Genomic DNA, 57,671 nt, shown 5'->3' with positions numbered 1-57,671 from the left:
GGTCTGAAAGAGATCTGCATCTGTGTAGCTTATGATTATAATGGCGAAAAAGTGGCTTATCCTCCTCAGGAGCAGAACAGCATGGCTTCATGCAAGCCTGTTTATGAAACTCTTCCCGGTTGGGATGATGACATCACTTCTGCCAAGAATTTTGATGAGCTTCCTGAGAACGCCAAAAAATATATCAAAAGGATTGAAGAACTCTCAGGAGTCAAGGTCGGCATAGTTTCTGTCGGTCCTGACCGTGAGCAGACTATTGTAAGATAATTATGTCTATTGCGGAAATCAGAGACACAGCCTCCAGGCAGCAGTTATTGCTGCCACGGCTGAAAAAGCTGGCTGCGAGACCTCCGCAATGCCTCCTGCTTGAGGGAGGAAGCGAGCGAGAACGCATGGCTATGGCCGCGTACTGGACTGCGCTTCTTAACTGTGAATCTAAGGACGCACCGTGCCTTGAGTGTACGGCGTGTCGACAGATAGCCGATCAGGCTTTCAATGATTTTTTGATTATTGAACGCCCTGAAGGCAAGCAGGATATACCAGTTGATTCTATTCGTGATCTTCTACCGGTCTGGGGACAACCTCCCCACGGCCGGGGAAGTCGCGTTACTTTAATTTCTGAAGCCCAGAATCTGAATGCAAGTTCCGGTAACGCTCTTTTAAAAACACTTGAAGAGCCGAGACCGGGAAACGTGTTTGTTCTTACTGCACCACAGCGGGAAAGACTTCTGGAAACTCTGGTTTCAAGAAGCTGGGTTTTAACTCTGGCATGGCCTGTTGAGCTTATAAATTCTCCGGAAGTAGGGGAGTGGGTTAATGCTATGGTCGATTTCTGGAGAACCGGCAGAGGCTGGTTTAGCAGAACTGCCGCCAAGGGTGCGTTAAATCATGATCTTGCTCTGGAGATTCTGACTGGGTGTCAGCGTGAACTCAGAAATTCAATGACAGATCCTTCCTCAACTGTTTCAGCTGGAAAAATAGATACTATTTTTGATTTAAAGGCCAAGCGGCGTCTTGATCTTGCTTTGGATAAAGCTCAGGAAGCCGTTCATTATCAGGTTACTCCTGCTTTGGTGCTCGACTGGTTGTGTATGGCTGCCCGGCCAATACGCAGTCCGAGATAATTGCGCTGATATCCATTCTTAATACAGCACTTCCTATTTTTTATTTATAATCTCTCCCCTGATATTACGCCCCTTTATTATGCCCCTTTTTTGGTTGTCAGGTTGTAGCTGCTTTGCACGACAGACACGACTTTCTTCTCCCGCTATATTAACTGCTCGACTTGAATATTCCAATTTTTACTTAAGAGTTTCTGGAATACGGCTCTGCTTGATTAAGTGCCGGGGTTGTTCCTTTAAGTCGGATCAAGTTTTAACAGTGATGAGGAGAATTTATGAAAAATATGGTAATTACACTTTTAGCTGTTCTGATCTTTGCGGCTTCCTTTTCCGTGGTGGAAGCAAATGACATGTGCAATGGAAAAGAAGGGTCATGGATTGTTGCACCTGCAAAAAATGAAGGCTTCGGAAATTATTATCTTGGTGGTCTGTGTGATGAAAATTCCTGCTACCATATTGCTATATGCAATGATGAAAAGGGTGAAGACATCGCAGCTCTTATTTTTACCTGTGAAGATATCGGCGATGGATCAAACAGCAATTTATGGGTTTTTGTAGATCCTTCAACCGGAGAAAAGCAGGAAATTAATGCGAATCTCCTGGAAGTTAATGAAATTTTGAAAGAAATAACCAATTCTGATGAATAAAATGTTGCAGCCTGTTTAACTTAAATATTGGTCATAGCTGGTAATAAATATAAGTTTATTTTTGGTAACAGGCTCTGTTTTTAGTTTTTAAGCGTATTCTTGATCGGGAATGCGCTTTCTTTTTATCAGAGGTCATTAAAAAACCCGGAAGGCAGGGTGGAAACCTTCCGGGTTGTTGAGATTTTGTTAGCTCATTTTTGAAATACAAAGGCCAGATAGCTTGAGGGGTCCCGTTTTAATTTTACCGGTTCGTACGGTCGTGTCCCGCCTGATCATGGGCCCTTATGTCAGGCATTGAGACTTCCTCTTTTTTGGCTACCCCTCGGGTTGAGCCTCTTGGTCAGACTCTTTATAGGGTTGCGATATCAACGCGCATTCCCTCCTTGCCGGGGTTAATGAAAACCGGAATCTCCGGTAGCCTTTCTCACCTTGACTCCTTTATCTCATTACAAAATTATTACGTCAATAAAAAAAAGACCAGTTTTGTAAATAAATACTTACTTGCAACAAAAAAAGGAGCGGAAAACCGCTCCTTTTAGTAAATTTAATTTTAGTTTTTAACTACTTAAGGCGAAGTATGTCAGTGTCAACATTCTTTGCACTTGCGGTTCCGGTAAGAACCATTGCAGTTGTTAATTCTGATTTAAGCTGGTCGATGTATTTTTCAACACCTTCCTGCAGGCCGCCCACAGCAGCAACAGAGAATGGGCGTCCGATCATTACTGCATCCGCGCCAAGGGCGAGCATTTTAAGGATGTCATTACCATCACGAATACCACCGTCTACAATTACTGAACATTTACCGTTTACAGCACGGCTGATTTCAGCAAGTACTTCGGCTGTTCCGGGACAGTGGTCAAGAACACGTCCGCCGTGGTTGGATACGACTATTCCAGCGGCTCCGGCTTCGGCAGCCATCAGGGCTTCATCTGCGGTCATGATGCCTTTAAGAACAAAAGGAACAGGAATTCTGCTGATTATTTCAGTTAATTTTTCCTTTCCTTTAGGGGTAACCGGGCGGCCCATTTTTTTGAGAGTAATGAGTCCGGCAGCGTCAATATCCATACCGAAAGCTTTTGTTCCGGCATCAAGTGCTTTAGCCAGCTTGTCGTCAAATTCTTCGCTTTCCCATGGCTTGATGAAAGGTATTGCGTTTCCTTCAACTTCGCGGATGGCCTTGAATGCGCTCTGGTGGATGAATTCAGGAACACCGTCACCGGTGCAGCCGATCAATCCTTTTGAAACGCATCCTTTGAGGATGGCACTGATATATTCATCTTCGGTGATTTTTCCACCCATATTGAATGAAACTCCACCGATAGGAGCTGCAAAAAGAGGAAGATCGAGCTTAAAGCCCAGAAGTTCGGTTGAAGTATCCGGCTCGCTCACATCATGCATGGTGCGCATATTGAAACGGATTTTTCCAAGAGCTTCAATATTGGCCTTGAAGGTGGATGATGTTCCGAGTCCACCCATTCCGGGGACTTCTCCCACACATGCTTTTCCGTTACAGACCGGGCATACCCGGCAGTGGCCTTTCATTAGTTCTCTCGCGTGATCGCGTACTTCTTTCAAAACTGGTCTCCTAAATTAATTTTGGGTCTTCGCGTTTTTTAAAACATGGATATAAGCATTCTCGTCGCTACTACAATGAGCAGGACAGCAAAAACTTTTTTAAGCTTGGATACCGGGAGGCTGTGAGAAAGTTTTACTCCGAATGGAGCAGTGAACATGCTGGCAGCAACGATACCGATAAGTGCGGGAAGATAGACATAACCTATGCTCCAGTCGGGAACTCCGGCAACTCCGATACCGTTCCAGATATATCCTGCTGTTCCGGCAAGGGCAATAGGCAGACCTATTGCTGCGGCTGTTCCTACAGCTGTATGCATTTCGATATTGCAGAAAGTCATAAATGGAACACACAAGGTTCCGCCACCGATTCCGACAAGACTGGAAACAGCTCCGATAACTCCTCCTGAACCGAACATTCCGACAGTTCCGGGCATGGTTCTGGTCGGTTTCGGTTTGATATTGAGCAGCATCTGTGAAGCTACATAATAGAGGAAAATTACGAAAATAGATTTAAGCAGGGTCGTATTCATAACTGAAGCCAGACATGTTCCCAGAAATGTTCCGACAATGATTCCCGGGGTGATCGACTTAAAAATGGACCAGCGGACCGCGCCTCTTTTGTGGTGGGCCATGGAGCTTGATATCGATGTGAAAATGATGCTGGCCATGGATGTTCCGAGAGCCATGTGCATCAGATGCTCCTGCGGGAAACCAAGAGGGGTGAAGCTGAAAACAAGAATCGGGACGATTACCAGTCCACCGCCGATACCCAGCAGTCCAGCGAGTATTCCTGCAACAGCTCCAAGAATGATGAATGTTAAAAGAATGGTAAACATTGTTAATCCTTTTTCACTAAGAAAGTTGATGGGTTTGAGATATATTTACAGTGATGGAAGTCTCCTCGGCACAGTCGAGATGTTCTTCCATCAGCCTTTGTGCTCTGTCTCCGTCCTTATTTTCCAGCGCATCCAGAAGTTTATAATGGTAATCCAGCGACTTTTTCAGTCTTTCCGGATTGATTAGTGAAGTTGAGCGGGTTTCTGAAATCTCGGGATCAAGGACAGTCATTGTGGCGGTAAAAAAAGAATTACCGCTTGCTTCCGCAATGGTGTGGTGAAATTTTATATCAAGGTCACTGACATCTTCACCGGCTTTGAGCTTCCTTTCCTGATCACAGATAATAATTTTAAGCTTTTCAATATCTTTTTGAGTGCATCTTAATGCTGCTGCGGCAGCGATATGGGGTTCAAGAGCCCGCCTGAATTCAAAGATTTCATGTACTCTTTTACGTTGTTTGGAGAAGGCTTCGTTTAAAGCCTGTAGGGAACTGTCCTCTACAGGGACGCTTATGTATGTGCCGTCGCCTCGCCTGCTTTCAACTATTCCCAGCTGTGCAAGTGAGCGGATTGCTTCTCTGACAGAACTGCGTGAGACTTTAAAAATATCCGCAAGGGTCCTTTCCGCAGGGAGTTTCTCTCCCTGCTTCAATCCCTCTTTGGTTATCAGGTCCTGAATTTGTGCTGCTACGGTTTCAAAAACCGAGGTGTTGTCTGTGTTTTTCATATTCGTGTAATGGTCATGCCAATTTTTGTTATTGTGGTTATTGGTCTGACCAATACTAGCTTATAAATTGATTGGCAAATCATTTCTGCATAAAAAAAGCCCCTGCTGAAAAAAAATCGGCAGGGGCTTTTGAGTTGCGTTAGACTGCTAGGGTTGAACTTTAATCAGGTAATGTTCATCCCAGTTGATATATTTGTTTACAAGATTTCTTATATCAGCAGCATCCATTTTTTTGGCCGTTTCTATTATTGTACGGTCACGGTCGGGAGAGAAGCCTCTTACTGCTAAACTGGCAGATTCACGACTGCGTGAAATAAGGCTCTGATGTTCCTGATAATATTCTCCACTGAGAATATTTTTAGCTCTGTCAATTTCAGTCTCAGGCAGATTGTTGTTGTGAAGTTTTTCAACGGTCTTTTTGAAACCATCAATAGCCTGATCTATCTGTTCAGGCTTTGTTCCGATGTAAAAAGCCATGAACCCCGATTTGGATGACTGCCATAAGAAGGCTGTTACAGTATATCCAAGACCCTGTTTGTCTCTCAGGTCACGGAAAAGCAGTCCGCTTTGTCCTGCAAGTGTGGCCCGCAGCAATGAAAGAGCTGCACTGGATTTTTTGTCTTCAAGTCCCGGAACAGGGAAGACCGCCATGATGTGTGCCTGATTGCGGTCCGGAAGATTTAAAGTGAGTTCTTTTTTCATTCCCCACTGGGGTCTTTCCTGAGCAACTGCATTCTGGACACTAATATGTGAATCAAGAGTCTTGGCAAATTTTATTACAGCGTCACGGTCATATTCACCGCAAACAGCAAGTACAAACGGACGTGAAGATTGTTCCTTCCAGAAATTCTGAACATCATCCCGGCTGAACTGCATTACTTCGGAAGGCTGTCCCAGATGGAAGTATGAAAATCCGGTATCCTTGAAAAGGAAAGGGAACATATTTCTGAAAGCCAGACTTACAGGTCTGTCCTCGCGTTGCTTGATGCTTGAGACCTGATCCAGTCTCGCTCTGTTCAATTCTTCCTCTGAAAAGGCCGGATCGATTATAATATCAGATACCATAGGCAGCATGTCGGCTGTGAAGCGTGAAGGAAATTTTGCGTTAATGGCAAAAACATCACGCCCGGCTGAAGAGTTCAAAGTTGCTGCGCGGTCAGAAATGAAATCTTCAAGCTCTGTTGCATTCATATTGCCGGTGCCGCGAATAAGAGCTCCGGAAACAAGAGCAGAAAGTCCCTGCTGTTCGGGAGTCAGGTCAGAGTCTCCTCCAAGCCAGTATAATGACATAGCTGTATAGGGAAGAGTTGTGTCAGGTATGAATATTACTTCTGAACCTCCGGGAAGATGAATGCTGCCCTTTTTCCCGGTATCCATGGATGTAAGGTTCTTCCGTTCTTCTTTCTTGTCCGGCCAGTATTTGATAACATCCTGTTTCAAGGATTCAGCACTTATCTTGCTGTCCTCAGGGACCAGAACACATGCGGAAAGTTTTTCAGGTCTGAAAAACTCCTTATATAATTTCTGGAGCTGTGAACGTTCAATATGCTTAATGTTGTATAAGTAGTTTTCTTCGGCCTGCTGTCCGCCCTCAAAGAACTGGAAGTATCCGAGCTTGGATGCCAGCCCTGAAAGAGTCTCTTTAGTCAGGAAAAGGGAATCTTCAAGATTCAGAAGAACCCGGTCCATTTCCCGGTCGCTGAAGCTGTTCATATCAACATCAGCCAGCTCCTGCATAAGCTCTGCCCAGAACTCATTAACTTTGTCCGGGTCCAGAACCGCGTATATATAAAGCATTCCGCCGCGTTCAAGCGTGAGAGAGGATACTGAAATGCTGTCGACAATACCTTTTTCATATTTGAATTTTCGGTAAAGACGTGAGGTTTCCCCGCCACCAAGCAGATCGCACAGGGTTTCAAGACCGACAGTTTTTGCTGATCCCAGTCCCGGAACAGGGAATGCCGCTCCGATATAGGCTTTATTCCAGTTACCGTTGATAACTTTTGCCTGAGGTGCGTCAGGAGTTGATAAGGAAAATTCGACAGGCGGTACAACCGGACGGGAATCTTGAAGCTGTCCACAAAGTTTGCGTGCTTCCTCAACAACTTTTTCGGGGTCTATTTTACCGACAACGCTGAGGAGCATGGATTGGGGTTGATAAAGTCTTTTAATATATGCGTGGATATCTTCGGAAGTGATTTTTTTAACTGTGTCACGATAGCCGATTATAGGCCACTGATAGGATGTTCCGTTCCAGACCATTGATTGCAGGGTTTTGAAAATTCTGCTGCCGGGGTTGTCTTCTCCCCGTGCAAGTTCCGACAAAACAACTTCTTTTTCTGAAACAAGTTCTTCAGGATCAATTTTGGCGTTGAAAGCCATGTCGGTGACAATGTCCATTCCAAGCTGCCACTGGTTGTCAGGCACTTCAACGTAATAGACTGTGTAGTCGAAACTGGTGGCGGCGTTCATGTCACCCCCTACTGATTCAACTTCAAGAGCTGTCTGTCCGGGAGCCCGTTTTTCGGTTCCCTTGAATACCATGTGTTCAAGCAGGTGGCTTATGCCGGCCTGTGAAGGATCTTCGTAAGAAGAACCGGCATGGACAAAGAGTCTTACATTGACCAGCGGGAATCTATCATCATTTTTTATGAGCAGGGTGAGTCCATTCTTAAATTTCAGAACGTGCGGACCTTCACCGGAAGCCAGAGCGTGGGATATTTCTTCACGCAGCTCCTTCATGGCTTCTTTGTTCATAGGATTATCTGAAACATTTTTATTCAGTTCCTCTGCTGCCGCGGAAGTACTGTTTGATTCCATTTTTTCTGTCTGAGCCTTGGCTTTTTTGCCGGCCGGAACTTTTTCCATAGTGCATGATCCAGCCATCAGCAGAACCCCGACAATAAATGCGAAAATAAGTAAATATTCAAAGCCGTATCCTTTAACATCAGCATATGATTTTCGTTCGTGAAAGGGGAACATCTCTTTAAAACTCCCATGTGTCAATTAGGTTTCACATGTACCGGCATGAAAAATTAAAAATTTTTTGCCATCGACATGAAAAGTAAAAATAAACATCAGTTTGAAATGGGTCAACTTGCTTCATACTGTTTGCTATTCTTTCTTTTTTGCTCTTTTAAGAATTAAAGGTCCACCAGTTTCGTAAAAACAGGTTCGTCAAGCTGTGACAGCCTCATTCGGTGTATTTTAAGCCTTGAAAAATAAGGGTTTGAGGAGATCTTAAAACTAAACATTGATTGACAAAACAATTCCGTGTCTTCATTATCTTTTGGTCTAAAAATAGTTTAGTTGCGAGGTTTTTTCATTTTTTAAACGGAGGTATCAATGTCTGTTGACTCAATGACGTATCCGGTCTCAAAAGGCCGGAGCGACGCCCTTATGGATTGGCTCCAGATGCTTTCCGGGGCTGCCCTGATTCTGTTTGTGCTGCTGCACATGACTCTGGTTTCAAGTGTGATCATAAGCCCGGATATTATGAACGCGATAGCCGGGAAATATGAGCATCTTTATCTGGCCCAGATCGGCGGACCGGTTCTTTTCCTGCTCTTTTTATTCCATTTTTACATTGCGGCCAGAAAAATTCCTTTCAGGCGCGAGGGCCAGAAGATTATCTGGTCACATGCTAAAATGCTGCACCATAATGATACCTGGCTCTGGATTGTTCAGGTTGTCACCGCAATGCTTATCCTTGTCATGGGCTCCATTCACATGTGGGCTGTTCTAAGTGATCTCCCTGTGAGTGCCGCCAAATCGGCAGCAAGAATACAGAGTGGACCGTGGGTATATTTTTATCTGCTGCTTTGCCCGCTTGTTGCACTGCATGTAGTTGCCGGACTTTACAGAATAGCTGTAAAGTGGGGATTTGTTAAAGACCGCAAAAGGGCAGGCCTCCGTAAATTTGCTACGATTCTCGGAATAGCCATGGTTGTTCTTTCCGTCTTTACTCTCATTCGTTTCATGACTCTTTCGGTTTAGGGGGACGAATGCAGACTGTATATAAGGACGTTTTAATTATCGGTGCCGGACTTGCCGGAGAGCGTGTGGCTGTTGAAGCCGCCGGGGCAGGGCTTTCCGCAGTATGTCTGAGTATTGTTCCAGCCAGAAGATCACATTCTTCTGCTGCTCAGGGCGGTATGCAGGCTTCACTTGGAAACAGTGTCATGGGTGAAGGGGACAGCACTGATGTTCATTTCGCTGATACTGTAAAAGGCTCAGACTGGGGTTGTGATCAGGAAGTTGCACGCCTTTTTGCCAATGCCGCTCCTATCGAAATGCGCCGTCTGTGCCAGTGGGGCGTTCCCTGGAACAGGGTTGTTCCGGGAAAATCCACTTATTTCAAGGGTGGCCAGAAGTTTGAAAAAGTTGAAAAAGAAGAGAAACGCGGTCTGATTACAGCCAGAAACTTCGGTGGTACTGCCAAGTGGCGCACCTGTTATGTTTCTGACGGAACCGGGCATTCCGTTTTATATACTATGGATAACCGTTGCGCCCAGCTTGGCGTTGAGGTCCATGATAAAACTGAGGCTATCGCTTTAATACATGACGGCGAAACATGTTTTGGAGCAATTGCCAGATCTCTCCGGACAGGAGAGCTGATAGCTTATATCTCCCGTGCTACTCTGGTTGCCGCGGGCGGGTTCGGAAGAATATACAAAGCTTCCACAAATGCTGTCATCTGTGATGGTGGAGCACAGGGTATGGTGCTTGATACCGGTGCTGTTCCTCTGGGAAATATGGAAGCAGTGCAGTTCCATCCTACCGGAATTGTGCCTACTGATATTCTGGTTACCGAAGGATGCCGTGGTGACGGCGGAACTCTTCTTGATGTCAATGAAGAACGGTTCATGAATATTTACGAGCCGGACAAGGCTGAACTTGCCTCCCGTGACGTTGTTTCCCGCTGGATGACCTATCACATGCGTCAGGGCAAAGGCGTTAAGAGCGATTATGGTGATCATTTATGGCTCGATATCCGTCATCTCGGTGAAGCCCACATCACCGGAAAACTGCGTGAAGTTTATGAAATCTGCACATCCTTCCTTGGTATCGATCCTATTCATCAGCTGATTCCGGTGCGCCCGACCCAGCACTACAGTATGGGTGGAATAAGAACTGATAAAGACGGCTCTGCTTATGGATTGAAAGGGCTGTTTTCCGCAGGTGAATCTTCATGCTGGGATATGCACGGTTTTAACCGCCTTGGTGGTAATTCACTTGCTGAAACATGTGTTGCCGGTGGAATTGTCGGTAAAAAGCTGGTTGAGTTCCTTAAAGGTTATGAAACAGCTATTCCGACTGCCATTATTTCTGATGCCGCTAAAAAGCAGGAACAGCGTATTAAAGATCTCATGTCCGGTGTAAAAGGACATGAAAATGTTTATAAAGTTCGTGCTGCAATGCAGAATGCTCTTGATAAGGGAGCGCATGTATTCCGTAACGAGGAAGGCCTTACCGAGTGCGTAACTTCGTTGCAGGAGATACTTTATCGTGCAAGACGTGTCGGACTGAAAACAAACGGCCTTGGTGCAAGTCCCGAGCTTGCCGCTGCATTGAAAATTGAAGGTCAGGTTAAGCTTGCCCTGTGCGTTGCTTACGGCGCATTGCAGAGGACCGAATCACGAGGCAGCCATAACCGTGAAGACTATCCTGCAAGAAACGACCGTGACTGGCTGACAAGAACACTGGCCTACTGGAAGAATCCTTCGGATGATCTGCCCAGCCTTGAATATGAACCTGCAAGTACTGTTTTCGAAATTCCTCCGGGAGACAGGGGATATGGCAAGATGCAGATTATCAGTGCTGACAGCAAGGAGGATAAGTAGCCGTGGCCAGGATGTTGAAATTTAATATATTCAGATATAACCCGCAGGATCCCGCTTCAGTTCCGCATATGGAATCCTTCGTTCTGGAAGAGTCGACCAGTATGACTTTGTTCATTGCTTTGAACAGACTGCGTGAAGAGCAGGACCCTTCGCTTCAGTTCGAGTTCTGCTGCCGGGCTGGAATCTGTGGCGCCTGCGCCATGGTCATCAATGGCCGGCCGGGGCTTGCCTGTCATACTAAAACCAAAGATCTTCCCGGCGAGATCAATCTTATGCCGCTTCCGGTTTTCAAACTGGTCGGAGATTTGACTGTTGATACCGGAACCTGGTTTAGGAGCATGTATGACAAAGTTGAGTCATGGGTGCATACTTCCAAAGAGTTTGATCCTCAAAGCGTTGAAGAACCCATGGATAATACTGATGCCGAAGCGATATATGAGCTTGACCGCTGTATCGAATGCGGATGCTGTGTTGCTGCATGCGGAACAGCCAGACTCCGTGACGATTTTCTGGGAGCGGTTTCGCTTAACAGGGTTGCCCGTTTTGTAATTGATCCTCGTGACGAAAGAAAAGATAAGGATTATTTTGAAATTATAGGTAATGATGAAGGCATATTCGGCTGTATGGGGCTACTGGCTTGTGAAGACATTTGCCCCAAGCGTTTACCGCTTATGAACCAGCTGGGCTTTTTACGCCGGAAGATGGGTATTACTGCAATTAAGCAGATTTTTAAAAAGTAAAACAGTTTCATTTTAAATATTATTTAAAACTCCTGCGGAGAAGCCTCTGCAGGAGTTTTTTAATATTTTTAATGATGGATATTTGAGCAGACAAGCAATTTTCATTCAGTTTCCAGTAACGATTTAAGATTAGGCAGTGAAATGTTGAGATAAAGTGTTCTGTGTGACATTTTATAGACGATTTTAAAATGTCATATTTTATCTAAGTTCAAAGCTTGACCATGGTAATTTATTTTTGTACTTGGGGGACACGTTCTCGCGAACGACCTGTTTAAGAATGTATTACAGGCTGTCTTTTTTACAGGCAGACTGCTGCAAACTGCAGGAGCTTTAATTCTGCTTTAAATTAAACAGGTATCCGGAACTTCTGTTCCCTATCCGGCAAGCACCGGATAGTTACTCCCTGCAAGCTTCAGGACACCATAGGAACTCCTGACTTGGTATAATCAGGTAATTGCTGTAAAGCTGAAACCCGCTGAAGATCTGTTTCTTCAGCGGGTTTCGGTCATTTTAGAGGCATAAGCGATTCAGCAGTTTTTTTAACTGCTCCATATTTCTTCATCGTCAATCAGCGTTTCAGCTCCGCCATTTGTTTTTTCGGTTAATGCGGCTACAAAATTTTCAACTTCATTAGATGGCATTAGCAGTGTGAATGAAACTTTGTTCCCAAAGGTTTGATCAGTTATTTCCGCCCGAAAATCATCAAGCATCCGGCGTAAGAGACCTTCCTGAGAATATTCAATTTCTGTTATCACTCTGGTCATAGGAACCTTCATGACAACCGGAACTTCTTCAAGTGCCTGTTGTACTGCCCCGGAGTAGGCTCTTAAAAGTCCGCCTGTGCCTAAAAGAATTCCTCCGAAATAGCGCGTTACAACAACAGCTACGTCTCCAAGGCCGCTTCCCTGAAGCACCTGAAGCATTGGTTTGCCTGCTGTTCCCTGTGGTTCTCCATCATCACTCATCCCCATATCCCCAGTATCGGGTGGTCCTGCTATGAAAGCAAAACAGTGGTGCCGGGCATCAGGGAATTCTTCTTTTATTCTGGCTATAAATTTTTTGGCTTCTTCTCTGTTCTGAGCCTGAATCAGATCGCATATAAATCTGCTTTTCTTAATTATGATTTCTGTTCGAATATTGGAACCGGGAATTTGATAGGATTTTTTCATATTTGCCTCGGCAGGAAAGTAGATAAAAGCAACCGCCTGAGTCAAGTTTCATGCGCTTAAGTAATCTATTTTTGCTGTTTTGTTTTTTGATAAATTATTTATCAATTTTTCTTGACAGAATAATAATAATTGTTACTATTAAATAACGATGAGGTTGGGAAGTTGAATAAGATTTTAACAAGAGATTGAAGATAAGGAGGAAATTATGGGAAGCCTTAGAAATTACAGAAATTATGATATCGATTGGGATATGACCCCTGAAGATGCCGTCATGCTTTATCTGGAATGGGGTAACCATCCCTGGGACAGCAAGTTTGTTCCGGTTACATCTAAGAATGATTATACAACTTATTTCACCGTTTATAACTGGGATGAAAAGCCGAGAGTGCTTTTGATTCGCAGGAATTCGGAAGAGGCAAGAGAGCTGCTCAGTGTTGATCTGCCGCCTCATCTTGCCGAGAGATTCAAGGAAGAAGTCGGAGGGCTGAAGGGTACTTATCCTGTAAATGCTGAAATCCGTGAATGGCTTGAGTCTCAAATGAACAATTAACTCCCCATCTCCTCATCATCTCTTGCAAGGGCCTGATTCGTCAGGCCCTAATTTTTTGTTCTGGTAGAAATAGTATTGAGTTAATTAGATGAATTCTTTTTAGCTAATGGTGGGTACATTTGGGGTTTATCTTTGCAGACCAGCCCTCCAAATTTGATATAGAGTGAATCTCTGACTATTTTTCTATACTTTTTAATTGGTATTATCCCTGAAATAATGTGAACTAAAGATTTAGCTAAATATATTTTTTTGGGAGGATGTTCCATTTTTTTTAGTATTAATAAAGCTAACTCAGGATGAATAGCTTTTAATTCTGGTACTATTTCAAAGTCATAGTTTGGAAAATTTTTTTCCACAACTTTGGAATTGGCATAGATAATTAAATTTTGCCTATAATGGTTAGGAATGTCTTTTTTATCCCAAATAGTTGGTCTTATTAGATCTAATGGATAGAATCCATTGGACCTAAATTTATTAGCCCAATACTCAGGCCACTGCTCATTTACATGTGAAAGGCCTCCCTGCCCAGGTATCGCAGCGGAAAATAAAATTATATCAGCCAATGACGTTAGCCGATTAACAAAGGCATCAGCAAATTTACTATCCATGTGTTCAGCTACTTCAAGAGTTATTGCTAAATCAAATTTTTCAGTTACTCTATTAGTAAAATCCTGGGTCAAATCGAAAGGAATGAAATTTTTTTCTGGAATTTTTAGTAGTTTCCTATTCACATAATCGCCATCAATTCCGATTACTTTTTCAAATCCATGATCTTGGCAATTTTTTAACCATCCACCAACTCCGCAACCAATATCAATAGCAGTATTCAGATTTGGAAAAATGGAAATTAGCTCTGGTATAATATATTCTGCAGCTCTCACGCTACCATCAACTTGCTCATTGTAGAAGTCATCATCATAATTATTCATAATAGCTCAATTCCTTTTAATTAGGGGAATGTTCTCCGTATATTCTGCACATCTTTTAGCTATTAACATTATTGTGGTCAATTTAAAATTTATGTATTAATTACCTATTTTTTATGAAAATAATATCCAATTAAGCAAATTATAAAATTGAAAAATTAGATAGCAAAATTAAAATTAGCTCAAATTTATGTGTAAATTTTATTATTAAAAAGTCTTCTAAATTGCAGTATCTTATTAATTAAAAAATTGTTTTAATGTATTCTGCTAAAATAATTTAGTGACTGCCTTTATCTGCGAATGAAAGTCTGTTAGTATTATCTGTTCTGCTAAAAATAATCATCAACTGTACTCTTGTGTTCGGGGGAAAAATCAGTAGTTTGAATCCTTCGCTCATATGATCCTACCCTTCGCATATTCCCATTTAAAAATATCCGGATCAGAGCTTTATATATAGTATCTTGCAACTTTTGCAGACTTTCCATTGTATTAAGGAGACCGCAATGGCTACCAAATTCGCAGACCGCATGCAGACCGTTCACAGGTCATTTATCCGTGAAATCCTGAAAGTTACTGAAGATCCTTCCATTATTTCATTTGCCGGGGGACTACCTAATCCTGAATTATTCCCGGTTGAAGCCATGCGTAAGGCGGCGTCAGATGTTTTAGCAGAAAGCGGCAAAGAGGTGTTGCAGTATTCCACAACAGAAGGATACCAGCCTCTGCGTAAATTTATTGCTGACCGTTATAAGTCAGAAAAGGGCATTGAAGTTGATCCGGAAGATATTTTATTAACCACCGGTTCGCAGCAGTGTCTTGATCTGCTTGGAAAAGTATTTTTGAATTCCGGAGACAGAGTCATTATTGAACGTCCCGGTTATCTTGGTGCTATTCAGTCTTTTTCTTTTTTTCAGCCTGAATTTGTCACGGTCGGACTAGAAAACGACGGCCCTGATTTAAATGAACTGGAGAAAATTCTGGCAATGGATAAGGTTAAGATGTTTTATGCCGTTCCTAATTTTCAGAATCCTTCCGGACTCACTTACAGTGCTGAAAAACGTAAAGCCGTTGCGGAATTGATGGCTGAAAGCGATACTCTTTTTATAGAGGATGATCCTTACGGTGAGCTGCGGTTTATGGGTGAGCACCAGACTCCTCTGTCAAAAGGCTACCTCAAAGACAACTGTGTCCTGCTGGGGTCTTTCTCCAAGATTGCCGCACCGGGATTCAGGCTTGGCTGGGTAGTTGCCGAAAGCGAGGTTCGTGATAAGCTTGTTATCGCAAAGCAGGCTTCTGATCTGCACACCAGTACAGTTTCCCAGCGCATTATGTATCGTTTTATGAAAGATAATGATATCGATGCCCATATTGAGAAGATCAGGGAACGCTACAGACGCCAGCGTGAAACTATGGTTGAATGTATCGAGAAATATTTCCCTGAAGGTGTTGAAATAACAAAGCCTGAAGGTGGAATGTTCCTGTGGATTACACTGCCCGAGGGCATGTCATCCATGGATCTTCTGGATACAGCTGTGGCCCATAAGGTTGCATTTGTTCCGGGGCGTCCGTTTTATGTTGATGGAAGCGGTGAAAATACTTTCAGATTGAACTTCTCAAATTCTGATGAAGAGCATATCGAGGAAGGCATTAAAAGAATGGCTGACTGTCTGAAAGATTTCTTCTCCGCAAAGAAGTAAACCAGCAATTCATTCTTAAGAATATTCTGTGTTAAAAAAGCCGCCGTATTTTTAAAAATACGGCGGCTAATTTTTTATACAGTTCTTTTAATATAATCTGCTTATATATATGAATCCAGATGCTTTTCCTTTTCAGTTTGCCCGGAACTATCAGTCTCTGAAATCTCCTTATTCTGAGGGTCTGCCGGATTTTCTGGTTTCATTTCGGCAATAGCTTCCTCGGGGTCGCTATCATGCTTAATTTTATAGGTGTCAGGGGAGAGCTTCTTTTCTATTTTTTTATCCTGATCTTCTTCACGTTCTTTCCGGTCATCATCTAATTGTTTTTCTGTTTTTTCAGCTGCATAGCGTTTGGCCTCATCCTCTGCTGCTCGTCCTTTTTTCTGACCTTCCAGAACCCTTTCTGCGTAGTTGTCACCACCTCCTCCAGAGTTGATGAGGCTTGCCATATTGTCTTTAAATTTTTCATCTATTTTTAAAGAATCAAGCAGGGCCGCAGTGTATTTAGAGTCTTCCTTCTGCTTATCGAAAAAGTGACTGGACATATCAATTGTTTGCGAAAACTGATGCCCAACAGTGGATATTTTTACTGGCTCTTCTTTGGCAATAGCAGCTTCCGGGGTTTGTTCCGGTTCGGCTTTTTTAATTTGAGACAAATTAAACGTAAATGTTGAATTAGAATTTATTTTCATAAGATGTCTCCGGTCACAGCTGATTTACATAATTTTGTTATAATTTTTATCGGTTCTTTCTTAATATTTCTTAAGGCTGGAATCTGAAAAAAATAAAACTTTGTGATAACTTTTTTAAAAACGTATAACTTTTAAGAGCTTAAAATTATAACCATGGTCAGCCTGGGTAATCGTGGGGCAGCTGTAGATATATAGTTATTGTAGCTGATTTAAATGTTGATATATTTAAATATTTATTCTCATTTTGATTGATGTTGAGTTAATAAAACTTGAACATAAAATTATACGCAGCAATTGATCATTTTTAGTAGTATAGTACATTTATAATAAATAACTTTATATTGTCTTTCGCTTACCAGAAATATTGCTTGTTTACAGTTAGTAGCTGAAATTTAATATGCTTTTCGTTTAAATGCTGTTGGGAATAAGTTGATTTGAGTACATTTTAACATTAAATTATTAGTGTAATAATATAATGTGACCCTATTTTGTCCTCTTATTGATAGCCTTAACAGTTTTACCATCCAGTAGTCCTTTGTTTTTCAATACTCCCCTTGCCATTAAAAGATAAAATGATTAATTCCTAAACCAAAGCCAAATACCCCTATTCTTCGTGCGGTTTTTTGCGCGGCGGATTTTTTAGTAAATCTTTAATTCGAGGTAGCATTCATGCCGGAACATGTAGTTGTTATTGGTGCTGTTGCGCTTGGACCAAAGGCGGCTTGCCGATTTAAGCGTTTAAAGCAGGATGCGAAGGTTACCCTCATCGATAAGGATGATATTTTTTCTTATGGTGGTTGCGGTATTCCTTATTACGTATCCGGTGATGTCTCTGAAGCAAATCAGCTCAGAACCACAGCTTTTCATATGGTCAGGGATGAACCATTTTTCCATGATATCAAAGGCGTTGATGTCCTTTCTTTGACTGAAGCCACAAAAATTGATCGTGCGAACAAGAAAGTCTACATCAAAGATTTGAGAACAGGTAAAGAAGATGTTCTGGATTATGACCAGCTGGTCATCGGAACAGGAGCCACACCGCGTAAGCTTAGCCTTCCCGGTGAAGATCTTCCCGGAGTATATTATGTCGGGAACATGCATGATGCTGAAAAGATCAAGGCAAGTATAACCAAGGGAGAAATTGGCAAAGCCGTGGTTGTCGGGGCCGGTTTCATCGGTCTTGAAATGGCCGAGGCCTTTGCAGACATGTGGGGCATTGACACCACTGTTGTTGAAATTGCTCCCCAGATTCTCCCCCGTATGGTCAGCCCGGTACTGGCTCGCATAGCTCAGAATCATATGGAAGAGCAGGGAGTTACTTTCCATCTCGGACAGACCGTCACCAAAATTGAAGGTGAAGGTAAAGTTCAGAAGGTTGTAACTCCAGAGCAGACAATTGAAGCTGATATCGTAATTATCTCGGCCGGTGTTATTCCAAATGACAAACTGGCCAGAGATTGTGGTCTTGATTGTAGTGAACGCGGCGGAATTCTTGTTGATGAAAGCATGCGTACATCAGACCCGTTAATCTTTTCAGGTGGTGATTGTGCTATCATCAAAAATCTTGTTGATGATTCGCCTTTCTTCCTGCCTATGGGCTCAATGGCAAACCGTCAGGGCCGTGTAATCGGCAGCAATCTTGCCGGAGCTTCTGAAACATTCCCCGGAGCTGCCGGATCGTTTTGTGTAAAGCTTTTTGAGAAAGCCGCTGCCGGTGTTGGTATGAGTCTGGCCGGAGCCAAGCAGGCCGGATTCGATGCCATCAGCGTTATGCTTATCATGGCTGACCGTGCTCATTTTTATCCTACCAAGGATATGATGACCCTTGAAATGGTTGTGGACCGCAAAACACGCAGAGTCCTCGGTATGCAGGGTGTTTCCGCTAATGGTGATGCTCTGGTTGGCAGGGTTGATTCCGTAGCAGCTATCATGAAGTATAAACCCACTGTGGCAGATGTAAGTAACCTTGAGGTAGCTTACTCACCGCCGTATGCAGCTGCAATGGACGTACTTAATGCTATGGCCAACATGGCGGACAATGCTCTTAATGGTCTTAATCATGGTCATGGACCGGATACTTTTGAAGAATACTGGAAGGAAAGGGAAAGTGGAAAATACTATTTCCTTGATGTCCGTGAACATGCTGATGCCGAACCATTCCTGAATAAATATCCGGAGTATTGGCATAACATTCCTCAGGGTGAAATTCCTAAAAGGTTTAAAGAGCTTCCTACTGACAAACCTCTGGTACTTATCTGCAATACCGGTGGCCGTTCATTTGAAGCCCAGATTATGCTGGACGGATTAGGTTTCAAGGATGTCCGCAATACTCAGGGCGGCATGGCCGTTCTCAAAGCTTATGGCTGTGATATCTAGGCATATTAGCTGTCTAAAAGATTATAGTCGCCAATAAAAATACGGGTTGGATCAGCTTAGTCTGGTCCAACCCGTTTTGGTTATATAAACCAATATATTATCTATATTTATATGAAATAATAATTAAACTAAAGACTGAATCGTTTTGAAGTTTATTGTTTTATATAAAGTTCTCGCTTATATTTTTTGTAATATCTGTCGTATTTTAAGCTGTTGAGCATTGATCTAAAATTGACATAGTGATAGTTCTTATTCAATTGTTATAGTCTTTAATTTCAAGGTGGCACACAATATACGGTGATCATTTATACGTTGAGGGGGGTAGTATGAGATTTTTATTTGTTGATGACGATGAAACGGTTCACATGTACCTCGGTAAGCTGCTTGAGTCTTATGCTAAATGTGATAGTGCTTTGAGTGGTGGCGAAGCCGTTGATATGTATAAAAAAGCCTATGAAGCCGGAGACCCGTACAACGCTGTTTTCATGGATATCATGATGCCGGAAATGGATGGACATGCGGTGGTAAAAAGACTTCGTGATCTTGAAAATGAGTTGCAGGTTCCCGGACCACAGGAATTTAAACTGGTGATGATAACTTCACTTAAGGATACAAAAAATGTGAGCAAGGCCTTTTTTAAGGGACTTGCAACATGTTATATTGTAAAGCCTTTTAACAAGGTTCATGTCCTCCATGAATTGCGCGAAAATGGAATTATCTGACCTTTACCCCGTAGGTTATTCGAGAAGCCTTTTAAAACCGGTTGTTAACCCACCTTATTAACGGAAAAATTTCAGAAAATATAATTCTGGAAAATTTTTTTCTGATTGGATTATTCATGCCTGAGCTTTCTGAAGACCGCCTACAGGTCATAGACCATCGTCCCGGACATTATTTATGTTTCCCTGATGTAATAAAGACTGCTGATAACCAGCTTATGGTTGTGTATAGCGAATTTGACCGCCATGCCGGAACAAGGCGCAAGCTGCTGCTTAAAACCAGTTCCAACTATGGAGAATCATGGAGACTGCCTAGAGTCTTGAGAAGCGCAAAAGCTCATTGCCCACGCCTTAATCTCCTTTCAGACGGCCATATAATGTGTGTTGATGATGACTGTTTCAGCGTTTTGTGGAGCCTTGATAATGGCTTGAATTTTTCTGAAAATGCCTGCTCAAGCTTTAGCCAGCACATGATCCCGAGTCATGTTGTTGAGCTGGATACCGATACATTTCTTATGACCGGGCATACCCACCGTGGAAGCCAGCCTTTAAGCCTGCTGCGGCAGCCTCCGTCCGAACAGATGGTTTATATTTCACATAACCGTGGTAACGACTGGCAGCAGTATTCAATAATGGCCTATGAAAAGGACCTTGTTCTTTGCGAAGCTGATATGGTCAGGCTGCCTGATGGTGATATTTTAGCCGTGCTGCGTGAAAACAGTTTTGTTTACGAACCGATGTATGCGGTAATCAGCCGTGATGACGGGAAAAGCTGGTCTGATCCTGTGCCGACCTGCCTTATCGGACACCGGCCCAGTATAGGTCTGACTTCAGATGGTGATCTGCTTTTAACGTATCGCAATTGCGGGCCTGATGGCGGAACATGTGCGTGGAAAGGTTCTCTCAAAGAATTATTATCCGGTTTTAAGGTTCATGGACGCAGCCCGGCAGAGGATAATCCTGTTTTTACCGCTGAAGGTATGCGTATCATAACAACAAGTCCTGAAAATGCTGTTCGCTATGCTTTGCGTCCCATGACTAATCCGGCCAGAGCCACAGCCTCACTTGAAATTGAAGTCCGGGTTGATCGTTCAGATATTGACGGAAGTGCTGTTCATTTTGGAGGCTGGTGGAAAATTTTGTCTGATAAAGTTATTCCTGCTGCCGAGGAAGGCTCTGAAGCTGCTCCAATTTATCTGGAAGCCGATAAGTTTCACTCTTTTAAGTTTTTATGGAATAAAGGTGAATGCCAGCTTTTAGTGGATGGTAATCCTGTTTATCAATATGAGTTTGATCCCTTTTCAGCTTCCAGTCGTCCGATTTTATTTGGATGTGCCTCTGTTGATGGAGAAAACAGGTGCGACACTATCTGGAAGAGTGTAAGGCTTGAAATCAGGGAACCGGATCGGGATCGTAATTTTGAATGGGCATGGAAATTTTCAGATGGCCGACCGGATAACTGGTTGAGGCACAATGTGCTGGAACTTGCCAATGACAGAAATGCCGCATTTGGTGATTATGGATATTCCGGCTGGACGGAAACAGCTCCGGGTGAATTTTATGCTGTCTGGCATCATGGCGGCAGTGTGGATGCTTCATATATAAAAGGCCGGTCTTCAAGAATTTTAGGCACGACAATGTATAATGAAGATTTTAAAAAATAGAAATTTTGTAGTTTATATCGTAAGGCTTTTTTGAGTAAAATTAACAAATAAAAAAAGGTAGTCAGGAGATACTGGTAATGATGAAAAGATTAGGAATTTTGGTAGTTGCGCTTATGCTTTGTTTTTCAATGTCTGGATGTGCAGCTGTTGTTCTTGGAGGTGCGGCCGCCGGAGGAACATATGTTTATGTAGCAGGGCAGGCTAAACAACAGTTTAATGCCAGCCTCGACAGAACATATCAAGCTGCTATAGCTGCCTGTGGTAAATTGAATCTTCGTATTGAGAAAAAAGAAAAGAAACTTAGTGATGCGTCCATTACTGCGAAAGATTCGGATACAACTGTTATGATAGATATAGAAAGAAAAAGTTCCAATATTTCTGAAGTCAGTGTTCGCTACGGAATTCTTGGAGATGAACAATCTTCTTCACAAATTTTGTCAGCGATTAAAAATTCATTGTAAAATCATAATATTGGCATCTTTATATTTAAAGCTTCAATGGAGTTTCAGTCTCTGTTGAAGCTTTTTTTATATTTTAATAACAATCTTGAATTATCTTAAATTAATCTTTAAGGAGAAAATGAGAATTCATTGGGGCGGGCAGAAATACAAATCTTATATTATAAAAGAAGTTAAGTATGACTGAGAAAGGTGGCAACATCAAAAGTTCAGAAAGTAAAATTAATACTAAAAAAAATAAATGTTTAAGTGATAATAAATGTGATTGCATAAATTCTGTGGTGCTTTCGGAACTGCTAGATTCTGTAAGCGAAGGAGTGGTTATCGTAAGTCCTGACGGTAGAATCTCTTTTGCTAATATCAGTTTCTGCCGTTTTACCGGTATAGCCATAAACAGAGTTGTCGGTGTTGATTTTATAGATTTGTTCCGGGCAGTCTTTGGCGGGGAGTCCTCGCGGTCATTGTCTGACAGTCTTAATATCTGCCGTAATAAAGTAGTTGAGTGTCATGCTCTAAACTGCAGAAAAGGACACCAGACCTTTAAAGTTAAAATGTCTCCTCTGGCCAGCGCTTCTGCTCAGGGAGTGGTGGAGGTTGTTTTTACTGATATATCTGCCCAGCGCAGAACTCAGGAAAAGCTTAGCGAATCGCGCACACTGTATCAGGCCGTTTTTGACGGTGCTGGTGATGCCGTATTTGTTTCCAATTCTTCAGGACGTTTTATTGAGGTCAACCGTGCTGCATGCTCCAATCTTGGGTATAGCCGGGATGAACTGCTCGGACTGACCGCATCTGATATTTTTTCACATAAATACTGCCGCAGGATTCCTGACCAGATATCCACAATTGAACGTGACGGGCAGTCTTTTTTTGAAGTTGAATATGTAAGAAAAGATGGAACTATTTTCCCAGCTGAACTTAGTTCCAGAGCCATAGATTTTGGTGGTAAAAAAGCGTTTCTGACAATTTCGAGAGATATATCGGAAAGAAAAAAATCTGAAAGAAACGCGACCATGAGCCGGATGCGTTTCAAGGCTCTTTATGAATTATCTCACATGTCAGATGGTTCACAGGAAGTTCTCTGGGAATTCACGGTTAATAAAAGTATTGAGATTTCTTCCAGCAGGTCAGGATTCATCTGCCGTGTGGATGGAGCAGGGCAGGATATCAGGATTGCCCGGCTCTATACCTGTGACGGGGGGCAAGTGGTTCCGGTTGAAGCCTCGGAAATTGAGGCCGATGGTATTCTGCTGAAATGCATAAGGACCAGAAAACCTGTCATAATGAATAATATTATCAGAAAAAAAGCTCTGGGAATGCTCCCGGGGAGTGAATATCTCCCAAGCAGAGGACTTGCCCTGCCAATCCTTGATTCAGGGAAAGTCGTAGCGGTCCTTAGTGTTTTCGATAAAGAAAAAACATACTCCAGACGAGATATTTATAACCTGAATCTGCTGATAGAAGGCATGTGGCAGATTGTCTGCAAAAAAGAATCTGAATTGAAAGTCAGGGCATCGCTCAGGGAAAAGGAAACCCTTTTGCGTGAAGTTCATCACAGGGTTAAAAATAATATGCAGGTAATTTCAAGCCTCTTGAATTTACAGACTGAATATATCCGTGACCCTGAGGATTTAAAGCTGATTCGGCACAGCATAGAAAGAGTTCGCTCCATGGCTTATGTGCATGAGCATCTTTACAGATCAGATGATTTAAGCAGAATTAATTTTGCAAGCTACATTGAATATTTAGGAGATAGGCTATTTAAGGCTTATGGATGCGGTAGTAAAATAAGATTCGTCAATTCATTGGATATAGTACGTCTTTCCATTGATCAGGCTCTTCCCTGCGGACTTATTGTTAATGAGTTGATAACGAACGCCATTAATCATGCTTTTCCTGATGACTTTAAAGATGATCAGCGTTTTGTGAAGGTTATCCTGCGTTGCTATGAAGACACCGTTGAATTGGATGTTCAGGATAACGGAGTTGGATGCAGCTCTGAAGAGGGTAGAGGAACACTTGGTCTGACTCTTGTTGAGACTCTGGTCAGCCAGCTTGGAGGAAATCTCTCCAAGGATTGCATGCACGGCACAAGATATCAGCTGACTTTCCCTATAAAATAATTTGTCCCCTTTCAGATATTCAATCTGAAAGGGGACTCGTTTTAAAAGTTTCTGAGATTTTTTTTAATTTAAATATCAGAATGTTAAAAGGCTTCATTTATTATGTTGACTCCTTGCAGATGTCACCTGCCTGAAATCCGCACTCATTATTCTTGCTTTTTCGTCTCCGCAGTCCCAGAGCCATTCAGCTTCTTCACTGAAAAGGAATGCTTTTCTTTTCAGTTTAGTTTTTCCTTTACTTTTAATTTTTTTGAATGTTTTTTCAGCCGTTGTTTTTTTCATTTAAAAAACCTCCATGCCTGTAAAACATTTATACAGAGAACTTTTAAAACCGTTAATTGGATTGATTTATAATTTTCTTATATTGATTTTATACACTGGCGTATGCCTAAAAACAAATTAAATTGTTGTTTTTATAACCTTACATTGCAGCAACTTGCATGCTGCTTACGTTAAAATAATTTTTATGCTTATATTTATGGATGTTATGACAGTATAGTATGTGTTGTGCGTCTTTTTGCGTTGTAATTACTATAAGATATTAGCCTTTTCTGAGTTTAAACATCATCAGTATTGTGTGCTCGAATGGAGAAAAATTGTCATCGGAAATAATATAAATGATTGTTTCTCCCGCGGATGTGGTGCGGGTATCAAGTCCCTCATAGTTGTCAATCGGCAGAGTATTCGGGATATTGGCCATCAATTTTGACTCAAGCACTTTGTTTTTTGCAATATCATTCATATTCAGTGTTGCCAGTCTAACTTTCAATGATCCCGGACCTGTATAGCTTCTTTCAAGGAGCAGCAGCCTTTTGCCGGGAAGTTGGGCAACCGATGTCGGCCGGTATGTTTTGAACCGTTTATATCTGAAAGGAACCCAGTTTCCGGCTTTGCCGACAGCACAAGGGGAAAAGCCATTATCTTCTTTTCCTCCTTCAGTAAGCATAAGTATGCGCCCGTCATCCAGTTTCATCATGGATTCAATTCCGCCATTCTCAGGCAGATGCTTGAAGTTTGGAGGAAAATCGTATCTTGATGGAACGCTGGAAAGGTCGTACCCGTTTCCGGGGTAAAGGTTAATGCGGTGCTTGCGTTCAAAGGCAACAAGAAATCCTGAATCCGGTGCCCGACAGAAAGCTTCTGAATCTGCCCGGTATTTTATTTCAAAAGGCTGGCCTGATATATTGAGCAGCCTTCCAAGTTTTGCTTTGGGGGCTGTCCCGGAAAGTCTTTGCTGTGCATTATAGATAAGGTTTCCGGTAATCCAGAATCCCATGTCTGAAAGTGCAAGAAATTTTTCTCCGTCAGGAGATACCATTAGTTCTGAAAATCCTCCGAAAGCCGGATGTTTGCAGGCTAAGAGAATAGCTCCCATAAATTTCAATTCAGGAATATTTAAATTTTTAATTTCCTGTTCCGTAGGATTAATTTCACTGCTTGAAATTATAACTTCTATTGGATTTTTTTCTTTAACTGCTGCCGGAGATGTTTCTGCAAGACAGAGACAAAGCAGCAGAGGTATGCTAAAAAAAGTTAATTTTTTGATCATGTTGTATTCTCCGTTAATTTCGAAACTGTTTAGCATCAAAACTGCTCGAATGTATACAAGCGGTACGTTTCTTGTATGTAGAAACAGTTAAATTTCGGAAATCAAAATTATTTGCATATACTGAAGGTTTTCAATGAAAATTAAATATTTATCTATATTAACAGTTTTTATTATATTATTTTTTCTTTCCAGCCCGGCGCTGGCGGAAAAGGAAAAAAAGAATGTTCTCTTTTTAAACTCTTATCAGAATGGTTATGCATGGTCTGACGGCATTCTCGATGGAGTTAGAAGTGTGCTTGGTGACAGCGGAATCCCAATTGATCTGCACATTGAATACATGGATACCAAGCGTTTTTTCGGGGACCGCTATCTCCAGCTGCTTCACGAATATTATTCATATAAATATAAAGATTATAAATTTTCGGCGATCATTGTCTCGGATAATAATGCGCTGAATTTTATGCTTAAATATCATGATGATTTGTTCAGAACCGTTCCGGTCTTTTTTTGCGGTATCAACGATTATCATCCTTCAATGATTAAGGATGCGTCTAAGTATGCAGGTATTTTAGAAAATCCTGATGTTGTTTCCAATTTAAATCTGGCCAGAAAATTTAATCCTGATCTCAAGAAAGTAATCGTTATCAGTGATAAATCAGTAACTTCCAGGGCCATACGGCAGCAGATTGTAGATGCCCAGCCCGCTTTTAATGGTGAGCTTGATTTTATTTACTGGGATGACATGCCCCTGTCTCAGATTCTTTCAAGGGCCAGAGTTGCGAGCAGGGACACTGTTTTTCTGTTTACTCCTTTCTATAAGGGAGCCCACGGTGAATTATTCAGTGCTCAGGAAGTTCTTGAAATTCTGCATGAAAATACACCCTGTATGATTTTCAGTGTCTGGAAATTCCTTTTAGGGCATGGAATTGTCGGCGGAAAACTGCTTTCAGGAAATGTGCAGGGCAGAATGGCCGCAAAAATGGCTGTGGATTATCTGAAATCCGGTGAGTTTCCCGCAGGCAAGGTTCAGGACGTTGTTGAGCATAAATATATGTTTGATTATAACGTACTTAAAAAATTCAATATCTCTGATTCAAGAGTTCCTGCTGGCAGCCAGATTATTAATGAACCGGATTATTTTTATAAGCTTGACCGTCAGGTCTTCTGGATTATCATTATCTCCATTGTTGCTTTGAGCATAATTCTGATCCTGCTGCTTATTTCAATAATGCAGAGGCGCAGTGTTGAAACGCGTATCAAATCACAGCTGACTTTCCAGGAAATTCTGATGGATACCATTCCTCTGCTGATCTGCTGGAAAGATTGCAACCAGAGATACCTGGGAGCAAACAGATATTTTACCGATTTTTTTGAGCTGGGAACTCCGGCGGAAATAATCGGCAGGGAAGATAAGTCTCTGATGCCGGAGGAAGAATTCGCCAAACAGGCTGCCGTCTGGGATAAAGAGGTTATCAGCAGTGCAAAACCTCTGCTTCGCATGAGCTGGTCTTTTACCAAAGGAACGGATACTGTCTGGCTGGAAGTTAACAAAGTTCCGGTATACAATGAAAAGGGAAAAGTCGTTGGTACACTTTCAACTTCTCAGGATGTAACCCGCAGGGTTAACCTTGAAAAGCAGCTGCTTCAATCTCAAAAAATGGAAGCAATCGGCACACTTGCCGGGGGCATAGCCCATGACTTTAACAATATCCTGACCTCTATAATAAATTCCATCGAACTTGCGATGGGTGATGTTGATAAAGATACCCTTACATGGAAAGATCTGGCCCGCGCTATCAAAGCTGCAAGAAGAGGCAGCAGGGTCGTCAAGCAGATACTTACATTCAGCCGACCTTCTCAGGAAGGTTTCAGGCCTACTGATTTACGCGAAGTTGTAAGGGAAGCTATTGATTTTATTAAAGCCTCCTTGCCCAGAACAATTCAAGTCTATGTTACCATGCCTGAAGAAATCCCTCTGGTAATGGCCGATCCTACACAGATTCATCAGGTTATAATGAACCTGTGCACCAATTCTTTTCAGGCTATAAGAGAGAACGGCGGTATCATTAATATAGATCTCGTGCTTGTTAATGTTGAGGATGAGCGGGCAAGGTTTATGAGCGTTACTCCGGGAACTTATCTGCGTCTTAGTATTTCAGACGATGGTCCCGGAATTTCGCAGGATATAATGGATAAAATTTTTGATCCTTTCTTTACGACAAAAGGTAAAACAGAAGGAACGGGGCTCGGGCTTGCAGTTGTTCACGGACTCATAAAAGGTCATGGCGGCGGAGTAACTGTTTCCAGCACCCCATTTGTTAAAACTGAATTTGATCTTTATCTTCCTGCACACGGACAACTTAAAGAGATCGGTAAAAGTTTTTCCGGTCCGCTCCCATTGGGTAGAGAGCATATTTTATTTGTTGAAGATGATATCGATCAGCTTGAAACAACACCCAGACTTCTGGAGAGTCTTGGCTATACAGTCACCGCTGTAGGTAGCCCTTTTGAAGCTTTGGACCTTGTCAGGAATGGAGCAGGAAGATATGAGCTGGTCATAACAGATTACGACATGCCTGAAAGTAACGGAATTGAGCTTGCCGGAGAAATCAGCAAGATTGCTCCGGATCTTCCGGTTATGCTTGTTTCAGGCCGTACAGAAGCATGGAAGATGTCATCTTCGGTACAGAATATTCGCAAGATTTTAAGTAAGCCATATAATAAAACCATAATAGCGGACGCCATTAGAATGGTTTTGGGACAAACGGAGATTTCCAGTGGGAAACATACTCATCATTGATGACGATGTGCAGGTCTGCGAGACTATGCAAAGTCTTATTTCCAGAACAGACCATGAAAGCGACAGTGCATTTAATATATCTCAGGCCATGGATAGGCTGGCTCTGAAAAGTTATGATCTTGTTTTTCTGGATATTTCCCTGCCTGACGGCAACGGCCTTGACTCTCTCTCACGCATAAAAGAGTCCAACGGGCATCCTGAGGTAATTATTCTTACCGGAAAGGGCGATCCTGATGGTGCGGAACTGGCTATTCAGGGTGGGGCATGGGATTTTCTGGTTAAGCCTTCCTCAATTAAACAGCTTACTCTTTCGATCAACAGGGCCATGGAGTTTCGCCGTGAAAAACAGGCAAAAGGTGAATGCGTTGTCCTTAACCTCAAAGATGTTGTCGGAAGCAGTGAAGAAATAAAAAAGTGTTACCATCAACTCTCTAATGCCGCCGGATCAGAAGCTAATACGCTGATAACCGGTGAAACAGGAACAGGTAAGGAGCTTTTTGCCAGAACAATTCACGACAACAGCAGCCGCTCTGTTAATAATTTTGTAATCGTTGACTGCGCTTCTCTTACGGATACTTTGGTGGAGAGCACTCTTTTCGGCCATAAAAAGGGTTCTTTCACCGGTGCTCAGTCGGACCGAAAGGGGCTTGTACCTCTGGCTGACAAGGGTACACTGTTTCTTGATGAAGTAGGTGAAATGCCTTTGTCTGTTCAGAAGTCTTTTTTGAGAGTTCTTCAGGAAAGAACGTACCGTCCTGTCGGTGATAACAAAGAATACAACAGTGACTTCAGATTGATTTCAGCAACAAACCGCGATCTGGATGCAATGGTGGAGCGGGGCGAATTCAGACAGGATCTTCTCTACAGGATTAAAACAATCCATATCTTTTTACCGGCTCTTAAGGAACGTGTGAGCGATATCAAGGAGCTGGCTCTTTTCCATCTGGAAAGGCTGACCCGCAGGTATGGTGTTCCTGAAAAAGAGATTGATCCTGAATATTTTGAAATGCTTTACAGCTACGACTGGCCCGGAAATGTGCGTGAACTCTTTAACGCCATCGAACAGTCTTTTGTAGCCACGGGATCTGGTAATACTATTTATCCAATGCATCTCCCATATGAAATACGAATTGAAGCAGTTAAGACGGATATTGAGAAAAGAAACGCAATTAGTGCTACGAATAGTATAAATAATTTAAAAGATAACACGGTTAAGAATATAGGCAACAATTCTGCTGTCAGCGGCTCTGGCGGCCTAAGTTCATCAGACCCCATTTCTGAAGTCCTTTCAGGAACATTACCGTCCCTCAAAAAATTTAAGGGAATTGCTGAGAAAAGATATCTCATGGAATTGCAGAAGAGGTATGACGGGGATGTTGCTTCGATCCTTGAAACCTCTGGACTTTCAAGGTCCCATTTTTATGCATTGTTAAAAAAACATGGCATAAGTCAGTAGTTTTAAAGTCTGAAAAAAAAGCTGTCTGTTTTTTCAGACATTGCTTGGTCTGAAAACTCGGACATTTTTTTGTATCTATTATAATGCCTCCTAATCACTTTTTTTGAGGGAGGCATTATTTTTTTTACCTCTCTGGAAATTCCCGTTTATCAAGGCTGAACGATTCTTTTCAATCAGTATAAGCTAATTCTTTATAACGCAGCTTTCTCAAATTTAATATCAGTTTTATCTATAAATGTTATAGAATACATTAATGTTGATTGTTACACTGAGAAAATACGAAATGAGTATTCAGTATTATTTGTCCGATTTTTCAGACATAAATATATGCGATGAATCCAAAATAAAATAACTATCTGCATTAAGTGTTTAAAATAGCTGCTTAAAACTTGATGTTGCAGAATTGGCACATAATTTGATTAAGGAGGGACGACCATTCAGCCACTTATCTGCCGGGGATTGATTGCTCAGTCAATTTTAACTCTCCGGCTTTATAAAATCCTCAAGGAGCGAATTAATGGCTAAAAACATGAAAACGATGGATGGTAACACCGCTACCGCCCATATTGCTTACGCAATGAGCGATACTGCTGCTATCTATCCTATCACTCCTTCATCCACCATGGGTGAAGTAGCCGAAGAGTGGGCCGCACAGGGCCGTAAAAACATCTTCGGACAGGTTCTTAATGTAAAACAGCTTCAGTCCGAAGCAGGTGCAGCAGGCGCTGTACACGGTTCTCTTGCTGGTGGAGCTCTTACTTCCACTTTCACAGCATCTCAGGGACTTCTTCTGATGATCCCTAACATGTACAAGATCTCCGGTGAACTCCTTCCCGGTGTCTTCCATGTTTCAGCCCGTGCTCTTGCAGCTCAGGCTCTTTCCATTTTCGGTGACCACCAGGACGTAATGGCATGCCGTCAGACCGGTTTTGCTATGCTCGCATCCAGCTCCGTACAGGAAGCTATGGATATGGCTCTGGTTTCTCACCTCGCTGCTATCGAATCCAGCGTTCCTTTCATGCACTTCTTCGACGGATTCCGTACTTCTCACGAAATTCAGAAGATTGAAGTTATTGATTACGAAGATATCAAGCCTCTCGTTGACTGGGAAGCTATTGAAAACTTCCGTTCCAGAGCAATGAATCCTGAACATCCTCATGTTCGCGGTACTGCTCAGAACCCCGATATTTACTATCAGGCTCGTGAAGCTGCCAACCCTTACTACGAACAGGTTCCTTCCATCGTAGTAAGCTGCATGAAGAAAGTAGCAAGCATCACCGGTCGTGAATACAAACCTTTCGACTATGTAGGTGATCCTGCAGCAGAAAGAGTTATTGTTTCCATGGGTTCATCCTGTGAAGCAATTGAAGAAGTTGTTAACAAACTCGTTGCTGAAGGCGAAAAAGTCGGTCTGGTAAAAGTCCGCATGTTCCGTCCTTTCGTACCCGAATACTTCCTCAATATTCTTCCTGCTTCTGCTAAGAACATCACTATCCTTGATCGTACCAAAGAACCCGGTTCTCTTGGCGATCCTCTGTACGAAGATATCTGTACTGCATACGCAGGCAAAGCAAACGCTCCTGTTATCACTGCCGGCCGTTACGGACTGGGTTCCAAGGAATTCCTCCCCAGCATGGCTAAAGCAGTTTTCGACAACATGCTCGTTGCTGCACCTAAAGACCACTTCAATGTTGGTATCGAAGATGATGTAACTGAAACTTCCCTCGAAGTTGAAGGCACTCTCGACACAACTCCTGCTGGCACTGTTCAGTGTAAGTTCTGGGGTCTTGGTTCTGACGGTACTGTCGGTGCTAACAAACAGGCTATTAAAATTATTGGTGACAACACCGATATGTTCGCACAGGGTTACTTCGCTTACGACTCCAAAAAGTCCGGCGGTATCACTGTTTCCCATCTGCGTTTCGGTGCTGAGCCCATCCAGTCTACCTACCTGGTAACTATGGCTGACTTCATCGCATGCCACAACCCGGCATACGTACATCTTTATGATGTTCTTGAAGGCATCAGAGACAACGGTACTTTCCTGCTTAACAGCCACTGGACTCTGGAAGATATGGATAAAGAACTTCCTGCTTCCATGCGTCGCACAATTGCAGAAAAGAATCTCAAGTTCTACACCATCGATGCTGTTAAGATCGCTGCCAATGTCGGCCTCGGCGGACGCATCAACATGGTTATGCAGACTGCTTTCTTCAAGCTTGCCAACGTAATTCCTTTCGAACAGGCAACTGAGCTTCTTAAAGCATCCATCAAGAAAGCATACGGCAAGAAGGGCGACAAGATCGTCAACATGAACAACGCCGCTGTTGACCAGGCTGTAGAAAATCTCGTTGAGATCAAATACCCCGAATCCTGGAAGGATCTTAAAGACGATGCAGCTTGTGATTGTGATGAACCAGCATACATCAGTGATGTTGTTCGTCCTATCCTTGCTCAGAAAGGTGACGATCTGCCTGTTTCCACTTTCGAAGCAGACGGTGTTGTTCCCCTCGGAACTTCCAAGTTCGAAAAACGCGGCGTAGCCATCAATGTTCCTGAATGGCTCCCTGAAAACTGCATTCAGTGTAACCAGTGCTCATTTGTCTGCCCCCACGCAGCAATCCGTCCTGTTCTGGCTGCTGATGAAGAACTTGAAAACGCTCCTGAAACATTCGTTACCGTTGATGCCAAGGGTAAAGAACTCAAGGGCCTCAAGTACCGCATGCAGGTTTATTCTCAGGACTGCCTCGGTTGCGGTAACTGCGCAGATATCTGCCCCGCCAAGGAAAAGGCTCTCGTTATGAAGCCTATCGATACTCAGCTTGACACTCAGGTACCTAACCTTGAGTTTGCTGAAACAATTCCTGAAAAAGACTCCCTGATGAACCGTTCTTCCGTAAAGGGAAGCCAGTTCCAGCGTCCTCTTCTTGAGTTCTCCGGCGCTTGCGCAGGTTGTGGTGAAACTCCTTATGTTAAAGTTATGACCCAGCTTTTCGGTGAACGCATGCTCATCGCAAACGCAACCGGTTGTTCCTCTATCTGGGGTGCATCTGCTCCTACCGTTCCTTACTGCACCAACAAAGACGGTTTCGGTCCTGCATGGGGCAACTCCCTCTTCGAAGATGCTGCTGAGTTCGGTTACGGAATCGATATGGCTGTTTCTCACCGCCGCAATAAACTTGTCGACCTCGTTAATGAAGCTCTTGAAGCCGGCGTTCCTGCCGACCTTGAAGAAGCTATGAAGGGTTGGCTTGAAAATAAAGATAATGCTGAGCTTTCTGCAGAATACGGCAACAAAGTCTGCCAGCTTCTTATGACTGCTCCTCACAGCGAAGTTCTTCATGAAATCGCTGATATGGAAGACCTGTTCACCAAGAAATCCGTATGGATCTTCGGTGGTGACGGTTGGGGATATGATATCGGATTCGGTGGTGTAGACCATGTTCTCGCTTCCGGTGAAGACATCAACATCCTGATCCTTGACACCGAAGTTTACTCAAACACCGGTGGTCAGTCTTCCAAAGCAACACCTCTTGGCTCTATCGCCAAGTTTGCTGCTGCCGGTAAGAAAACCGGTAAAAAAGACCTTGGCCGCATGATGATGACCTACGGCTACGTTTACGTTGCTTCTGTCTCCATGGGCGCCAACAAGAACCAGTTCGTCAAGGCTCTTCAGGAAGCTGAAGCTTACCCCGGACCGTCTCTGGTTATCGCATACGCTCCTTGTATCAACCAGGGTATCAGAAAGGGTATGGGTAAAACCCAGCTCGAAGGCAAGCTTGCTGTTGAATCAGGCTACTGGCCTCTTTACCGCTACAATCCTCTTCTTGCTGAGGATGGTAAGAACCCGCTCACCATTGATTCCAAGGATCCTGATGGAACCATTCAGGAATTCATGGGCGGTGAAAACCGCTTCGGTCTTCTCGAAAGAACCAAGCCGGAAGTATCCAAGAAGTATCGTTCACAGATCGAGAAAGATTACATCGATCGTTACAAGATGCTTAAATACCTTGCTGCTGCCGACTTCAGCGAAGACGAAGAATAACCACTCCATTCCCAGATCGGGCCTATGCCACAGGCCCGATCAGGGAACTTCCTTTTCCGGACCGCTTTTGAAGGTGTGCGGTCCGGTGCTGAAGGGGAGAGTGAGTCACCAGCCGCAGGTGTAAAAACGGACTGTCTAGGGTGGTAAGATGGCGGATGTCTTATCTGCCTCTACTTGTGTTTTTTGTTCTTTAAGGAGGAAACATGTCAATCGGTGTACTGGCCCTCGTGGCCCTCGTTCCAATTGTTCTGGCTCTTATTCTCATGGTTGGTCTGCGCTGGCCTGCAACCAAGGCAATGCCTATTTCATGGCTTTCATGCGCAGTAGCCGCAGTAGCTGTATGGAAACTGCCTGTAGCTTATGTCGCAGCACTCAGTCTTCAGGGTGTAGTAACTGCAATTGGTATTCTTATTATTGTTTTCGGTGCTCTCTTGATTCTTTATACTCTGCAGAACAGTGGTGGTATGGAAACCATTCAATACGGATTTCAGGACATATCCCGTGACCGCCGCATCCAGGTGCTGATCATCGGTTACATGTTCGCCGCATTTATTGAAGGTGCCGCCGGTTTCGGTACCCCTGCAGCTCTGGCAGCTCCGCTGCTCTTAAGCCTCGGATTCCCCCCGCTTTGTGCAGCTGTTATGTGTCTGGTATTCAACTCCTTCCCGGTAACCTTCGGTGCTGTAGGTACTCCGGTTGTTCTCGGACTTAAATACCTGACCGGTCTTGTTAACAACGCTGTTGCTTCAGCTATTCCCGGCCTTAACTTCCATTCCATGGAATCTTTTAACATGACTGTAGGTAAATGGGCATCTCTGATGCATGTTCCCATGATCTTTATCCTGCCTATCTTCATGCTTGGCTTCATGACCAGATTCTTTGGTGAAAACAAAAAATGGAGTGAAGGTTTTGCAGCATGGAAATTCTGTATTTTCTCTGCTGTTGCTTTTACTGTTCCTTATCTCATTACCGCTTTTCTCGTTGGTCCTGAGTTCCCTTCACTTATCGGTGGTCTTGTGGGTCTCGGTATCACCATCTACGGTGCTAAAAAAGGCTTCTGCGTTCCTAAAGAAACTTGGAACTTCGGTCCCCGTTCCAGCTGGGATGATGACTGGGTAGGTTCTGTATGCGCTGATGAAGACTGCGTATTCAAAGCTCACATGAGCCAGTTCCGTGCATGGATTCCTTATGTTCTTATCGGTGCTATCCTCGTTGTTACCCGTATCCCCAGCCTCGGCCTCAAGGGACTGCTGGTAGCTCCTTCAATCGATTTCAAAGGCATTCTCGGATTTGAAACCGTTAATGCTTCAATCAAGTACCTTTACCTCCCGGGAACAATTCCTTTTATCCTCGTTGCAATCCTGACTATCGGCATCCACAAAATGTCCGGTGAAAGAGTTTCTGCAGCATGGAAGGAAGCTATCGGTAAAATGAAGAATCCTGCTATTGCACTGTTCTTCTCCGTTGCTATTGTTTCTATCTTCCGTGGTTCCGGTATATCCGACGCAGCTCTCAACCCTAATGGATACCTTTCCATGCCTCTGGCTCTTGCTGATGCTGTTTCCAAGCTTGCAGGTCAGACCTGGCCTATGTTTGCTTCATTTGTCGGTGGTCTCGGTTCCTACATCACCGGTTCAAATACTGTTTCCGACCTTCTGTTTGCGGAATTCCAGTGGGGCGTTGCTTCCTCCCTGTCACTTCCTCATCAGATTATCGTTGCTGCCCAGTCTGTTGGTGGTGCTATGGGTAACATGGTCTGCATCCATAACATCGTTGCTGCCTGTGCGGTTGTTGGCCTTTCCGGTATGGAAGGTGCAATTCTCAGACGTACAATCTGGCCCTTCCTTCTCTACGGCGCATGCGTAGGTATCGTTGCAACACTGTTCTCATTCGTGTTCTTCCCGGGCCTGTTCTAATATAAAAATGTTAACCAAAGCGGACCGGCTTCCGACCGGTCCGCTTTTTAATAATAAAACGGCGGTTACAGCCCGCTGTAAACAGCAAAATACCTGAATCAGAAAAGAGGAGTTCCAAATGTCCAACGACAAACTGATGAAAGAGTTTGAAGCGATTGTAGGAGCGGAAGGAGTTATGAACTCCGAATCCGATCTTCATTCGTATTCATACGACTCCGCTGTGCTTGATCCAAGAGTACCTGCTTTTGTTATCAAGCCTTCAAACACCGATCAGCTTGGCCCTGTTGTCAAGCTCTGTAACGACAATGGTCTTCCTATCACCGTTCGCGGCGCAGGAACCAATCTTTCCGGAGGAACCATTCCTCATCCCGGTGGAGTCGTTTTACTGACAAACGGTCTTAACAAGATTCTTGAAATCAACGAACAGGATCTCTACGCAGTAGTAGAACCCGGTGTTGTAACTGCTCAGTTTGCAGCAGAAGTAGCAAGCCGCGGTCTTTTCTATCCCCCCGATCCGGGCAGTCAGGCTGTTTCCACCATTGGTGGTAACGTTGCCGAAAACGCCGGCGGTCTTCGTGGTCTGAAATACGGTGTTACCAAAGATTATGTAATGGGCATCGATTTCTGGGATGTTAACGGAGATCTTATCAAATCCGGTTCACGCACAGTTAAATGTGTTACCGGTTACAACCTCGGTGGTCTGATGGTTGCTTCTGAAGGCACTCTCGGTGTTTTCAACAACATCATTTTGAAACTCGTTCCACCGCCGAAGGCACAGAAAGCTATGATGGCTGTTTTTGACAACATTGATAAGGCTTCAGAATCAGTTGCCGCCATCATTGCTAATAAAATTGTTCCCTGTACTCTTGAGTTCCTCGATAATGCTTCTCTGCGTTATGTTGAAGCATTTACAAAAGCCGGACTCCCTGTTGACGCTGACGCTGTTCTGCTGATCGAAGTTGACGGTCACCCTGCAGAAGTTGCTGAAGATGCTGAAAAAGTTGTCGATCTTTGTAAGAAAATCGGTGCAACTTCCGTGCATCTTGCTGAAACAGCTGAAGAACGCGACAAACTCTGGTTTGCACGTCGTAACGCTCTGCCTGCTCTTGCAAGGGCGAAACCGACAACCGTTCTCGAGGATGCAACTGTACCCCGCAGCCAGATTCCTGCTATGGTTCGTTCCGTTAATGAAATTGGTAAAAAATACAATGTTGAGATCGGAACTTTCGGTCATGCAGGTGACGGTAACCTTCATCCTACTATTCTTTGCGATCGCAGAAACGAAGAAGAGTTCAAACGTGTTGAAGCTGCTGTTGACGAGATTTTTGATGTGGCTCTCTCCCTTAAGGGAACCCTTTCCGGCGAACACGGAATCGGAATGGCCAAATCAAAATGGATGGAAAAAGAGACATCCAAGGCAACTCTTGAATACTCATTGAAGATGAAAAGGGCCATTGACCCCAACAACATCCTTAACCCCGGTAAGATCATAGGAGGTTAATGAGGTGTCCGATCTGAATAGACTGGCTTCCATGTTGATGGAGCTTGACGACCAGATGGCCGCCTGCATGAAGTGCGGCATGTGTCAGGCTGTCTGTCCTGTATTTGCCGAATCCATGAAAGAATCAGATGTAACCAGAGGAAAAATTGCTCTTCTGGAAAAGCTGGCTCATGAAATGGTTAAAGACGTTGATGAGGTCAATGAAAAGCTGAACAGATGTCTGCTTTGCGGAACCTGTGCAGCCAACTGTCCCAGCGGCGTTAAAATCATGGACATCTTCATGAAGGCTCGAGTGATTGTCACTACATATAAAGGACTTTCTCCGGTTAAAAAGGCTATATTTAAAGGCCTTCTGGACCGTCCTAAACTTTTTAACCTTCTGACAGACATGGGTGCTGTTTTCGGAAGCCCCTTTATGCGTTCCGCTGATAAAACCATCGGTACCAAAAGTTGTGCTCTGCTTACTCCGCTCATTGGTAAAAGACATTTTATGCCTCTTGCCAAACGTCCTTTCAGAAAGGATTACCCCAGCCTCGATACCGAGCGTGGAGAATCCGGACTTAAAGTCGCATTCTTCCCAGGTTGCGTGGTTGACAAGATGTTCCCTCATGTAGGGCATGCCGTAATTAAAGTCCTGAATCATCATGGTGTAGGTATTTACCTCCCTGAAAATCAGGCCTGCTGCGGTATTCCTACACTTGCTTCAGGTGATCTGGATACCTTCCTCAGCCTGATGCGTAAGAATGTCGAAGCCTTTGACGGCGGTTACTTTGATTACATTGTAACTCCGTGTGCTACCTGTACTTCAACAATCAAGGAAACATGGCCTAAGATGCTTGATGACGCCAACTCCGATATTAAGGAGAAGGTTCAGGAGCTTGCTGACAAGGCTATGGATATCAATCAGTTCCTCGTTGATGTAGTAGGTGTTAAAGCTCTTGATCATAAGGCCGGCGGCAAAGTTGTTACTTACCACGACCCCTGTCACCTCCAGAAGTCGCTTGGTGTAGCTGCACAGCCCCGTGAACTCCTCAAGGCAAATCCTGACTACGAGTTCAAGGAAATGAATGAGGCAAACCGCTGCTGTGGTAACGGCGGTAGTTTCAACCTCTATCATTACGACCTTTCTAAAAAGATCGGTGAGCGTAAAAGAGACAATGTTCGTGCTTCCGGCGCGGATGTAGTCGCAACTGGTTGTCCTGCATGCATGATGCAGCTGGGTGACCTTCTTTCTCAGTCCGGAGGCGGAGTCGATGTACGTCACGTCCTGGAAATATATGCTGAGATGATCGATTAATCATAAAAAAATGAAAAAGTAGTCCGGAATGTTTAAGTCATTCTGGACTACTTTTTAAAATTCGTTTTTAGTTGGGTGGTTGGTTTTGGCGGGCCAGTAGGGTGTCTGAGGTGATACCCGCCTGCATTTTCATACAACCAAAGCGGGTATAACCCTGAAACCGTTACGGGACTGACCACTCGCGAGATAAACAGGAGTTATTCTAGTGTCCAAAAACTTGTATATCACCGCCACAGAAGAAAAGAGTGGAAAATCGGCGATAGCTCTCGGCGTTATGCAGCTACTTATGCGTGATATTCAAAACGTCGCTTTTTTCCGCCCAATCATAAATGATGACCAGATTGGAAGCTTTGATCATGATATCAATCTTATCATGAAGTATTTCAAGCTGGACATCCCTTATGAAGATACCTACGCATATACTCTGAAAGAAGCCCGTGAGCTGATCAACAGCGGACAGCGTTCTGTTCTGCTTGAACAAATTCTTAATAAATACAGCTCCCTTGAAGAAAAATATGACTTTGTACTCTGTGAAGGCACAGACTTTCAGGGCAAGGATCAGTCTTTCGAATTCGATATCAATGCTGAAATAGCTGCCAACCTCGGCTGCCCGGTTCTGTTGGTTGCCAACGGAAAGGGACGCACAGCTGCTGAAATCACTTCTTCGGTTCAGCTTGTCATTGATGCACTTGAAGATAAGAGCGTTGATACCGTTGCTGCAGTAATCAATAGAGTTGCTGCTGAAGCAAAAGAAGATATTTCCGACATCATTGCAGGCATTTCCAGCAAATCAGGCGAAGGAAATGAAATAAGTGTTTACGCCATTCCCGAAGACGAAAGTCTCGGCAATCCGACTATGAATGATGTCTGCAAATGGCTTGATGCATCTGTTCTTTACGGTCATGGCCGCCTTGACACCCTCGTTGACGATTATGTCATCGCCGCTATGCGTATTGCCAATTTCCTTGAATACATTGAACCAGGAAGCCTTATTATTACTCCCGGTGACCGCTCCGATATTATTCTCAGCAGTCTCGCTTCCAGACTTTCTACTTCATATCCCGATATTGCAGGTATTCTCCTTACCGGAGGACTTCAGCCCAGCTCCAGCATTCACAGGCTGATTGAAGGATGGACCGGTGTTCCGATTCCGATTCTTTCCGTTCCTACAAATACATATCGCACCACTCAGATTCTTTCTGAACTTCACGGCCGCATTGATCCTGAAGATCAGCGTAAAACAGCTTCAGCACTGGGTACTTTCGAATCCAATATTGCTGTGGATGAACTCCGTCAGAAGCTTGTTGCCACTAAATCCAGCAAAGTTACTCCTAAAATGTTCGAGTACAAACTGGTTCAGAAAGCAAAAGCCAACAAGCAGACAATTGTACTGCCCGAAGGCACCAGTGACCGTGTTCTTCAGGCCGCTGATATCATCGCTCGCAGAGGCGTTGCGGATGTAGTTCTGCTTGGTGACGCTGATGAAGTTGGTTCCAAGATCTCTTCACTTGGTCTTGAAATGGATGGAGTACGTATTCTTGATCCTAAATCAACACCTCAGTTTGATGACTACTGCAAGACTTATTACGAGCTGCGCAAGCACAAAGGTATTCTGGAATCAGATGCCCGTGACCGCATGATGGATCCCACATACTTCGGTACAATGATGGTACATAAGGGTGATGCTGATGGAATGGTTTCAGGATCTGTTACTACAACAGCTCATACTATCCGTCCTGCATTTGAAATCATCAAGACCAAGAAAACAGCTAAAATCGTTTCCAGTGTCTTCCTGATGTGTCTCAAGGATCGCGTTCTTGTATTCGGTGACTGCGCTGTCAACCCGAACCCCAATGCTGATCAGCTCGCAGAAATTGCTTTAAGCTCTGCACAGACTGCAAGCATCTTCGGTGTTGAACCCCGTGTTGCCCTGATGTCTTACTCCACCGGTCAGTCCGGTAAGGGTGCAGACGTTGAAAAGGTTAAAGAAGCTGCAAGCATTGCCAAAGAACGTAATCCTGAACTTCTTCTTGAAGGACCTATCCAGTATGACGCTGCTATTGATCCTTCTGTAGCAAAAACCAAACTTCCGGACAGTCAGGTTGCAGGAAAGGCCACCGTATTCATTTTCCCCGACCTCAACACCGGTAACAACACATATAAAGCGGTTCAGCGTTCCGCAGAACAGTCTGTTGCAATCGGACCTGTTCTTCAGGGACTCAACAAACCTGTAAACGACCTCTCCAGAGGTTGTACCGTACCTGATATCGTTAACACCGTAGCAATAACCGCCGTACAGGCTCAGGCAGAAAAAGGATTAATTTAATGAAAATACTTGTTATCAATGCCGGAAGCTCTTCCATTAAGTACCAGCTCCTCGACATGGATACCCAGAAGCCTTTAGCTTCAGGTGTTGTTGAGCGTATCGGAGAAGACATGGGTACCATCAGCCACAAGGCTTTTCCCGGTACTCCTGAAGAAAATAAATTCTCTGCAGAAAAACCTTTCCCCACTCATAAAGAAGGTATGCACGAAGTTGTAGCTCTGCTTACCGACTCTGAGAAGGGTGTTATCAAAGACCGTTCTGAAATCAGCGGAATCGGTCACAGAATCGTGCACGGTGGCGAATACTTCTTCGCTCCTGCCGTTGTTGATAACGATCTTATTGAAAAGCTCCGCAAGACAATTCCTCTTGCTCCGCTTCACAACCCCGGTCATATCATCGGAATCGAAGTTGCTCTTGAGCTCTTCCCCGGTGTTAAACAGGTTTGCGTATTCGATACTGCATTCCATCAGACCATGGAACCCAAAGCATACATGTACGGCGTTCCTTACGAACTTTACGAAGAAACCGGACTGCGCCGTTACGGTGCTCACGGCACATCTCATAAATACATCACTGATCAGGCTGCCAAATATTTCGGCAAGCCTAAAGAAGAATGCAACTTTGTTACCGTTCACCTCGGCAACGGTGCTTCTCTCAGTGCTGTTAAAAATGGCAAATGTTATGACACTTCCATGGGGCTTACACCTCTTGGCGGTATCATAATGGGAACTCGCTGCGGTGATATCGATCCTGCTATCGTAGGATATATCGCAGATCAGAAGGGTTGGGATCTTCAGAAAATTATTGATACCCTGACCCATGAAAGCGGACTTAAAGGTATCTGCGGATCAAATGACCTGCGTGATATCCACAAACGCCGCGAAGAAGGCGACGAACGCGCTCAGCTTGCATTCGATATGGCAACACATCGTTGCCGCCAGTTCATTGGAGCATACTTCTTTGAACTCGGTAAGGTTGACGCAATCATCTTTACTGCCGGTATTGGTGAAAACGATCCGTTGTATCGCGCTGCTGTTCTTGAAGGTCTTGAAAACTTCGGTATCAAAGTTGATGCTGAGAAGAATGAAAACTGGAATAGACAGCCTTCCGCTATCAGCACTGATGACAGTGCTGTTAAAGTTCTCGTTATTGCCACTAATGAAGAACTCGAAATTGCTAACGAAACCGTTGCAATTTTGAATAAATAACTGTTGGTAAAGAGGGACCGGACTTTTATCCGGTCCCTCTTTTTAGGAATGAAACGGAAGCTGAAGGACCAGCGGCTTCCAGCAGAGTTCCGGCCTGATTCGGAAGATTGGGCCATATCCGCAAGAATTGGAACTCCTGGCGGTATATATGGACTCTGTTAACCTGTTTGTCGGATGAAAATCCGTCTATGGAGCTGAAATGGCTGTCTCTAAAAAAATTATTGACACATTCAAAGAGAAGGCAGAGCTGGTAAGCGCTGTCGTCACTGAAGTTAAGTCAATTGATGAAGCGCTTCAGTACACTGTCGACTTGTGTGATAAAAAAGAAGCTTGCAAACTTCTCATCTCCGGTTGTGAAGAAAATCTTTCGGAAAAAGCAGGTGATCTCTGTGACCTGAAAGCCGGTAAGATTATTTCTGCACCTGCCCTTGATAAGAAGACCTACACCAAGTTTACAAAACTTTGTGATGAAAGAGGCTTCAGTCTTATATCCGAAGGCATGCGTAACCATCTTGCCGGGATCGATATCGGTTTTACCTACGTCGATCATGCAATTGCCGAAACCGGAACTCTGGTACTGAATTCCTGTAGCGAAGAGCTGCGTCTTGCCACTATGGTTAGTGAAATTCATGTTGCTGTTCTGCCTGTTTCCAAAATCAAGGAAACTTCATACGAGGTGGAAAAAGCAGTAGAAGATGACATGAGAAAAGGACCAAATTATACCGCCTTTATCACCGGCGCCAGCCGTACTTCTGATATTGAGCGTGTTCTCACCATTGGTGTTCACGGTCCCCTTGAACTTCACATCCTTTTATTGGAGGACTAATAATGCAGGACGCAAAAGATCTCAAACAGTACCGCGATCAGTTGCAGGACTCCCTGCAAAATGAATTTCTGCGGACAGCAATGGATAGATTCGTTGTTGCTTACCGTGGCAGCCGTGCAAAAGCATTTGCTGATATGGACGAAAAAGCCCTTATCAGTGAAGTTGCATGTGCCAAGGATGATGCTGCAACTCGTCTGGATTCTCTCTATGCTCAGTTTAAAGAAGAAGCTGAAAAACGCGGCGCCGTTGTTCATCTGGCAAAAACAGCCACTGAAGCAAACGAAATTATCGGCCGTATTGCAAAAGAAGAGAACTGTCAGAATATTGTTAAATCCAAGTCAATGACCGCTGAGGAAACTCTCCTCAACCACCATCTTGAAGATCTCGGTCTCAATGTTGTTGAAACCGACCTTGGAGAGTGGATTATTCAGCTTCGCCATGAAGGCCCGAGCCACATGGTTATGCCGGCCATTCACCTTTCCCGTAATCAGGTAAGCGATCTGTTTACCGATGTTACCGGATGCAAACAGGGTGTTGATATTGAAAAGCTGGTTAAAGTTGCAAGGCGTGAACTTCGCCAGAAGTTTGCTGAAGCTGACATGGGTATTTCCGGGGGTAACTTCGCTATTGCCGAGACCGGTACAATCGGTCTGGTAACCAACGAAGGAAACGCCCGTCTGGTCACAACCCTTCCCAGAGTACACGTTGCTCTTATGGGACTGGATAAGCTGACCCCTAAACTGCACGACGCTTTGCGCGTGCTCAAGGTCTTGCCCCGTAATGCAACCGGGCAGGCGATCACCTCTTATGTAACCTGGATCACCGGGTCCAACGAGTGCGCGGCGGCAGAGGATAACAGGAAAAAAGTGCACTTCGTGTTTTTGGACAATGGAAGAAGCGCTCTCGCAAAGGACCCGGTGTTCTCCCAGGTACTGCGCTGCGTTCGCTGCGGTGCATGTGCCAACGTCTGTCCTGTATACCGTCTTGTTGGCGGACACAAAATGGGACACATATACATCGGTGCTATCGGACTGATTCTGACTTACTTCTTCCACGGAAGAGAAAAAGCCAAAAACCTTGTTCAGAACTGCATTAACTGCGGAGCCTGTAAGGAAATCTGTGCCGGTGGTATTGATCTGCCAAGACTGATTAAAGAAATTCATGTTCTTATTCAGGATGAAGAAGGCAGCCCTGTTCAGTCCACACTTCTTGGAAAGCTGCTTAAAAACCGCAAGCTTTTCCACACTCTTTTAAGGACTGCTAAATATGCTCAGAAGCCTGTGGCAAGAAAAGACGGTTTCCTGCGTCATCTGCCCATGATCTTCTCACCCGAGCACAACTTCCGCGCTCTGCCTACTGTAGCTGCCAAACCTTTCCGTGATATGTGGAAAGATGTTAAGCCTAAAGTTGACAAGCCGGTTCTGAAAGTTGCTCTGTTCAGCGGATGTGTGCAGGATTTTGTTTATCCTGAACAGTCTGTTGCTACAGTTAAAATGCTCGAAGGCCGTAATGTTGCTGTTGATTTCCCTATGGATCAGTCCTGCTGCGGACTTCCTGTTCAGATGATGGGTGAAAAGAAGGCTGCTGTTGAAGTTGCCATCCAGAACGTGACCGCCTTTGATGCTGCTGACTACGATTACATCCTGACCATGTGTGCCTCATGTGCATCACATCTCAAACACAACTATCCCAAACTGATTGGTAACGAACCTGGTTTTGAGGTTAAAGTTCAGCAGTTTGCAGATAAGGTAATCGACTTCAGCTCATTTATGAATGATGTACTCGGCCTTACTGAAGCTGATTTCAGTGATACAGTCGGCCGCAAAGTTACTTATCATGCTCCCTGCCATCTTTGCAGAGGACTGGAAGTTAAAGATGCACCGCGTGAACTGATGAAGAAATCAGGTCTCCAGTACATTGAATGTGAAGAAGAGGAAGTTTGTTGTGGCTTCGGTGGAACTTACTCAATGAAATTCCCCAAAATGTCTCAGCAGCTTCTTGAAAAGAAAATAGAGCATGTCAAAGCTACCGGCGCCGATGTTCTTCTTACTGACTGCCCCGGCTGTGTAATGCAGTTACGCGGTGGAGCCAAAAAGATGGGCCTCGATATTGAAGTAAGACATATTGCCGAAGCTCTGGCAGAGCGTAAAAAATAATTAATGCGATCTTCCTGTCGTCAAACAACAGGAAGCTCTGATCTGCATTGGCGCGGCGTAACATTAAGTTGTTGCCTCCATTTCCGGAATAATTCACCTCGCAACTGAACTCTTCCGGTAATATCAACGCCGCTTTCGGGCCCTTCCACCTTTCGCCCCGGTGGGAGGGCCTTTTTTTCACATCAATCAGACTATTATTGGTGGGCGTTATAAATCTAATGTAGTTTGTTAAAAATATAGGTTATATGTAACTAAACAGACACAATTTGTTTTTGGGGAGAAACAATTGTGTTAAATTTTACCCGCCAGGGGGGATGTGATGTTCAAAAATTTATCAGTTGCCGGGAGGTTTATAGTTTTAATCTCGGTAATTATCGTCTTTGTGATTATAACAAGTTATATGTTCAGGATGGCCATTTCCAATGTGACCGAAATAGGTGCAACAGAAACAGCTACTGTAATGCTCAAGGACCAGAAGGATAAGCTGAGAGTTGCAACTATCTCTATGGCGATGTCTCTTGCCCGGGAAATAAGAGATATTCCGTCAGAAGAACGCCGTATAGAATTTATTAAAAATGCGGTGGAAGATATAAGGTTCGAAAAGGACAAATCCGGATATTTCTTTGTTTATAAGAAAACCACCGTTGTCACTGTTCCGACAAATAAATCTGTTACCGGTAAGGAATTGAGCGGAGTTAAGGATAAGAACGGTGTTTATTATGTCAGCGATCTGGCTAAAAGAGCCAGTGAAGGAGGCGGTTTTGTTGAATATGTTTACAACAAGCCCGGAAAAGGACTTCAGCCCAAGCTCGGATATGCTATGATGATACCCGGCACTGACATGTGGATAGGCACCGGTATCTATATTGACAATATTCAAACTGAAAGACAGCGCATATTCAATAAAATGGACGACAGCGCCCATACAATTTCTTTGCGTATTTTCCTTGGAATCGGAGCTGTTTTTATTCTTATCGTCCTGCCCCTTGCTCTGCTTATGATTCGTTCAATAGTCGGTCCGCTTAAGGAAGCAAGTGCCGCAGCTGTAGCTGTATCTGAAGGTGATCTTAGCGTTTCTCTTAATCCTAAAGGTAGAAATGAACTTTCCACATTGCAGTCTTCCTTGAATTCAATGGTCTCAACTCTCAGCAGCAATCTTGAGAGTATCAAACATAAGGAAGAAGAAGCCAAGGAGCAGGCCCGAGCCGCCGAAGATGCCATGCATAAGGCTGAGGAAGCTCTGGTTAAAGCCGAAGGAGCTAAAAAGGAAGGTATGCTGGCTGCAGCCCATCAGATTGAAGGGGTAATTGAAAAAATTACTGAAATCGTCAGTGAGGTTGTGGACCGGACAGAAAATATTCTTAAATCAAGTGATTTCCAGAAACAGCGTGTAGCTGAAACTGCTACAGCTATGGAAGAAATGAATGCCACGGTGCTTGAAGTTGCACGTAATGCTTCTGAAACCAATGAAGGTTCTCAGCATACAATGCAAAAGGCTTCCGAAGGTGAAACTGTTGTGCGTGACACCATAAGTGCCATGGGCCTGATACATGACAGAACAACAGAGCTTAAAGAGATTATGGGAAAACTCGAAGCACAGTCGGCTGAAATCGGCAGTGTCATGGGTGTAATTAATGATATTGCGGACCAGACCAATCTTCTGGCTCTTAACGCTGCTATTGAAGCTGCCCGTGCTGGTGAGGCCGGCAGAGGCTTTGCCGTTGTAGCGGATGAAGTCCGTAAACTTGCTGAAAAAACTATCGGGGCTACCGATGAAGTTGAAAAAAGTATCAACTCCATTCAAATTCTTGCCCGAGAAAACGTGAAGGGTGTTGATGAGACTGTAGAAGCTGTTTCAGGTGCAACTGATCTTTCAGAAAAGTCCGGTCAGGTTCTTTCTGAAATTGTTGAGCTGTCAAGAATTGCTGCTGATCAGATTCGTTCAATTGCAACTGCCGCGGAACAACAGTCGGCCACATCTGAAGAAATCAACCGCAGTGTCGCTGAAATTGACTCCTTTGCTGAAGATAATGCCAGAAACAGTTCTGACGCTGCAGAAGGGGCAAACTCCCTGTCGGATCAGGTTAGAACTCTGGTTGCACTTGTTGAAGAAATGCGTAACTAATCGGTTTTGCTACTCTGCTCAGGCAGTGTCTGTTTTTAAAACTCTTAATAGTTGGTAGGACTTTAAAAATGATTAAGCACATTGTTATGTGGACTCTTAAGGATGAGGCTGAAGGAGCAACCAAGCTGGAAAATGCTAAAAAGATGAAAGAGATTCTTGAAGCTCTGGCTGATAAAATTGATTTTTTAAACCATATTGAAGTCAGTTACGATGTTTTTGAATCCGTACCCGGGTGTGATGTTATTCTCTTCACAGAATTTGATGATAAAGAGAAGCTCAATGCTTATGCTATTCATCCTCTTCATCTTGAATGCGTTGATTTCATTAAAAAAGTTGTTACTTCCAGAAGTGCCGTTGATTATGTGATTTAGTTGTTTTTTACATATAAGACTTATTTTGTTTTCAACTGGAAATCAAAATTGTTATGAAAGTTTAAATGCCGCTATATGGAAAATCCATGTAGCGGCATTTTTTCGTTCCCGGTTTTTAAGCAGTGTTCAGACTGTTTAGGAGATATTTTGTTTTTTTGCTGTTATCAGGCTTTTAGTTTACCATATTTTATATAGTCATCAATATAACACGTTTTACTGGTGTTTTATTAAGGTTAGCAAAAATGAAGGCAGAAAAAACAGCTTATTTTATATACTGCATACTTGTATTTGTAATGATCACCTGCGTTACGGGGTGCTCGGATAATACTGATAGGGATGCTGATTTTGACCTTATGATAGGCAGTTTCAACTATGAGCTTTCAGTTGTTATGGACGATGCTCAGAATCTGTCCAAAGCTTTAAGCCGAGCTTATGCAAATGCTTCAAGCTATGTTCCGTCTATTGATAAATCCGGTTACCGGATGTTTGAAAATGGAATATTTTACAGTGCCGATCATGATATAAATGTTTCGGTAATCGCTTCCGGTTATGTTCCGGTTGATGATTCGGTAAAAGAAGTGGCCTATCTCACTCAGGCCGTAGACCCTCTGCTTGTCTCAATAGTCAGTGATAATCCATTTGTTATTCAGGCGTGGTATCTGAGTAAAGAATCCGTATGCCGTCTTTCTCCGGCTATGAGCAGGCATGAAGTGGTTCCGGGATCTGATCTTACCGACTACCTTTTTTATAATCTGGCTGCACCTTACAAGAACTTCGGGCGTACAAAGGTCTGGACTAAAGAACCGTATGTTGATCCTGCCGGAAGGGGCTGGATGATTTCAGCTCTTGCTCCTGTCTATTACAACGATCAGTTCTGCGGAGTTGCCGGCGTTGATATTGCTGTTGAAAATATAATTGAACAGTATATACCTGCCGCAATTAAAAGTAGAATTATTGTTATCGACTCCAGAGGCAGCACCGTATGGTCCGGGGCACAGGCCGGAAAAGTCTTTGGTATTCCTGAACTCCGGGACCATAAATATTTTGAAATGATATATCAGGATACTTTCAGGTCTGATGATTATTCAATATTAAAAAGCCGTAAAAGAGCTGTCAGGAAGTTGGCCCGTGCAATATTGAACTCTGATAAAGGTTTTTTTGAGCTTGAGAGCGATGGAGAGAGCTACAGTCTTTTTGTCCAAAAGATCAGCAGTCTCGACTGGACAATTATTGAGGTTGATAAGGGCCAATGATTAAAGAAAGTTATGTTGAAAAAATGAATAATGATGTGAAGGGGAGAATTGTTTTTTCACCCCTTTTCTGGTGCAGTGTGGTTCTGCTTTTATTTTTTATAGGACTTTCGGGTTATTACCTGTCCGCTGTTTTTTCCGATAAAAAAGTTGTCCGGCGTCAGGCCCTTATTAACAGGGTTCGTACCTAGGGGCGGGTAGTTGAAAATTTATATCTGAATTTTGTGGATGATCTAAAGAGCAGAGTGGCATCAGGGGATTTTAAGCTTGTCCTTGATGCCAAGGACCACATGAGTTCCGACCTTTTTTCGGCAAAAAGGTTTTATACAAAATATCAGGATATGATTTCCAGTATCTGTGTATATGCGGTGGATGGGCGCAGGGTCTGCCTCAAGCGGGTCAGGGGAAATACTTTTTCGTTATCAAGAGGCCGGATTGCTGCCCGGAGTCGCTTTTTAACAGGGCAGTCCGGTGCTGTTTATAAAAATAATTCAGTCTACTATGTTCAGCCTTGTGTTGGTGAAGTTGTGGGGTGCTATTATTCGGTTGTTATCAAAATTGATGTCCGCTCTTTTTTCAGAAAGGCCAGCAGCAATCTTTATCTCGCACCGGAGAGCTGGGTCTGGTTTATGTCTCCTGCCGGAAAAATTATATCCGCCTTCAATTCAGAAATTAAAAATGAAGGCGAAATTTTTAAACTTCATGGAACCGATGACATACTTAAAGATCTCAATGGCCAGTTTGAGGGTATGACTGCGGAGACATGGTTTATGGCTGAGCAGGATAAGCATAAACTTTTTACAGCTTATTATCCGGTTAGAATTTTCGATTCGGCTTTCATGTTCGGCATTTCCATACCGCGGGGCGGCTTTTCCGGGGAACTCATAAGAATTGCCTTTTTTGCTATAGTTATTTCTATGCTGTTACTAGCGCTTGTCAGCTTTGTTTTTGTAAACATTGTGAAGGCTTATCGAAATTCACTCGCCGCATTGTATGATTCGCAGGCTGAAACGGAGAAAGCCAGAGCGGGATTGGAAAAGGCTCTTAAAAGTTCCCAGTTGCTTATGAACAGGGCCGAATCGGCAAGTAAAGCGAAAAGCCGTTTCCTTGCGAATATGAGTCATGAAATCCGTACTCCCATGAATGGTATTATTGGTATGAGCACTTTGCTCTCGGAATCAAAGCTCACCGGAAAACAGCGGGAGTGGGCCGAAGCCGTTCAGGTCTGCGCCGAAGCTTTACTATCAATTATCAATGATATTCTGGATTTTTCACGTGTTGAGGCCGGAAAGATTGAACTTGATCCCGGATCATTCAACATCAGAGCTTTATTCAAGGATATTGTTATTCTTCTGGAACCTTCGGCTATGGACGCCGGAATTACTCTTAAGAGTTCTGTTGAAGAGCGTATCCCTGATCACTTGTATTGTGATTTTGGCAGATTAAGGCAGGTGCTTGTTAATCTGACCGGTAATGCCATTAAATTCGCTCCGGGGGGAGAAGTTGAACTGTCAGTTGTTGTCAAATCATTTGAAAACAATATTTATAAACTCATTTTCAGTGTTACAGATTCCGGCCCCGGAATACCTCAGGAATTTTTAAATGAAATATTTAATTCTTTTTCACGATTGGATCAGGGGGATGATGCCGCTAAAGGTGGTACAGGTTTAGGCCTCGCCATATCAAAATCTCTTGTTGAGCTTATGGGCGGACATATAGGCGTAGACAGCAGTCTTGGAAAGGGCAGTAAGTTCTGGTTCGAATTGGACATTGAAGCTGTTGGCGAAGTGCGTGAAGAGCAAGCTGTAGTGGATGAAAAGGAGAAAGAAGTTCCGGAGCTTCCCTCTTTAAAAATATTAATTGCGGAAGATAATGCGGTTAACAGCAACCTGGTAAGTATAATACTTGAGCAGGAAGGGCACTCTGTTGTTTCTGTCAGAAATGGAGTGGAGGCTGTTTCGGCCCTTAAAAAAGATAATTATGATCTGGTTGTTCTTGATGTGCAGATGCCTGAAATGGATGGCTTTCAAACTGTAGCAGCAATCAGGGCAAGTGATTCTGAGCGGATTTCAAGTCTACCGGTAATTGCTTTGACAGCCCATGCAATAAGCGGGAGCAGAGAACATTGTCTTGAGATGGGCATGGATGGATATGTTCCCAAACCATTACGGAAAGAGGATTTGCTTAGAGAAATTTATGAGGCTTATACTAAACGCAGGTAATAAGAGATTCCTTTTTTATCCGAGAAAAGCCATATCAGTATTGAAGATTATAGACCTATTATGTAATTATAAGAAAAAGGACCAGGCTGGTTGGGTTTAAGTTTTTCTGAAATATTACTTCAAGGCAGGTTAGACATGGCTGAAATTCCAAGGTTTACTGAACAGGCTCTTGTTGTGGAAGAACCTGCCGGAGAAAATCTCATCTTCAGGATATCGGCTGAGAGAATTGATACCACAAATGCAGTGGATTTTCGTGCAGTGGTGGAGAATTCTCTGGATAACGAATTTAGAAATTATATACTCGATTTTTCAAAAGTCGGGCTGATTGATTCAAGCGGTTTCAGTGTGCTGATAATGCTGGCTAAAAAAATGCCCCCTGAAAAAAACATTTTCCTTACGTCATTGAATAAAGATATTTTAAAAGTCTTTACAATGATGAGGCTTGATTCTTTGTTCAGAATTTTCAGCTCAACAGAAGAGGTCCTTGCCGATAATTCATATTGACTTTCAAGGTCTATGATTCCTGAATCGGGGCGTTTTATCTTTATCCTGCTATGTGTTCAAAAATCTTATAGCTCTTTTTTCAGACCAGAACTGTGTTTCCATAGGCCATTGAGCAAAGCCGACATGTCCGCCATACAGGGGGATTTGTAGAAAAACATTGCTGTTGGCAATTGCCTCAGAGGTTGGATAGCACGAATCATCCAGAAATGGATCATCTTTCGAATTCAGGATTAGTGTGGGCGTTTTAATATTTGATAAAAACTGGGTACACGAACTGCGGTCGTAATAGTCCATAGCATCTTTAAAACCATGAATCGGGGCGGTGTATGTATTATCAAATTCCGTCAGTGTTTTGATGCGGTCCAGATTTTTAACAGGGTAGAGTGTCGGGAACTGTTCGTGCTTTAAACGTATTTTTTGTTTCAGGCTGTGTAGAAAATATTTAGTGTAAATTCTGTTGGAGTTTTTGATCAGCATTGCTGAAGATGCCGCAAGGTTGCATGGCACTGAAATACATACGGCCCTTTTGATCTGCTGTGGAATTGATTCCGGATTTTCTCCAAGGTATTTAAGCGTCTGATTGCCGCCCATGCTGAACCCGACAAGGGCTACTTCCTTATAATGTCCTGTTTCAAGGCCATATTTTACAACCGTATCAAGGTCGGACGTCAGACCACTGTGATACATTGTTGCAGCTCTGTTCATTTCTTCAGAACAGCCTCTGAAATTATAGGCAATGCAGTCCCATCCGGCCAGAACAAGAGCCCTGGCCATTCCAAGCATATAGACTCTACGGGAGTTGCCTTCAAGACCGTGGGAGATGACAGCCAGTCTGGAGCTTCCTGCCAGATGCCAGTCCACATCAAGAAAATCTCCGTCTGGAGTTGTTATCCGTCTTTTTACTATGGGCGGAAGAGGAATTTTACGGAAAAATCGTGGAAATATAGTTTGAAAATGCCCTATCTTAAAGGGCAGTGGTGGTTTGTAGGCCGGTGTCTGCAATAAAGGCATCTGGTAAAAGTAACCCTCCTTAGATTCAAAAACGTGAATCTATTCCAGTTTAGTTAAAATACCTGAAATTGAGTAAAAACAAAAAAATTCATCTTGTCCACTATTTTAAATGAAGTCATCAGTGTGATTTACTGTAACTATCCGATCAATAGTACTTTTAAGCCGATAAGAACCAAAACCGTTCCTCCAGTAAGCTCGGCTATTTTACCGAGTTTTGGAGCTCCTGCTACTTTTTTGCCAAGGTAAATTCCAATAACCGTCATGATGAAGGCGACTATACCTATCACAGTGGTTGCAAAAAATATCGGCCGATTAAGTATTGAAAAAGAAAGTCCCACCGCAAGAGCGTCTATACTTGTAGCTATGGATAGAATGATCAGGGATAAACCTTTTGTGGGATCTTTAGCTGTATCGCATTCCTGTTTATCCTCTTCACGGGATTCAATAATCATTTTAACCCCGATAAAAGTAAGCAGCCCGAAAGCTATCCAAGGGGCGAAAATTGTGACCAGACTCTTGATTGACAGCCCGAGATACCATCCTATGACGGGCATCAGGGCCTGAAAAAGTCCGAAATGAAATGCCAGCCTGAACGCCTGACGTTTGTTTACTTCCCGCAGACATATTCCGCTGGCAACAGAAACAGCAAAAGCGTCCATAGCAAGTGCAAGTGATAGAGCTAATATTTCGGTAAAATTCATTTTGGATTTTTGTTAAATATTTTCGGTCTTAGTATTTGTATCCCCGCTGAAATCAGAATTTCAGCGGGGATACTTTGTCGGTTCTTTATAGAATATAAAAATAAAATTTATTCAGGTGCTGAAAGTTTATATCGTATTCTTAAAATTCCGTCTTTATATTCGTGAGAAGTAATTTTTATTTTACCGATTTCGGAAGTATTTGATACATGTTCGCCAATGCAGGGGCAGCTGTCAAAGTCGCCAATGTGAACTATGCGTACATTCTCAACCCCTTCGGGAAGGCGGACAAGATTATATTTTTCAGCGGCTTCTTCAAGGGTGACGAATTCTTCACGAACATCACAGTTTCCTGAAATTACATTGTTTATTTCAGTTTCCAGTTCCATGATGTCACTATCTTCCAGAGCGTGATCGAATTTATAGTCACACTTTGATTTCTTTTTATTTATGTGGGCGCTGAAGCAGCGGTTACAGTTGAATTTGCGCACCATTGCCTGATTTAGTAAATGCTCCGCGGAATGCATGCGCGGTTCTTGTGAAGTAGACATATTGTCTCCGGTTAAGTGTCTGGTTGATATAAAAACAGCAAACTATCTCAAGCCGCAATGTCAGTAAAGTGAGTAATTGGTTAAAAAATATTGAGCAGCTATGATAAACATACAAAAATCCCGTAACATATAATGCTACGGGATTTTCATATTACAGTTTATTAGAAATCGGAAAGAATTATTGGAGCGTATGGGTTGGCTTTGGCATTTTCAACTTTATAGGCCAGAGCAGCAGGGCCTGAGAATTTTTTTACTTCCTCAATACAGGCCATTTTATCTTTCATCGGCATTCCTGCCATTTTCCATGAAGTTTTGATTCTTGAAATGTAAAACAGAGGGTTTGAATGTCCTCCTTCAGGACTTAAGTCTGCTGAAGTTACCCCTGTTGTTTTGCTGATGCGGTCAAAATCAAATCCCAGTATTGCCCCGTCAGTCTTATTCTTATTCACCCTCATTGCAATTATGACCGGTTTTATTCCATCTTTGGCGATAGCTCCGTTTACCATGTCTGCTATACGCATGGAAAAAACGCCTTTTTTACCGGGGGTTGCTCCGTTAAGCGATTGCAGGGCATCCATAGCACACATCGGCGGTGCTCCGACAAATATATATTTGTCTCCAGCTGCGAGTGGAAAGTTTTTTTCCATATACGCCTGAACAATAAAACCGGCATTTAATCCCGGACAGAAATGGTCGTGCAGCTCCGCAGCCCTGAGCATATTCCAGTCCGCCCCGGCATCAGCCGCATAAGCAATTGATACGATTGAAAACAGGCGTGTGCCTGCATTCGTTTTCATGGCGCTGTTCCAGCCTTCAGCAGTCAGAATATTGCGTGGTGAAAGGTCAAGATTAGTATATTTGAAATTACCTGACTGATTTTTAATGAAAGTACACTTGAAGGATTCAGTTTCTATTATCGCAGCCCAGAACGGTTCGTAGTAGGGTGTATGCACTGTAATCAGGGAGTCTCTTCCCGGAGTGCATCCTGTTCCATCTGAGATCATATCAATCATTTTTTCAGAACTTTTTCCGTTTAGATCTCCATACCCGGCATTGGTTATGACCAGAATATTCTTTCCGTTTCTGGAACCAAGATCTTTTATGGTTTTGTTGAAAATATTATGATCAAGATGTGTTACGTGCCGGTTTATTGATTTTGAGGGCTCTGGTTGGGCTTTAACAAGTGTCCCTGTGTTTGCCTTGGACCTTTCGGCTGTTTCTGCCGGTTTAAGTATTGCACAGCCTTGCAGTGAAGATACTACGAAAAATAATAGTATAAAAAATAACAGGTTATATTTTTTCATTTTAAAATTACCTTTGTTTTTATGGGGAAAATATTACTTCCAGTATAAAAAAATAAAATTAGTGTCAAAATATTCTGATGATATTTAAGCCGTGCAGAATGTATGCAACAATCAGATGGAAAGTGGTAGGCTTTTTTTAGAGTTTACTGATTATAATATTGATAGTTGCAGCTATAGTCTTTACTGTTGTTAGAATTTTAATCATACTAAAATCTATGAGGTAAATGATGCCTGACGCGTCTTCAAGAATGTTTTTTTTAGATAATCTGCGATCTGTGATAATTCTGCTTGTTGTCGTTCTGCATTCTTCACTCGTGTATATGGCTTATGCTCCTGAGTGGTGGTATGTTCTGGATACTCAAAAGAGTATTGTCTTTACCATGATTGTGTTGATTTTAGATGTTCCGATAATGATGGCGATGTTTTTTTTAGCGGGATATTTTGCATATCCATCACTCTCAAAACGCGGGAGTGGTTTATTTCTTAAAGATAAGTTTAAAAGGATTGGATTCCCGTGGATTCTTGGAGTATTTCTTCTTGCTCCACCCACAACCTACATAACTTTATATTCAAGAAATATTGATGTCAGTTTTTTTCATTTTTTGACTCATGAATTCTGGCAAAAAATGTTTCAGCAGTCTGTTTACTGGTTTCTTGGAGTTCTATTTCTGTTTTTTATAATCTTAAGCTTTGTGTATAAGTTCAGTGCCAGTTTCAGGATGATGAAAAGAGTTTCCGGGAGACCCTCATATCTTTTTTTTATACTCTTTATACTTTTTAATTCCTGCTGCTTTTTGAGTTTAAATAAATTTTTCTCTTTGGATACATGGTTTAGCGATGCTTATATTTTTATTTTTCAGCCAAACAGGGCTCCGCTTTATATAACTTATTTTATTCTTGGCTTATATGCGTTTCAAAAAAAATGGTTCATTAACGGTGAGTTTTCGCCAAATATATTTGTGTGGGGAGCTGTTTGTCTGATTTCAGGATATTTATATCTTAATTATCGTCTTACGATTCCTGCCTCAGCACAAAATACGCTGTTACTTAAAGCTGGTAATGCCCTTTTATTTAATTGCTTTTGCCTGTCAGCATTGATGACTTTGATTGTGCTAATGAAAAAGATTGCAAACAGCTCTGGGATTATCTGGAAAAGTCTTTCAGATAATTCTTATGGTATCTATTTTGTGCATCCACTAATCTTATATCCTTTTGCATATCTTATCCGGCCTTTAACCATGCCGCTTTTCATCAAATCTCTGACCGTGATGGCAGGCGGTATTCTTATGTCATGGGTTGTAGCTGCAGTGATACTTAGAAAGATTCCGGTCATCAGGAATTCGTTTTAATACTTCTGGTCGCTAGTACTGGGCTTATTTTTTCTGATAGTGGTTGCTTTAAAAAGGAAGATATTAGTGGAAAGTTAAAAAAGATATTCATACTTATCACGATTTATATTACTACTATAAATATTGTGTACATTTTTTATAGTAATAATATTAGGAGAAGTATAATTATGCCATCTTTATTCCAATATAAAAGTGCAATTTGTTCAGAGAAATATAATCTGCTATATTTTCCTATTCCTAAAAATGCATCCACTACGATTCATCACTGGTTTATGAGGGAACACGATTTAATGGATGATCTACACGAATATTCGAAAAAAAATCCAAGTAAGACCCACAATTTTTGTAGATTGCGCTTGGGACTCAACCGTCGAGTTAGTTACAAATATTTAGAGAAGTTTCTCGCAAAAAATGATTTTTTTACATTTTCTGTTGTACGAAATCCATGGGCAAGATTCGCTTCCTGTTACATTCAAAAGTTTATTGTCAGTAAGCTGGAAGGGTTTAATTTGGGTATAAATTCACTTTTTTATAAAGATAATTCTAAGAGAATCTCTTTTAACGACTTACTTTACTATGTCTTAAACGTATCAGATGATGAACTTGATCCTCATTTAAAGCCACAATCCTATTTTGTCCCTGAGGATCTCAAGGTCAATATTTTTGACATGGATCATTTAGATGCTTTGGTTCAGAAGTTAAACAATGAATTCGATTTTAATGCTTCTTTGGATTTGAAAATGAAAAAAACTAAATGTTGTGATATTGATATTTCGGGTTGCTTAGGAGATATCTCTGCTTCTCTTTTAAACCAGCCACTTTCTAGCTATCTTGATTATAGAAATTTTTATTCACCCGAGTCTGCCAAGAAATTGTTAATCCGCTATAAAGATGACGTTGATCGATTCGGTTATACCTTTTAGTTTTTGTGTCCAAATTTTTTAATTATTAGGATTTAATATTATATTAGTTTGATTTTACTATAGTCGAGGCTGAAATTCCGCATTCTTATGGCTCTACCTCAAAGAAAGGGGCGATAGGATAATCCGATAAAAAGAAAGGCATACCGAACCGACTCGATATGCCCTATAAATTGATCAAATTTCCGACCAAAGAAAGGAGATCAATTTATGGATCGAATCTTAATCGGCCTGCCCGATTTTGCAATCAAAAAGGTTGTGTCATATTTTCCGATAATTCTTGAGGTGGAATGGACGGGTAAACCAGTTTGTCCGCAATGCCGCAGTTCTTCTTTTCGGATTAAGGACACGTTCTTGCGATTCATCAAAAGTATCCCGCATAACGGACGCGCATCGATTCTTCGGGTGAAATGTCACAAGCAT

General features: G+C 43.0%; 45 protein-coding genes (1 of these 45 running past the window's edge). 32 read left to right on the top strand and 13 right to left on the bottom strand.

The features are described 5' to 3' along the window. From G496_RS0114680 to G496_RS0114670, 3 genes are all read left to right on the top strand, one after another. Positions 1-267 carry the 3' end of an adenylosuccinate synthase gene (locus G496_RS0114680; RefSeq protein WP_027179929.1) on the top strand. It extends 1,011 nt beyond the left edge of the window, so 267 of the gene's 1,278 nt are visible here — the last part of the coding sequence; its start codon lies off the left edge, out of view; it ends in the stop codon at positions 265-267. Between the two features lie 2 nt (positions 268-269). Then, positions 270-1,124, top strand: coding sequence for a hypothetical protein (locus G496_RS0114675; RefSeq protein ID WP_027179928.1), 855 nt, complete (start codon positions 270-272; stop codon positions 1,122-1,124). A 272-nt stretch (positions 1,125-1,396) separates the two neighbouring features. Next, the gene (locus tag G496_RS0114670) at positions 1,397-1,768 is read left to right on the top strand and encodes a hypothetical protein (protein ID WP_027179927.1); all 372 of its coding nucleotides are present in this window, start codon (positions 1,397-1,399) and stop codon (positions 1,766-1,768) included. A gap of 561 nt (positions 1,769-2,329) precedes the next feature. Here G496_RS0114670 and G496_RS0114660 read toward each other — a convergent pair. From G496_RS0114660 to G496_RS0114645, 4 genes are all read right to left on the bottom strand, one after another. Then, positions 2,330-3,343: an alpha-hydroxy-acid oxidizing protein gene (locus G496_RS0114660; protein WP_027179926.1), complete on the bottom strand. Its 1,014-nt coding sequence runs from the start codon at positions 3,341-3,343 to the stop codon at positions 2,330-2,332. A gap of 38 nt (positions 3,344-3,381) precedes the next feature. Further along, positions 3,382-4,179, bottom strand: a complete 798-nt coding sequence (locus G496_RS0114655; RefSeq protein WP_027179925.1) for a sulfite exporter TauE/SafE family protein — start codon at positions 4,177-4,179, stop codon at positions 3,382-3,384. A gap of 16 nt (positions 4,180-4,195) precedes the next feature. After that, complete coding sequence (locus tag G496_RS0114650) at positions 4,196-4,906, bottom strand: FadR/GntR family transcriptional regulator (RefSeq protein ID WP_027179924.1); 711 nt, start codon at positions 4,904-4,906, stop codon at positions 4,196-4,198. Positions 4,907-5,053: 147 nt separating this feature from the next. Continuing rightward, positions 5,054-7,888 (bottom strand): M16 family metallopeptidase, encoded by a 2,835-nt coding sequence (locus tag G496_RS0114645; RefSeq protein WP_027179923.1) that lies wholly within the window; start codon positions 7,886-7,888, stop codon positions 5,054-5,056. A gap of 363 nt (positions 7,889-8,251) precedes the next feature. On the opposite strand from G496_RS0114645, the gene G496_RS0114640 reads away from it, so the two are divergent. The 3 genes from G496_RS0114640 to G496_RS0114630 are packed head-to-tail and all read left to right on the top strand — an operon-like array spanning position 8,252 to position 11,489. After that, complete coding sequence (locus G496_RS0114640) at positions 8,252-8,902, top strand: succinate dehydrogenase/fumarate reductase transmembrane subunit (RefSeq protein WP_027179922.1); 651 nt, start codon at positions 8,252-8,254, stop codon at positions 8,900-8,902. A gap of 8 nt (positions 8,903-8,910) precedes the next feature. Further along, a complete protein-coding gene (locus G496_RS0114635; protein WP_027179921.1) occupies positions 8,911-10,749 on the top strand; it encodes a fumarate reductase flavoprotein subunit in 1,839 nt (612 codons plus the stop codon). A 2-nt stretch (positions 10,750-10,751) separates the two neighbouring features. Then, on the top strand, positions 10,752-11,489 hold the full coding sequence (locus tag G496_RS0114630) for a fumarate reductase iron-sulfur subunit (RefSeq protein WP_027179920.1): 738 nt from the start codon (positions 10,752-10,754) through the stop codon (positions 11,487-11,489). Between the two features lie 539 nt (positions 11,490-12,028). Here the strand turns inward: G496_RS0114630 and G496_RS0114625 are convergent. Beyond that, complete coding sequence (locus G496_RS0114625; protein WP_027179919.1) at positions 12,029-12,658, bottom strand: YigZ family protein; 630 nt, start codon at positions 12,656-12,658, stop codon at positions 12,029-12,031. A gap of 205 nt (positions 12,659-12,863) precedes the next feature. On the opposite strand from G496_RS0114625, the gene G496_RS0114620 reads away from it, so the two are divergent. Then, positions 12,864-13,208 (top strand): DVU0772 family protein, encoded by a 345-nt coding sequence (locus G496_RS0114620; RefSeq protein WP_027179918.1) that lies wholly within the window; start codon positions 12,864-12,866, stop codon positions 13,206-13,208. Positions 13,209-13,288: 80 nt separating this feature from the next. On the opposite strand, the gene G496_RS19950 is transcribed toward G496_RS0114620, so the two are convergent. Beyond that, positions 13,289-14,137: a methyltransferase domain-containing protein gene (locus G496_RS19950; RefSeq protein ID WP_051295079.1), complete on the bottom strand. Its 849-nt coding sequence runs from the start codon at positions 14,135-14,137 to the stop codon at positions 13,289-13,291. A 500-nt stretch (positions 14,138-14,637) separates the two neighbouring features. On the opposite strand from G496_RS19950, the gene G496_RS0114610 reads away from it, so the two are divergent. Further along, complete coding sequence (locus G496_RS0114610; protein WP_027179917.1) at positions 14,638-15,831, top strand: aminotransferase-like domain-containing protein; 1,194 nt, start codon at positions 14,638-14,640, stop codon at positions 15,829-15,831. Between the two features lie 101 nt (positions 15,832-15,932). On the opposite strand, the gene G496_RS0114605 is transcribed toward G496_RS0114610, so the two are convergent. Further along, on the bottom strand, positions 15,933-16,523 hold the full coding sequence (locus tag G496_RS0114605; protein WP_027179916.1) for a hypothetical protein: 591 nt from the start codon (positions 16,521-16,523) through the stop codon (positions 15,933-15,935). 669 nt (positions 16,524-17,192) lie between these two features. Here G496_RS0114605 and G496_RS0114600 point away from each other — a divergent pair. From G496_RS0114600 to G496_RS20695, 5 genes are all read left to right on the top strand, one after another. Continuing rightward, positions 17,193-18,899: an FAD-dependent oxidoreductase gene (locus G496_RS0114600; protein ID WP_027179915.1), complete on the top strand. Its 1,707-nt coding sequence runs from the start codon at positions 17,193-17,195 to the stop codon at positions 18,897-18,899. Between the two features lie 326 nt (positions 18,900-19,225). Then, positions 19,226-19,621 carry a response regulator gene (locus G496_RS0114595; protein ID WP_027179914.1) on the top strand — a complete coding sequence of 132 codons (396 nt, stop codon included), beginning with the start codon at positions 19,226-19,228 and terminating at the stop codon, positions 19,619-19,621. A gap of 116 nt (positions 19,622-19,737) precedes the next feature. Further along, positions 19,738-21,282 (top strand): sialidase family protein, encoded by a 1,545-nt coding sequence (locus G496_RS0114590; RefSeq protein ID WP_027179913.1) that lies wholly within the window; start codon positions 19,738-19,740, stop codon positions 21,280-21,282. A gap of 77 nt (positions 21,283-21,359) precedes the next feature. After that, positions 21,360-21,743: a DUF3568 family protein gene (locus tag G496_RS0114585; protein ID WP_051295077.1), complete on the top strand. Its 384-nt coding sequence runs from the start codon at positions 21,360-21,362 to the stop codon at positions 21,741-21,743. A gap of 176 nt (positions 21,744-21,919) precedes the next feature. Next, complete coding sequence (locus G496_RS20695; RefSeq protein ID WP_051295076.1) at positions 21,920-23,863, top strand: PAS domain S-box protein; 1,944 nt, start codon at positions 21,920-21,922, stop codon at positions 23,861-23,863. A 93-nt stretch (positions 23,864-23,956) separates the two neighbouring features. Here G496_RS20695 and G496_RS0114575 read toward each other — a convergent pair whose 3' ends face one another. Both G496_RS0114575 and G496_RS19940 read right to left on the bottom strand, forming a co-directional pair. After that, positions 23,957-24,145: a hypothetical protein gene (locus G496_RS0114575; RefSeq protein ID WP_027179911.1), complete on the bottom strand. Its 189-nt coding sequence runs from the start codon at positions 24,143-24,145 to the stop codon at positions 23,957-23,959. 259 nt (positions 24,146-24,404) lie between these two features. Beyond that, positions 24,405-25,412, bottom strand: coding sequence for an esterase-like activity of phytase family protein (locus G496_RS19940; protein ID WP_051295075.1), 1,008 nt, complete (start codon positions 25,410-25,412; stop codon positions 24,405-24,407). A 133-nt stretch (positions 25,413-25,545) separates the two neighbouring features. Here G496_RS19940 and G496_RS0114565 point away from each other — a divergent pair, with 133 nt between their 5' ends. The 16 genes from G496_RS0114565 (at position 25,546) to G496_RS19925 (ending at position 51,415) form a co-directional block, all read left to right on the top strand. Then, positions 25,546-28,212: a hybrid sensor histidine kinase/response regulator gene (locus tag G496_RS0114565; protein WP_034633476.1), complete on the top strand. Its 2,667-nt coding sequence runs from the start codon at positions 25,546-25,548 to the stop codon at positions 28,210-28,212. Next, positions 28,190-29,668 carry a sigma-54-dependent transcriptional regulator gene (locus G496_RS0114560; protein ID WP_027179909.1) on the top strand — a complete coding sequence of 493 codons (1,479 nt, stop codon included), beginning with the start codon at positions 28,190-28,192 and terminating at the stop codon, positions 29,666-29,668. The genes G496_RS0114565 and G496_RS0114560 overlap by 23 nt, the downstream gene beginning before the upstream one ends. 517 nt (positions 29,669-30,185) lie before the next feature. Beyond that, entirely contained in the window at positions 30,186-33,713 is a 3,528-nt protein-coding gene (gene nifJ, locus G496_RS19935; protein WP_034633473.1) for a pyruvate:ferredoxin (flavodoxin) oxidoreductase, read from the top strand. A gap of 203 nt (positions 33,714-33,916) precedes the next feature. Then, a complete protein-coding gene (locus G496_RS0114550; protein ID WP_027179908.1) occupies positions 33,917-35,629 on the top strand; it encodes an L-lactate permease in 1,713 nt (570 codons plus the stop codon). Positions 35,630-35,747: 118 nt separating this feature from the next. Then, complete coding sequence (locus G496_RS0114545; protein ID WP_027179907.1) at positions 35,748-37,130, top strand: FAD-linked oxidase C-terminal domain-containing protein; 1,383 nt, start codon at positions 35,748-35,750, stop codon at positions 37,128-37,130. A 4-nt stretch (positions 37,131-37,134) separates the two neighbouring features. Next, entirely contained in the window at positions 37,135-38,427 is a 1,293-nt protein-coding gene (locus tag G496_RS0114540) for a (Fe-S)-binding protein (protein ID WP_027179906.1), read from the top strand. Positions 38,428-38,632: 205 nt separating this feature from the next. Beyond that, positions 38,633-40,753 carry a phosphate acetyltransferase gene (pta, locus tag G496_RS0114535; RefSeq protein WP_027179905.1) on the top strand — a complete coding sequence of 707 codons (2,121 nt, stop codon included), beginning with the start codon at positions 38,633-38,635 and terminating at the stop codon, positions 40,751-40,753. Next, a complete protein-coding gene (locus G496_RS0114530) occupies positions 40,753-41,961 on the top strand; it encodes an acetate kinase (protein ID WP_027179904.1) in 1,209 nt (402 codons plus the stop codon). Before pta ends, G496_RS0114530 begins: the two co-directional genes overlap by 1 nt. Before the next feature lie 199 nt (positions 41,962-42,160). Beyond that, positions 42,161-42,787, top strand: a complete 627-nt coding sequence (locus G496_RS0114520) for a lactate utilization protein (RefSeq protein WP_027179903.1) — start codon at positions 42,161-42,163, stop codon at positions 42,785-42,787. Positions 42,788-42,789: 2 nt separating this feature from the next. Further along, positions 42,790-44,943: an L-lactate dehydrogenase (quinone) large subunit LdhH gene (gene ldhH, locus G496_RS0114515; protein ID WP_027179902.1), complete on the top strand. Its 2,154-nt coding sequence runs from the start codon at positions 42,790-42,792 to the stop codon at positions 44,941-44,943. 319 nt (positions 44,944-45,262) lie between these two features. Continuing rightward, positions 45,263-47,068: a methyl-accepting chemotaxis protein gene (locus G496_RS0114510; protein WP_027179901.1), complete on the top strand. Its 1,806-nt coding sequence runs from the start codon at positions 45,263-45,265 to the stop codon at positions 47,066-47,068. A gap of 68 nt (positions 47,069-47,136) precedes the next feature. Then, complete coding sequence (locus G496_RS0114505) at positions 47,137-47,439, top strand: Dabb family protein (RefSeq protein ID WP_027179900.1); 303 nt, start codon at positions 47,137-47,139, stop codon at positions 47,437-47,439. 242 nt (positions 47,440-47,681) lie between these two features. Beyond that, positions 47,682-48,692: a PDC sensor domain-containing protein gene (locus G496_RS0114500; RefSeq protein ID WP_027179899.1), complete on the top strand. Its 1,011-nt coding sequence runs from the start codon at positions 47,682-47,684 to the stop codon at positions 48,690-48,692. Then, the gene (locus tag G496_RS0114495) at positions 48,689-48,880 is read left to right on the top strand and encodes a hypothetical protein (RefSeq protein ID WP_027179898.1); all 192 of its coding nucleotides are present in this window, start codon (positions 48,689-48,691) and stop codon (positions 48,878-48,880) included. Before G496_RS0114500 ends, G496_RS0114495 begins: the two co-directional genes overlap by 4 nt. 54 nt (positions 48,881-48,934) lie before the next feature. Continuing rightward, positions 48,935-50,911 carry a response regulator gene (locus tag G496_RS20690; protein ID WP_051295074.1) on the top strand — a complete coding sequence of 659 codons (1,977 nt, stop codon included), beginning with the start codon at positions 48,935-48,937 and terminating at the stop codon, positions 50,909-50,911. 135 nt (positions 50,912-51,046) lie between these two features. Beyond that, on the top strand, positions 51,047-51,415 hold the full coding sequence (locus tag G496_RS19925) for an STAS domain-containing protein (RefSeq protein ID WP_051295073.1): 369 nt from the start codon (positions 51,047-51,049) through the stop codon (positions 51,413-51,415). 48 nt (positions 51,416-51,463) lie between these two features. Here G496_RS19925 and G496_RS0114480 read toward each other — a convergent pair whose 3' ends face one another. The 4 genes from G496_RS0114480 to G496_RS0114465 all read right to left on the bottom strand — a co-directional run bounded on the left by G496_RS0114480 (position 51,464) and on the right by G496_RS0114465 (position 54,979). Further along, the gene (locus tag G496_RS0114480; protein ID WP_027179897.1) at positions 51,464-52,426 is read right to left on the bottom strand and encodes a YheT family hydrolase; all 963 of its coding nucleotides are present in this window, start codon (positions 52,424-52,426) and stop codon (positions 51,464-51,466) included. A gap of 137 nt (positions 52,427-52,563) precedes the next feature. Next, positions 52,564-53,127 (bottom strand): manganese efflux pump MntP, encoded by a 564-nt coding sequence (locus tag G496_RS0114475; RefSeq protein ID WP_027179896.1) that lies wholly within the window; start codon positions 53,125-53,127, stop codon positions 52,564-52,566. A 107-nt stretch (positions 53,128-53,234) separates the two neighbouring features. Then, positions 53,235-53,675: an alanyl-tRNA editing protein gene (locus G496_RS0114470; protein WP_027179895.1), complete on the bottom strand. Its 441-nt coding sequence runs from the start codon at positions 53,673-53,675 to the stop codon at positions 53,235-53,237. A gap of 161 nt (positions 53,676-53,836) precedes the next feature. Continuing rightward, on the bottom strand, positions 53,837-54,979 hold the full coding sequence (locus G496_RS0114465; RefSeq protein WP_027179894.1) for an FmdE family protein: 1,143 nt from the start codon (positions 54,977-54,979) through the stop codon (positions 53,837-53,839). A gap of 224 nt (positions 54,980-55,203) precedes the next feature. Here G496_RS0114465 and G496_RS0114460 point away from each other — a divergent pair, with 224 nt between their 5' ends. The 3 genes from G496_RS0114460 to G496_RS21370 all read left to right on the top strand — a co-directional run. Further along, positions 55,204-56,328 carry an acyltransferase family protein gene (locus G496_RS0114460; RefSeq protein WP_084407584.1) on the top strand — a complete coding sequence of 375 codons (1,125 nt, stop codon included), beginning with the start codon at positions 55,204-55,206 and terminating at the stop codon, positions 56,326-56,328. Between the two features lie 167 nt (positions 56,329-56,495). After that, positions 56,496-57,251 carry a sulfotransferase family 2 domain-containing protein gene (locus G496_RS0114455; protein WP_027179892.1) on the top strand — a complete coding sequence of 252 codons (756 nt, stop codon included), beginning with the start codon at positions 56,496-56,498 and terminating at the stop codon, positions 57,249-57,251. Between the two features lie 207 nt (positions 57,252-57,458). Continuing rightward, positions 57,459-57,671, top strand: a 213-nt coding sequence (locus G496_RS21370; protein WP_027179448.1) for a hypothetical protein, incomplete at its 3' end; no start/stop codon positions are given.

The sequence above is a fragment of the Maridesulfovibrio bastinii DSM 16055 genome (assembly GCF_000429985.1).
In the GTDB taxonomy this organism is placed as follows: domain Bacteria; phylum Desulfobacterota; class Desulfovibrionia; order Desulfovibrionales; family Desulfovibrionaceae; genus Maridesulfovibrio; species Maridesulfovibrio bastinii.
Note: the sequence above shows the minus strand (reverse complement) of the source record. Positions and strands in the feature narration are given on the sequence as shown.

What these genes read in the sequence shown, in the direction of transcription:
- ldhH (WP_027179902.1), top strand. Translation starts at nt 42,790, where the DNA reads ATGCAGGACGCAAAAGATCTCAAACAGTACCGCGATCAGTTGCAGGAC.
- G496_RS0114585 (WP_051295077.1), top strand. Translation starts at nt 21,360, where the DNA reads ATGATGAAAAGATTAGGAATTTTGGTAGTTGCGCTTATGCTTTGTTTT.
- G496_RS0114675 (WP_027179928.1), top strand. Translation starts at nt 270, where the DNA reads ATGTCTATTGCGGAAATCAGAGACACAGCCTCCAGGCAGCAGTTATTG.
- G496_RS0114565 (WP_034633476.1), top strand. Translation starts at nt 25,546, where the DNA reads ATGAAAATTAAATATTTATCTATATTAACAGTTTTTATTATATTATTT.
- G496_RS0114610 (WP_027179917.1), top strand. Translation starts at nt 14,638, where the DNA reads ATGGCTACCAAATTCGCAGACCGCATGCAGACCGTTCACAGGTCATTT.
- G496_RS0114530 (WP_027179904.1), top strand. Translation starts at nt 40,753, where the DNA reads ATGAAAATACTTGTTATCAATGCCGGAAGCTCTTCCATTAAGTACCAG.
- G496_RS0114470 (WP_027179895.1), bottom strand. Translation starts at nt 53,675, where the DNA reads ATGTCTACTTCACAAGAACCGCGCATGCATTCCGCGGAGCATTTACTA.
- G496_RS0114635 (WP_027179921.1), top strand. Translation starts at nt 8,911, where the DNA reads ATGCAGACTGTATATAAGGACGTTTTAATTATCGGTGCCGGACTTGCC.
- G496_RS0114475 (WP_027179896.1), bottom strand. Translation starts at nt 53,127, where the DNA reads ATGAATTTTACCGAAATATTAGCTCTATCACTTGCACTTGCTATGGAC.
- G496_RS0114655 (WP_027179925.1), bottom strand. Translation starts at nt 4,179, where the DNA reads ATGTTTACCATTCTTTTAACATTCATCATTCTTGGAGCTGTTGCAGGA.
- G496_RS0114550 (WP_027179908.1), top strand. Translation starts at nt 33,917, where the DNA reads ATGTCAATCGGTGTACTGGCCCTCGTGGCCCTCGTTCCAATTGTTCTG.
- nifJ (WP_034633473.1), top strand. Translation starts at nt 30,186, where the DNA reads ATGGCTAAAAACATGAAAACGATGGATGGTAACACCGCTACCGCCCAT.
- G496_RS19940 (WP_051295075.1), bottom strand. Translation starts at nt 25,412, where the DNA reads ATGATCAAAAAATTAACTTTTTTTAGCATACCTCTGCTGCTTTGTCTC.
- G496_RS20695 (WP_051295076.1), top strand. Translation starts at nt 21,920, where the DNA reads ATGACTGAGAAAGGTGGCAACATCAAAAGTTCAGAAAGTAAAATTAAT.
- G496_RS0114480 (WP_027179897.1), bottom strand. Translation starts at nt 52,426, where the DNA reads ATGCCTTTATTGCAGACACCGGCCTACAAACCACCACTGCCCTTTAAG.
- G496_RS0114595 (WP_027179914.1), top strand. Translation starts at nt 19,226, where the DNA reads ATGAGATTTTTATTTGTTGATGACGATGAAACGGTTCACATGTACCTC.
- G496_RS0114460 (WP_084407584.1), top strand. Translation starts at nt 55,204, where the DNA reads ATGATGCCTGACGCGTCTTCAAGAATGTTTTTTTTAGATAATCTGCGA.
- G496_RS0114505 (WP_027179900.1), top strand. Translation starts at nt 47,137, where the DNA reads ATGATTAAGCACATTGTTATGTGGACTCTTAAGGATGAGGCTGAAGGA.
- G496_RS19925 (WP_051295073.1), top strand. Translation starts at nt 51,047, where the DNA reads ATGGCTGAAATTCCAAGGTTTACTGAACAGGCTCTTGTTGTGGAAGAA.
- G496_RS0114640 (WP_027179922.1), top strand. Translation starts at nt 8,252, where the DNA reads ATGTCTGTTGACTCAATGACGTATCCGGTCTCAAAAGGCCGGAGCGAC.
- G496_RS0114500 (WP_027179899.1), top strand. Translation starts at nt 47,682, where the DNA reads ATGAAGGCAGAAAAAACAGCTTATTTTATATACTGCATACTTGTATTT.
- G496_RS19950 (WP_051295079.1), bottom strand. Translation starts at nt 14,137, where the DNA reads ATGAATAATTATGATGATGACTTCTACAATGAGCAAGTTGATGGTAGC.
- G496_RS0114605 (WP_027179916.1), bottom strand. Translation starts at nt 16,523, where the DNA reads ATGAAAATAAATTCTAATTCAACATTTACGTTTAATTTGTCTCAAATT.
- G496_RS0114600 (WP_027179915.1), top strand. Translation starts at nt 17,193, where the DNA reads ATGCCGGAACATGTAGTTGTTATTGGTGCTGTTGCGCTTGGACCAAAG.
- G496_RS0114620 (WP_027179918.1), top strand. Translation starts at nt 12,864, where the DNA reads ATGGGAAGCCTTAGAAATTACAGAAATTATGATATCGATTGGGATATG.
- G496_RS0114645 (WP_027179923.1), bottom strand. Translation starts at nt 7,888, where the DNA reads ATGTTCCCCTTTCACGAACGAAAATCATATGCTGATGTTAAAGGATAC.
- G496_RS0114510 (WP_027179901.1), top strand. Translation starts at nt 45,263, where the DNA reads ATGTTCAAAAATTTATCAGTTGCCGGGAGGTTTATAGTTTTAATCTCG.
- G496_RS0114520 (WP_027179903.1), top strand. Translation starts at nt 42,161, where the DNA reads ATGGCTGTCTCTAAAAAAATTATTGACACATTCAAAGAGAAGGCAGAG.
- G496_RS0114545 (WP_027179907.1), top strand. Translation starts at nt 35,748, where the DNA reads ATGTCCAACGACAAACTGATGAAAGAGTTTGAAGCGATTGTAGGAGCG.
- G496_RS0114495 (WP_027179898.1), top strand. Translation starts at nt 48,689, where the DNA reads ATGATTAAAGAAAGTTATGTTGAAAAAATGAATAATGATGTGAAGGGG.
- G496_RS0114670 (WP_027179927.1), top strand. Translation starts at nt 1,397, where the DNA reads ATGAAAAATATGGTAATTACACTTTTAGCTGTTCTGATCTTTGCGGCT.
- G496_RS0114455 (WP_027179892.1), top strand. Translation starts at nt 56,496, where the DNA reads ATGCCATCTTTATTCCAATATAAAAGTGCAATTTGTTCAGAGAAATAT.
- G496_RS0114465 (WP_027179894.1), bottom strand. Translation starts at nt 54,979, where the DNA reads ATGAAAAAATATAACCTGTTATTTTTTATACTATTATTTTTCGTAGTA.
- G496_RS0114590 (WP_027179913.1), top strand. Translation starts at nt 19,738, where the DNA reads ATGCCTGAGCTTTCTGAAGACCGCCTACAGGTCATAGACCATCGTCCC.
- G496_RS0114625 (WP_027179919.1), bottom strand. Translation starts at nt 12,658, where the DNA reads ATGAAAAAATCCTATCAAATTCCCGGTTCCAATATTCGAACAGAAATC.
- G496_RS0114650 (WP_027179924.1), bottom strand. Translation starts at nt 4,906, where the DNA reads ATGAAAAACACAGACAACACCTCGGTTTTTGAAACCGTAGCAGCACAA.
- G496_RS0114575 (WP_027179911.1), bottom strand. Translation starts at nt 24,145, where the DNA reads ATGAAAAAAACAACGGCTGAAAAAACATTCAAAAAAATTAAAAGTAAA.